Source organism: Stenotrophomonas sp. SRS1 (genome assembly GCF_026130205.1).
Classification (GTDB): Bacteria; Pseudomonadota; Gammaproteobacteria; order Xanthomonadales; family Xanthomonadaceae; genus Stenotrophomonas; species Stenotrophomonas rhizophila_B.
This window is the reverse complement of the sequence record NZ_JAINFD010000002.1, coordinates 574,638-632,308: the sequence shown is the minus strand read 5'-3', so window position 1 is coordinate 632,308 and position 57,671 is coordinate 574,638. Positions and strand designations below refer to the sequence as shown.

Here is a 57,671-nt window from a genome sequence, read left to right as displayed (position 1 = left end):
GGTGCAGTTCGGCGTACTGCAGGTATTCCTTGTCGCCCAGCACATCGAACATCGCCACCGAACGCTCCTGGTCCTGCGGATCCTCGGAGTGCTCGAACGGCAGGTAGATGAAGGCACGCAGCTTGGGAACCAGTTGCAGATCCAGGCCCTCCTCCACCGCGCGCATCGCGTAGTGACGCGCCAGTCCATCAGTGGCGTAGGAGTGCGCGGTATCGCGGAAGCAATTGCGCGGGAACTGGTCGAGCAGGATCATCAGCGCCAGCGCGCCCTCGGCGCTGCTCAGCCAATGCTCGCGGGCGCGGCGGGCGGCAGCGAAATGTTCTTCCTGGAACTGCTGGCGCAAGCGCGCATCGAACGCGTCATCGCGCGCGAACCACTTCTGCGGTCCAGCCTCGCGCCAGAATTCCACTACTTGTGCCGCCACGTCCATTCACTACCCCTGTAGGGGGCGCCCCAAGACGCACACCCGTTCCATTGCCGTTACTCGTCAAAGCGCAGGTGGCGGACCGACTCGCCGTTGCGCCGCATAAGCTTAAGCGCCTCGATACCGATCTGGATATGGTTCTCGACGAACTGGGCGCTGACCCCGGCATCGGAGGCCTTGGTGTTCACTCCATCGAGGATCATCGGCTGGTCGGCGACCAACAGCAAGGCCCCGATCGGATCACGGGCGTCGAAACCGGCCGCGAACGGGGTCGCCCACCGCATCCATGTGGTCATGGCCGCAAGGCCAATGCAAAGAAAAAGGCGGCCAATGGCCGCCTTTTTCCGTTTACCGGTACCGCTGGATCAGAACTGCACGGACCAGCGCGCGGTGACGCTGCGGTCGCGGGCGTCATCACCGAAGGTGCCGTTGTAGCCCAGCTCCAGCTGGTTGCGCGGGCTCAACCAGGCCGACAGGCCCAGCTCGGCAACCACCGCGTTGTCGGCGATCGCCGCACCGCTGACAGCAAAGCTGCTGCCGCCGGTCCAGGCCAGATCGGCGACCTGGCTGCGGTCACCGGAGGCACGACGGTAGCCGACGCCACCGCGGACGTGCAGCCAGCTTTCCTGCTGCCAGGACGTCTTCAGGCCCTTGTCAAAGCGCACGCCGGCGGTCGCCACGTTGGTGCTCGTGTCGGCGACCTGACCGTTCAGTGCTGCGGCGCCGCCCTGTTCGGCGAAGCCGTCCACGTCCACCTCAACGCGGGCGAACTGCACGTACGGCTCCAGACCCGCCTCGCGACCGCCGAAGCGGTACGCGCCTTCGATGAAGGCCTGGCGGGTGGTGGCGTCGTACTTGGCCGACAGCGCATCCTGATAGCCGGCGAAGGTCAGCTGACGCTTGCTGTCCACGTCATGGCGGGAATAGCCCAGACCGGCACGAAGACCGAACGCACCCCACTGATTACCGACATACGCACCGAAATGGGTGTTGTCGATTTCCGAACGGGCACCACGGCCCGCCGCCTGCTTGATGTCGGTGCGACCGGTACCGACCAGCGCGCCGACCTGCCAGCCGCCACCGAACACATGGTCGGCACCGACCAGCAGACCATTGCTGTTGGAATCGGTACGCGCGGCATTGGCATCGCCATCAAGCTTGCCGCTGCCACCGATCGCCTGCACCCATGCACCGCCGGCGGCAGCGTCATCGCCGGCAGCCGGCGAACGCACGCCCACGGCACGGCTCAGGGCCGCATCCCGCAGGTAACGGCTGCTTTCCACCAGCGCCATCGGCGTGGCGGCGTGGATTTCACCACTCAGCGCGTCCAGCGCCGCACCAACCTGGGCCGGGAACAGCTGGGTCAGCGGCTTCGGCAGACCCTGGTTGACGCCCAGGCCGTCGGCGCTGGTGGCCACAGCGATCTGGTTGGCAGTGACCGCCGCGCTGACCAGCGAGTTGCCACGCGTGACGCCGATGCTCATGCCATTGGCCGTGTAGGCCAGGCTGAACTGCAGGAACGGCGAGAACGCGGAGAAGTCGGTGGTGGCGAACTGACCGTTCACACCGCCAGCGGCCTGCAGGAAGTTGAACTGCTCACCGAGGTAGTAGACGCCCACTTCCGGCAGCGCCTTCAAGGTGCCGTCCAGCGTGGCGCGGCCGGTGACGCGCAGCACGTCGCTGCGGCTGCCCGGGGCCAGTTCGGCCTGGTAGACGCCGGTGGCAGTCTGCACGTAATCGCCGTTGATGGTCAGCGTGCCGATCGAGTTGCCCGGCGCGATGATGCCTTCAACGCGGGTGCTGCCCAGCGTGCCGACACCCTTCAGGGTGCCCTTGGCGCCGACGACGGTCGAACCGTCCTGCTGCACGCCGTTGAAGGACACGGTGCCAGCGGTGACGAACAGGTCCGAGCCGTCCAGCAGCGCACCGGCATTGACGCGGGTGGTGCCGGCCGAGGTCAGCGTGCTGTCGACCAGACGGCCGTTGAGCACGAAGCTGCCGCCGCTGCCGACGGTGGTGTCACCGTCGCGCTGCAGGCCATTGAACGTGACCGAACCGCCGGTCACATTGAGTGCCGAGCCATCGAGCACGCCGGTGTTGGAGATCACGCTGCTGCCGCCCAGGCTGTTGAGCGTGGTGGACACCAGGCTGCCGTTGAGCAGGAACTGGCCGCCCTGCACATCGACCGAGGCGGTCAGTGCATTGGCACCGTCCAGCTCCAGCACACCCTCGCGCACGATCGCGCCGTTGAAGGTGTTGTCGCCGCTCAGACGCAGCCAGCCGATACCGGACTTGGTCAGCTTGCCCGGGCCGCCGATGTCGTTGGTCCAGTCGTCCCACGCATCGCCTTCCCACACCTTCAGGCCGCCGGCCTTCTGGTTCATGACCACGTCGGTGTCGACGCGCAGCATGCCGTAGCCTTCGATCGCGCTGGCCAGGTTCATCAGGCCCCAGCCGTAGACGTCGTCCACGCCGGCGGCACCAAGATCGGTGGCGGTGGTCAGCAGCACGTCGCGGACCTGCGCGTTGCTCAGGTACGGGAAGCGTTCGAACAGCAGGCCGAGGGCACCGGTGACGTGCGGCGCCGCCATCGAGGTGCCGCTCAGGTCCCGGTAGGAATACGTCGGGACTTGGCCGTTGATTTCCAGGACCAGATTACCGCCTTCGTCGTACAGATCGGCGTCGATCTGCGAGTCGGCGCCATAGACCGTGGACGTGATGACAGACCCCGGTGCCGCCAGGCACCAGTTGGCCGCCAGTCCGCAGCGCATCGAGCTGTTGCTCAGCTCACTGTCCTGGTTGACGTTGACCACGGCCAGCCAGTACTGCTCGATATCGGCGATGGCACGCGGCAGCGAGGCATACATGCCGGCGATGGGCGCCTGCTCCGGAGAGGGATTGGGCGCGTCGGTATTGCCTGCGGCCCATACCTGGATCAAACCGCGGCTGCGAGAGCCTTCGGCCATGGCAGCCAATGCATCGGCGAACACCGGATGCGACTGGTACATGTCCAGCATGTCAGCGCTGTCCGGCTCGTTGGCCAGGCCCCAGCTGTGGTTGACCGCGCGCGTGCCCTGATCGTTGAGCTGAGCGTACAACTGCGGGTAGATCGAATCGGATGCACCGATCCCGGCGACGTTCTGCGAATCCAGGTAAAGGTTGCCACCGATGTTGACCACCGAGAGGTAGCTCACACTGTTGGAGAACAAGCGCGCCACGCTCAGATCGGCACCGAATGCCACACCATGGGTCCCGCTGCCGTCACGGTTGGCGGCGATGGTACCTGAGACATGGGTACCGTGAATCTGATAGCTGGCGCCTTCGTAGTAGCCGTTCCTGTTGAGCAGCGCCGCATACGCTGGATCAATGATCTGGTAGTCAACCGCCACCTGGTCGCCATCGCTGCTGAAGCATGCGTCTGGGCCATCCACAACGGTCGTATTGCCGCACAGGCTGCCGTCGGGCAGCACATCCGCCAGATGGATGCTGCGGTGGTCCTTGCCGGCGAACTCATCGTGGTCAAGGCCGGTACCGCTGTCGAACACGCCCAGGCGGATGCCCTTGCCCGTCAGCCCGCGCGCGTACGCAGCGTCGGCATTGATTGCTTCCAGGCCCCAATCGGCGTTGAACTCAGCACTGCGCCAGCTTTCCAGATCACCAGGCTCACCCATGACCGGGCCGTTGGAAACGGAACTGGGACGCGGGGTGGTGAGGGCTGCGTTCGGGCCAGCCGACGCTGCCGGAATGGCAAAGGTGGCGGCGAGCGAGGCGGTCTGCAGTTCACGGCCAAAGGCGGCGGACTGTTCGGCACGCTGCTGCTGGTAACGCTGCAGCACATCGCTGGTTGGGGTGGCCAGGGCCGGGACGGCAATGGCGGCCAGCAGGGTGCCGGTGATGGCCGAGGCCAACAGGGACGGCGAGAGGCGGCGGGAGGCCGCGCGGGACTTCGAATGCAGGATCATGTACGGAGAACTTCCTTGGTCTGTTTCGTGTTTTGGCATGGGGGCGAGGTGCGGACATGAAACATGCCCGCTGGACTATCGGCCGCTCCAACGCACCACTTGAGCCTAACCGAAAAAATTCATGAAAAGTTCACAATTGTTTCTTGTAAAAGCGTTAAGTCTCATTTGATAAAGCTATGCAAAAGGTCACTTGGCAAGCCGCCCCTCTCCCGGCTAGCGTCGATGGATTGTGTCCATGCGGCTCGGGGAGAACCATGCAGAAGTTGTTGAGCGTCGGCGTTGGCCTGGCGTTGATGTCGATCGTGTCCGCGCCGGCGCCCGCCGCGTCGCGCTTCCTCCAGGATCCCTACCCCAGCACCTATGCGCCGATCGCTTCTGCCCCGGTGTTGATCAGCAACGCGACGGTGCTCACCGGCACCGGCGTGCGCCTGGACAACGCCGATGTGCTGTTGCAGGGCGGCCGCATCGCGGCGGTCGGCACCGGCCTGAGCGCGCCGGCCGACGCGGTCCGCGTCGACGGCCAGGGCAAATGGGTCACCCCCGGCATCATCGATGTGCACTCGCACCTGGGCGTGTATCCGAGCCCGGGCGTGAGCGCGCACAGCGACGGCAACGAGATGACCGCCCCGGTCACCGCCAATGTCTGGGCCGAGCACTCGGTGTGGCCGCAGGATCCCGGCTTTGCCGCGGCACTGGCCGGCGGCGTGACCTCGATGCAGGTGCTGCCCGGCTCGGCCAACCTGGTCGGCGGCCGCGGGGTGACGTTGAAGAACGTGCCCGCGACGACCTACCAGGCCATGAAGTTCCCCGGCGCGCCCTGGGGTCTGAAGATGGCCTGCGGCGAGAACCCCAAGCGCGTGTACGGCGGCAAGGGCACCGCGCCGGGCACGCGCATGGGCAACGTCGCCGGCTATCGCGCGGCCTTCATCGATGCCAGCGACTACATCGCCAAGAACACCCCGAAGCAGCCGAAGAAGAAGCGCTGGTTCAGTGGCGATGACAAGGGCGACAGCGCCGGTGACAGTGGCGGCAAGCGCGATCTCAAGCTGGATACGCTGGCCGGCGCGATCCAGGGCGACATCCGCGTGCACATCCACTGCTACCGCGCCGACGAGATGGCCACGATGCTGGATCTCTCCAAGGAGTTCGGCTTCAAGATCGCCGCCTTCCATCACGCGGTGGAGGCCTACAAGCTGGCCGACCGGCTCGCCGAGGAAGGCGTGTGCGGTGCGCTGTGGGCCGACTGGTGGGGCTTCAAGATGGAGGCCTTCGATGGCATCCAGGACAACATCGCCCTGGTCGACCGGCCGGCCAACAGCTGCGCGATCGTGCATTCCGATTCCCCGGAGGGCATCCAGCGCTTGAACCAGGAAGCGGCCAAGGTGATCGCCAACGCACGCCGTGCCGGCATCGAGATCGCCCCGGAGCGCGCCATGATGTGGCTGACCTCCAACGCGGCGCGCTCGCTGGGCGTGGAGAAGCAGACCGGCAGCCTGGAGGCCGGCAAGATGGGTGACGTGGTGGTCTGGAACGGCAGCCCCTTCAGTTCCTACGCGCTGGCCGAAAAGGTCTACGTTGATGGCCATCAGGTCTATGACCGGCAGGACGTGAGGCGGCAGCCGCTGTCGGACTTCATGCTCGGCCAGGAGGCACGCCCATGAGCCGCCGCGCCTCGATGCGTCTGCTTCCGCAGGCCTTGCTGTTGATTGCCGGAGCCTGCGTGGCACCGTCGTTGTTCGCCCAGGATCTGCTGATCCGCAACGCCACGGTGCACACCGCCGCCACACGCGGCAGCCTGGCCCACAGCGATGTGCTGATCCAGGGCGGCGTGATCCGGGCCGTCGGTCCCGGCCTGTCCGCACCGGCCGGTGTAGCGGTGGTCGAGGCCGCGGGCAAGCCGCTCACCCCGGCGCTGTTCGGCGGCATCACCGATATCGGCATTGAGGAAGTCTCCGGTGAATCGGCCACGGTGGACAGCACGCTCAAGCTGGAGGACCAGCCGCTGCGCCCGGAATTCGACGTCACCCTGGCCTTCAATCCGGACTCGGTGCTGATCCCGGTCGCGCGGCTGGATGGCATCGGCTTCACCGTACTGGGCGCCAACACCGGCGGCGGCTTCATCGCCGGCCAGGGCGGGGTGATGCGGCTGGATGGCAGCGCCGACCCGGTCGGCCCGCTGGCATTGTTCATCCGTCTTGGCGCGTCCGGCGCCGAGCTGACCGGCAGCTCTCGGGCCGCGCAGTGGATGCTGCTGGAACAGATGGTCAGCGAAGCACGGGGCCGCGTCCCGGCCGACTCGCCGCATGCCCTGCTCACACCCGCCGGGCGCGCCACGCTGGCGCGTTACCTGGCCGGCCAGGGTCGGATCGTGGTGCAGGTCGACCGTGCCGCCGACATCCGCCAACTGCTGCGCTGGGCCACCCGCGAGAAGGTCAAGATCGCCATCGCCGGCGGTGCCGAGGCGTGGCGTCTGGCCCCGCAGCTGGCCCAGGCCGGCGTGCCGGTGTTCGTCGATGGGCTGGGCAATCTGCCGAGCAGCTTCGACCAGCTCGGCGCGACCCTGCAGAACGCCGCGCGCTTGAAGGCGGCCGGCGTGCAGGTCAGCTTCGCCCAGCGCGACGATGCCTCGCACAACGCACGCAAAATGCGCCAGCTCGCCGGCAATGCGGTCGCCAACGGATTGCCCTGGGATGATGGCCTGGCGGGCCTGACCCGGGTGCCGGCGCAGGCGCTGGGCGTCGGCGACCGGCTTGGCACCATCGAGCCAGGCAAGCTGGCCGATCTGGTGCTGTGGGAAGGCGATCCGCTGGATGTCGGGCACTACGCCGAGCAGGTCTGGCTGGGCGGCCGCGCGATGCCGATGCGGTCGCGCCAGACCGAGCTGCGCGACCGCTACCAGGCGCCGGCGTCGACCGAACCGCGCGCATACTCGCGCTGAGTCCCTGCACAGGGCCGCTGCCTGCGGCGGCCCTGTCATCTGCACCACTGCCGCCCTGCAACGTGAGCCCCCGATCATGGCCCTGCGCTGGTATTTCGATTTCGTCTCACCGTTCGCTTACCTGCACTGGCAGCAGCTCAAGGCCCTGCCGCAGTACAAGAGCATCATCCCGGTACCGATCGCCTTCGGCGCGGTGCTGCATCACCTGGGCAATCTGGGCCCTGCCGAGATCCCCGCCAAACGGGTGTTCACCTATCGCCAGGCGCTGTGGCAGGCCCGCAGCGCCGGGGTGACATTGCGTTTTCCACCGGGCCACCCGTTCAATCCGCTGGCCGCCCTGCGCCTGTGCCTGGCCGCCGGGGCCAGTCACGAGACGGTCGACCTCCTGTTCAACTGGATCTGGCGCGACGGCCACGCCGGTGACAGTGCGGCCGCGCTCGCCCTGCCCGGCGCGATGCTGGACATCACCGATGTTGCCGCGGCGATCAGCGAGCCGTCGGTCAAGGAAGCGCTACGCCGCAATACGGATGCCGCCCTCGCCGCCGGCGTGTTCGGCGTCCCGACGCTGGCGATCGGCAGCGAACTGTTCTGGGGCAATGACGCCCACCCGCTGATGCAGGCGGTGCTGGCCGATCCCAGCCTGCTCGAGACGGGCGAATGGGCCCGGATCAAGGACCTGCCGGTGGCGGTGGAACGCAGCCGCTGAGCCCTGGCCGGCTCCCCGGTCAGGCAAAACATCTCATTTTGAGATAGCGTTCACGTTTCCGAACCTACAACCTGCCGGAGGGGCACAGGATGCGCATCGGAATCGTGGTCGACTCTGCGTGCGATCTGCCGCAGGATTTCATTGAACAACACAACATCGTGCTGCTGCCGATCACCGTCCGCATTGGCGAGGCCGTGCTGGCCGACCATCGCGACGAACAGGCGACACTGAGCTTTCTGCACGCCCACGTTGCCGAGCACGGCGCCGAGGCGGAGACCATTCCGTTCAGCGTCAATCAGATCCGGGATCTGTTCCTGGGCAAGCTGGTGATCGATTACGACCATGTCTTCTGCATGACGATCACCAAGACCCGCAGCCCGATCCACGACAACGCGATGCAGGCCAGCTTCGCGATCCTCAACGATTACAAGCCGGTGCGGCAGGCAGCGGGCTTCAATTCGCCGTTCGCGCTGCGCGTGCTCGATACGCAGAACCTGTTCGCCGCCCAGGGGGTGACCGCAGTGGAAGCGGTGCGCCTGCGCGAGAGTGGTGCGAGCGTGCAGCAGATCCGCGAGCGGCTGGAGCTGCTGGCGCACAACGTGCACGGCTACATGATCACCCGCGATCTGTACTACATGCGCGCCCGTGCGCGGCACAAGGGCGACCGCAGCGTGGGCCTGATCAGCGCCGCGCTGGGCAGTGCGCTGGACATCAAGCCGGTGCTGCATGGCTACCGCGGCGAGACCGGGCCGGTGGCCAAGATCAAGGGCTTCGACAATGCGGTGCAGAAACTGTTCGATTTCGTCGGCCAGCGGGTCAGGGGCGGCCTGATGACGCCAACCGTGTGCATCAGCTACGGCGGCGAGCTGGCCGACCTGCAGGCCCTGCCCGGCTACGCCACGTTGCGTGAGACCTGCCAGGCGCATGGCGTGGATGTGTTCGAGGCGGTGATGAGCCTGACCGGCATGGTCAACGTGGGCAAGGGCGCGGTGACGATCGGGTTTGCCGACGAGCCGCATACCTTCAGCGCCTGACCTGCGTTCTGCACGCGGATTGCACCGCGGCTCTGCCAGCCTTGCCACATTCAAAGGAGGTAACCATGCCAAGTTATGACATCAGCCTGCCGGACCCGGCCAAGGCACGCGGCAACGATCCGGACCTGTCCTTCCACGCCCAGGGCGCGGCGGGCCTGGCCGAGGAACTTCAGAACGCCCTGCGCACCCCGGTGCTGTTCGACCGCTGGCGCGCCAAGCAGGACGATCCCGACGCCGTTGACCCGCAGTGGGGCGCGATCGATCCGTCCGCCACCGTCACCGGCGCGCAGGACGATCTGCGGATCAATCTGGTGGCCACCACCAGCATCGACAGCGACGTGTTCAAGCAGCGCCTGCGCATGCTGGCCGGAAGTCACTGGGAACTGCGCAACGTACGTTGAGTGGGTTGAAGTTGCCCAGGTAGTGGCGGCCGACCGCCAGCACTACCTGGGCGCCACGCCTGGTGTTATCGTGCCGCCCGCCAACGCTGGCTGCATGGATGCTTATGGACCCGAAACTGAAAGCCCTGGTCGAACAGACCAACCTGGCAGACCTGCTGCCGTCTGCCCCGCAGGAAATGGACCTTCGCCAGCCGGTGGCACCGCCAGAGCCGGCCAGGCCGCAACCGGCACGCTCCACGCACGATGCGTTGCAGGTGACGTTCGGTGGTACCGACATGGTGGGAAAGCTGGCCAATGCGCCGACCAGCGGGCGGGTGAAGACGTTCGCGATGGTCATGTTCGGCGGACCGACAATCGTCTTCGCTCTCATCCTCCTGGCCACGGTATGGACCGCGCCAGGCAATTCGGCGGTCGCGCTGGTCTGCGGCACGGCCATTTCACTGGGGCTGATCTGTATCTGGCCCTACCTGCTGTTCCGCAAGCGCGAAAAGCCGTCGACCTGAAGCCTCCAACCGCCCCGCCAGGCAGTTGCCCGGCGGGTGGCCAAACGGCATGCCTCAGGCGTACAAGGCCTTGGCGTGGTGCGCGATGTGCTCGCCGATGAAGCTGCTGATGAAGTAGTAGCTGTGGTCGTAACCGGGCTGCAGGCGCATCGTCAGCGGGTGACCGGCCGCAGTGCACGCCGCCTGCAGCCACTGCGGCTGCAACTGGCTGTCGAGGAACTCATCACCACCGCCCTGGTCGACCAGCAACGGCAGGCGCTCGGTAGCCGTGGCCACCAGCTCGCTGGCATCCCACGCCGCCCAGCGGGCGCGATCTTCGCCCAGATACGCGGTGAACGCCTTCTGGCCCCACGGCACGCGGGTCGGCGCGACGATCGGCGAAAACGCCGAGACGCTTTTGTAGCGCCCCGGATTCTTCAACGCGATCACCAGCGCACCATGCCCCCCCATCGAGTGGCCACTGATGCTGCGTGCACCCGTCGTCTGGAAATGCGCCTCGATCAAGGCAGGCAGCTCCTCCACCACATAGTCGTACATGCGGTAATGCGCCGCCCACGGCTGCTCGCTGGCGTTCAAATAGAAACCCGCCCCCTTGCCCAGGTCGTAGCCCTCGGCATCGGCGACATCATCGCCGCGCGGGCTGGTGTCCGGTGCGACCAGGATCACGCCATGTTCGGCGGCATAACGCTGCGCGCCGGCCTTGGTGATGAAGTTCTGTTCGTTGCAGGTCAGCCCGCTGAGCCAGTACAGCACCGGCAGCTTCTGCGTGGCGGCCTGCGGCGGCAGGTAGACAGCGACGTTCATGTCACAGCCCAGCACCTGCGAGGTGTGGCGGTAGACGTCCTGCCAGCCGCCGGAGGCGGCGCGATGTTCGATGCGTTCCATGATGGTTCTCCGTAGGGGCGGCGCGGACCACGCGCCGCCCGCAGTGGCTCAGAAATGTACGACCGAGCGGATCGACTTGCCTTCATGCATCAGATCGAACGCGTCGTTGATCTCGTCCAGGCCCATCGTGTGGGTCACGAACGGGGCCAGCTCGATGTCGCCCTTCATCGCATCTTCGACCATGCCCGGCAGCTGGCTGCGGCCCTTGACGCCACCGAAGGCGGTGCCCTTCCACGAGCGGCCGGTAACCAGCTGGAACGGACGGGTCGAGATTTCCTGACCCGAACCAGCCACACCGATCACCACGGACTGGCCCCAGCCACGGTGCGCGCATTCCAGCGCCGCACGCATCACGTTGACGTTGCCGATGCACTCGAAGGTATGGTCCACGCCCCAGGTGGTCATCTCCACGATGACCTGCTGGATCGGCTTGTCATGGTCCTTCGGGTTGACGCAGTCGGTGGCACCGAACTGCTTGGCCAACTCAAACTTGGAGGGGTTGGTATCGATCGCGAAGATACGGCCGGCCTTGGCCTGGCGCGCACCCTGGATGACCGCCAGGCCGATACCGCCCAGCCCGAACACCGCCACCGAATCGCCTTCCTGCACCTTGGCCGTGTTGTGCACCGCGCCGATGCCGGTGGTGACGCCGCAGCCGAGCAGGCACACGTGTTCCGGATTGGCGTCCGGATGGATCTTGGCCAGCGAGACTTCGGCCACCACGGTGTACTCGCTGAAGGTCGAGCAGCCCATGTAGTGGTAGATCGGCTCGCCGTTGTAGCTGAAGCGGGTGGTGCCATCGGGCATCACGCCCTTGCCCTGGGTGGCACGCACGGCCACGCACAGGTTGGTCTTGCCCGAGGTGCAGAACAGACACTCACCACATTCGGCGGTGTACAGCGGGATCACGTGGTCGCCCGGCTTGACGCTGGTGACGCCCTCGCCCACTTCGACCACGATGCCCGCGCCTTCATGACCGAGCACGGCCGGGAACAGACCTTCCGGATCATCACCGGACAGCGTGAACGCATCGGTGTGGCAGACACCGGTGTGGGTAATCTTGACCAGCACTTCGCCCTTCTGCGGCGGGGCGACGTCGATCTCGACGATCTTCAGCGGTTCGCCAGCGGCGAAGGCAACAGCAGCACGGGATTTCATGGGGAGCACTCCAAGGCAGGGAACAGAATGTGGCAGCACGCGGTTGTCAGCGCACTCATTTGAGGTAGGACCGGATCAGCATGCTCATCTCGCGCACGCGTTCGTCGCGCTGCGCATCGGATTGGGCCGGCTGCCCGAACTCTTCGCGCAGATGCGCTTCCATCACTTCGGACATCAGCCCGTTGACGGCACCGCGGATCGCGGCGATCTGCTGCAGCACCGGCCCGCACTCGGCCCCGGCTTCCAGCGCGCGGTCCAGCGCATCGCACTGACCACGGATCCGACGGACCCGGGCGAGAACGCGCTTTTTTTCCTGCGGTGAATGGGGCATGGGGGAAAAGCCGGTTAACTATACTGGGGGTGAGTATACAGCATCAGTGAAACCACCCCTTTCGTGCCGCTAACCGCGCAGCAGATCAATGAATGCCCGCAGCGCCGACGACATCTGCCGCTGCCGCGGGTAGTACACCGCAAAACCCGCGAATGGCTCGCTCCAGTCTTCCAGCACCGCCACCAGCCGGCCGTCATCCAGATACGGGCGCGCGGAATCTTCCAGCACGTAGGCCAACCCCAACCCGTCGACCACCGCCTGCAGGATCGTGTTCTGATCGCCCAGCGTCAGCCGCCCCGGGACATCGATTTCCAGCGCTTGTCCGTCGCGTTCGAACTGCCACTTGTAGAGATGGCCGCTGGCGAAGCGGAACCGTACACACTCATGGTGATGCAGATCACGGGGGTGCCGAGGTATCTCGCGCCCTGCCAGATATGCTGGCGCACCCACGATCAAACCGCGCAGCGCCGGCCCCAGTGGCACGGCCACCATGTCTTCCGGCACCGATTCGTGCAGGCGCACGCCAGCGTCGTAACCGCCGGCGACGATATCCACCAGACCGTCATCCTGGGCGAGCTCCAGACGCACATCCGGATGCGCGAGCAGGAACTTCGCCAGCCGTGGGCCCAACTGGGTCTGCACGGCGGCGCGGGTGGCGTTGATGCGCAACAGGCCAGCCGGTGCCGCACGGAAGTGGTTCATTTCTTCCAGTGCGTCATGCACCTGCCCAAGCGCGGGTTGCAGGCGCTCCAGCAGGCGCTGACCGGCTTCGGTGAGGGCCACGCTGCGGGTGGTGCGGTGGAACAGGCCCACGCCCAGGCGCTCTTCCAGCGCGCGGATCGCGTAACTGACCGCCGAGGTGGACAGCGCCAGCTCCGCCCCGGCCTTGCGGAAGCTGCGGTGGCGGGCCACAGCGGCGAAGGCAGCCAGATGGGTCAGGTTGTCAGTGACCATGATTATCCAGTCTTACTTGATGAATCATGCCGATATCCTGACTGTCTGTGCACGGGATCGGGGCGTATTGTAAAGCGCCTTTCTACAAACCTGCCAAGGATTCCCCCATGTCCCTCGCCCATGGTTATGCGGTGCACGACCAGACCGCGCCGCTGGTGCCGTTCTCCTTCGAACGTCGCGCGGCCGGTCCCGATGACGTCCGCATCGAGATTCTCTTCAGTGGCATCTGTCACTCCGATCTGCATCAGGCCCGCGATGATTGGGGTGGCGCCAAGTTCCCGATGGTCCCCGGCCACGAGATCATCGGCCGCGTGACCGAGGTCGGTGCCAACGTCACCGGCTTCAAGGTCGGCGATTTCGCCGGCGTCGGCTGCATGGTCGACTCCTGCCGCCACTGCGCCGCCTGCGATGAAGACCTGGAACAGTACTGCGAGAAGGGCGCGACCTTCACCTACAACAGCACCGAGCGTGACAGCGGCCAGCCGACCTTCGGCGGTTACTCCGACCACATCGTGGTCGAGCAGCGCTTCGTGGTGAAGGTGTCCGAGACGCTCGACCTCAAGGCCGCCGCGCCGCTGCTGTGTGCTGGCATCACCACCTATTCGCCGCTGCGCCACTGGAAGGTCGGCCCCGGCCAGAAGGTCGGCGTGATCGGCTTGGGTGGCCTGGGCCACATGGGCGTGAAGTTCGCCAAGGCGATGGGCGCCACCGTGGTGATGATCACCACCACCCCGGAAAAGGGTGCCGACGCCAAGCGCCTGGGCGCCGATGAAGTGCTGGTCTCGCGTGATCCGGCGCAGATGAAGGCCCATGCGGGCAGCTTCGATTTCCTGCTCAACACCATCCCGGTCAGCCACGACACCAACCCGTACATGTCCCTGCTCAAGCGCGATGCCACCATGTGCCTGGTCGGTGTGCTGACCGAGCTGGATCCGCCGCTGATGGGCGCTTCGGTGATGTTCGGCCGCAAGCACATCACCGGCTCGGCGATCGGCGGCATGGCCGAAACGCAGGAAATGATGGACTTCTGTGCCGAGCACAACATCGTCAGCGACGTGGAAGTGATCGACATCAAGACCGTCAACGAAGCCTGGGAGCGCATGGCGAAGAATGACGTGCGCTACCGCTTCGTGATCGACATGGCCACGCTGGAAAAGGCGGCCTGATCCTTCCGCACAGGCATGAAAAAACCCCGGCAATGCCGGGGTTTTTTGTTGATCAATGCGCACTCAGTACGCGAATTCCTTGAACACCGGGTCGATGTTGCCGCCCCACTCGCCGTGGAACAGCGCCAGCTTGCGATCGGCTGGGGTCAGCCCGGAATCGACGATCTCCTGCAGCACCTCCAGGAACTTGCTTTCGTCCTGACCATCGGCATTGCGCGCGGCGCGGCGCTTGAGGCCAGCCACGGCGATCTTCAACGCTTCGCGTGACAGATCCAGCACGGTGCCGTTGCGGAACGGCAGCTTCAACCCATGCTTCGGCACGCCATCACGCAGGACATTGCGCTCGACCAGGCTGAAATCACGGACCAGGTCCCACGCAGCATCCAGCGCGGCATCGTCATACAGCAGGCCCACCCAGAACGCGGGCAGCGCGCACAGGCGACTCCACGGGCCCGCATCTGCGCCGCGCATTTCCAGGTACTTCTTCAGGCGCACTTCCGGGAAGGCGGTGGTCATGTGGTCGGACCAGTCGCGCAGCGTGGGCAGCTGGCCCGGCAGCACCGGCAGCTTGCCGACCATGAAATCGCGGAAGCTCTGGCCGCTGGCATCGTGGTACTTGCCATCGCGGTAGGAGAAGTACATCGGCACATCCAACAGGTAATCCACATAACGCTCATAACCGAAGCCGTCTTCGAAGACGAAGTCGAGCATGCCGGTGCGGTCGTTGTCGGTGTCGGTCCAGATGTGCGAGCGGTAGCTCTGGTAGCCGTTCGGCGCGCCTTCGGTGAACGGCGAATCGGCGAACAGCGCGGTGGCGATCGGCTGCAGCGCCAGCGACACGCGGAATTTCTTCACCATGTCCGCTTCGGTGGCGTAGTCCAGGTTGACCTGCACCGTGCAGGTGCGGGTCATCATGTCCAGGCCGAGCGTGCCGACCTTGGGCATGTACTCGCGCATGATCTTGTAGCGGCCCTTGGGCATCCACGGCATTTCATCGCGGGCCCACTTCGGCTGGAAGCCCATGCCGAGGAAGCCCAGCTGCAGTTCACCGGCGACCTGCGCCACTTCGTTGAGGTGGGTGCCGGTTTCCACGCAGGTCTGGTGGATGGTCTCCACCGCCGCGCCGGACAGCTCCAGCTGGCCGGCCGGCTCCAGCGTCACCGAGGCGTTGTCGCGCAGCAGCGCGATGGTATGGCCGCCCTCTTCCACTGGATCCCAGCCGAAGCGGGTCAGGCCCTTGAGCAGTGCTTCGATGCCGCGGTCACCTTCGAAGGTAGGCGGGCGCAGGTCATCCAGGCGGAAGCCGAACTTCTCGTGCTCGGTGCCGATGCGCCACTGCGCCTGGGGCTTTTCGCCGGAGGCCAACGTGGCGACCAGTTCATTACGGTCGGTGATCGGCGTCTCGGCGACGTGGCTGGGGCTCGACAAGGGGAGGCTCGCAGAATTCTGGTCAGGGCGGGGATGTGGGGTTCACGCCCCCGCATCGCAAGGGCGCACTATATCGTGGCGTCCCCTGCCGTCGTGTCACCGTGACGGTTTTCAGCATCCTACTGGCATGGGCTTGACGATGCCCTGGCCCTAAACTGACCCCATGAGCCGATCCCGACATCCGGAAGTCCATCGCTCCGACCGTGTCGGCTGGCTGCGTGCCGCCGTGCTCGGCGCCAATGACGGCATTGTTTCGGTGGCCGGCCTGGTCGTCGGCATCGCTGCCAGCGGCGCCTCGGCTTCCACGATCCTGGCCACCGGCATCGCCGGGACCGTGGCCGGCGCGATGTCGATGGCGGCCGGCGAGTATGTTTCGGTGCAGTCCCAAGCCGATACCGAGCGTGCCGACCTGGCAGTGGAGAAGCGCGAACTGCACGAAGACCCGCACAGCGAGCTGGAAGAGCTGGCCGCGATTTACCGCCATCGTGGGCTGAGTCCCGAGCTGGCGCATGAAGTGGCCACCCAGCTCACCGCGCACGACGCACTGGGGGCGCATGCCCGCGATGAGCTGGGCATCACCGAGGAACTGCGGGCGCGCCCGATGCAGGCCGCCATGGCCTCGGCCGGCGCCTTCATCAGTGGCGCCGCGTTGCCGGTGCTGACTGCCCTGCTCGCGCCGCATGCTGTCGTCGGCCAGGCCACCACCGTGGTGACGCTGCTGGGGCTGTGCCTGACTGGCACCCTGGCCGCGCACGCCGGCGGCGCCTCGCGCGTGCGTGGCGCGCTGCGCGTGACCTTCTGGGGCGCGATCGCGATGGCCGCCGCCGCACTGGTCGGCCAGCTGTTCAACGTGGCAGGCTGAGTGATGTCCGCCCCCGTTGATACCACCACCTCGCTGCTGGCGACCCTGGCCAGCCTGGCCGACTGCCAGCGCGCGGATGGTTACGCCTGCATCACTGCGCGCCGCGAGCATGGCGCCTCGTCGGTGGAGATTCCGCAGCCGCAGTTCGCGATCCTGCTGCAGGGTCGCAAGCAGGTGCGCACCGCGCAGCAGTCACTGGAATTCGCGCCGGGCGATCTGTTCCTGATCACCCGCCGCTGCCGCATTGATGTGGTCAACATCCCCGATCCGCACAGCGGCCTCTATCTCAGTGCGATCGTGCCGATGTGCGCCGAGGCGCTCACGGCTGCCCGCGCGCTGTGGAACGAGCCGCTGCCGCAGGCCGGTGAAGCACTGGCCAGGCTGCCACTGGCCGAGCATGGCGCGACCCTGCTGCAGTGGCGGCAGGCGCTGGAACACGGTCACTACACCGAAGCACGGTTGGCCCTGGCCTCGCTTGCCGTGGCCTTCTGCCGGCGCGGGCACGGCAGCCTGCTGGTTCCCCCCGAGCCGAGCCTGGGTGATCGCATCCGCGACCTGATCGCAGCCCAGCCCGAGCGCGATTGGCAGTCACGCGATTTCGAAGCGCAGCTGGGCCTCAGCGGTGCCACGCTGCGCCGGCGCTTGGCCAGCGAACACTCCAGCGTGCGCGAACTGATCACCGATGCGCGGCTCGCGCATGCGATGGGCCTGCTCTACACCACCCGGCTGCCGTTGAAGACCGTGGCCGCGCGCGTGGGCTACCGTTCGCTGGGCAGCTTCAACAAGCGCTTCGCCGAACGCTATGGGCTGGAACCAGCGGCGATCGGCAACAGCTGAGCGCGAGCGGATCGCGCGGCATTCTGAGCGGAACGCAGCAGACAGGACGCGCAGCATGGAGGCACCGCGGCGCAGCCGCCCTGTACGGAATCTGTCATGCCCATTCCCTGCGTTCGCACGCTCGCCGCCGCCGTGTTGCTGGCCGTTGTCGCCAGCCCTGCGTTTGCCACCACCACGCACACCCCGCACCAGCAGGTCCCCGGCGTGTATCACCAGACCATCGGCACGCTGCAGGTCACCGCGCTGTTCGATGGCACCGTCGCACTGGGCCGCCAGGAACTGGTCGGAATCGCCCCCGGCGCGGTCACCCGCCTGCTCGATCACCGCTATGTGCCCGAAGATGGCAAGGGCCTGCAGACGGCGGTCAATGCGTACCTGGTGCAGCAGGGCGATCACCTGACCCTGGTCGACACCGGCACCGCGCAGTGCTTCGGCCCCGGCCTGGGCCAGGTGCTGGGCAACCTGCGCAAGGCCGGCTACGACCCGGCCGAGGTGGATGAGGTGGTACTGACCCACGCGCACCCGGATCACCTGTGCGGCCTGCTCGATGCGCAGGACAGGATTGCCTACCCGAATGCCACGGTGTGGCTGTCGGCGGCTGATGCCGCGTTCTGGCTGGATCCGGCCAGCGAGGCAACCGCGCCGCAGGGCGTGCGCTTTGCCTTCGCCTTGGCGCGCAAGGCGGTGTCGCCGTATGAAGCGAGCGGGAAACTGAAGCGCTTTGCACCTGGCGACACATTGCCGGCGGGCATCACCGCTTTGGACAGCCATGGTCATACGGTCGGCCATGTGTCGTACAAGATCGATGGCGGCACCGGCCACCAGTTGCTGGTGTGGGGCGACATCGTGCATTTCCACGCGGTGCAGTTCGCGCAGCCTCAGGCGTCGTTTGAAGCGGACAGCGACCGCGTCGCCGCGATCGCCAGCCGGCGCCGGATGATGGCGCAGGCGGCGGATCAGGGCTGGTGGGTAGCCGGCGCGCACCTGCCCTTCCCGGGGCTGGGGCATGTGCGTCGCGAAGGGGAGGCATTCGCCTGGGTACCGGGCGAATTCGCGCCGTTGCCGGCGAAATGATGGGAGCCGGCCAGCGGCCGGCACTACCCGCGTCGCGCGGTCCGTTGGACTGCCGCGACGTCTGGGATCAGACCGCTTCCGGCGCCGGCTTGTTCAGGCCCAGCCAGCCGCCGATGATGCCGCGGGCTTCATCCACGCCCTGGCGGGCGGGACCGGAGAAGGTCTGCACGCTGACGGTATCGCCGAAGGAGGACTGCAGTTCCTTGCGCACCTTCTGCAGAGCGATGCCCTGCTGGCCGCGGCCGAGCTTGTCGGCCTTGGTCAGCAGCGCGTGCGCCGGCAGGCCACGCTGCACTGCATAGGCAAGCATCTGGCGGTCGTAGTCCTTCAGCGGGTGACGGATGTCCATCACCACCACCAGGCCACGCAGGGCCTCGCGGGTACGGAAGTACTGGTCGATGAACGCCTGCCAGTGCGCCTGCAGATCCAGCGGGACCTTGGCGTAGCCATAGCCGGGCAGATCGACCAGCTTGGCCTCCGGGGTGACCTCGAAGAACACCAGCTGCTGGGTGCGGCCGGGGGTCTTGGAGACCCGGGCCAGGCTGTTCTGGCGGGTCAGGGCGTTGAGGGCGCTGGACTTGCCAGCATTTGAGCGACCGGCAAAGGCGACTTCCGCGCCCACGTCGTCCGGCAATTGCCGGGTGTTGTGGGCCGAAAGCAGGTATTGGGCGCGTTCGAGGAGCAATGACATGGGTATAGGATCGCATGTCCGGGCCCGATCCGCGCTGCCCGCGCTCGGTTTTGCTGCACCCTGCGTTGACCGTGGCGTGAAACGGCGTTGATAATCGGGCGATCCCCGTGGTTGCGGTCCCGCAACCGCCAGGCCGGTCCACACGGAGCTTCCGCATGCGCCATGCTCGCGTTCTTGCCGTTTCCGCACTTGCTGTCTCGCTGCTCGCCGCCGTTGCCGTTGCCCAGACCTCGATCACGCCCCTGCCGGACAACGGGCCGATCAAGACCGCCTCGCTGGAGGTCGATTTCAGCAAAACCACCTGGGGCGATCCCAAGGCCGGGCAGACCAAGGCGGCCGCCTGCGCGGCCTGTCACTCGGCCGATGGCAATTCCACGGTGGAGATGTACCCGAGCATCGCCGGCCAGAGCGAGCGCTACAGCGCGCAGCAGATGGCCCTGATCGCCAATGGCCAGCGCACCTCCGGGGCCTCGGCGGCGATGGTGCCGTTCGTGCAGGACCTCACCCCGCAGGACATGCGCGACATCGGCGCCTACTTCGCCACCCAGAAGGCCACGGCCGGCATCGCCGACGATGGCGCGGTGACCGAGGGCCCGTACGCCGGCAAGAAGTTCTTCGAGATCGGCCAGCAGCTGTACCGCGGCGGCGATGCCGAGCGCGGCATCCCGGCCTGCATGGCCTGTCACGGCCCGACCGGCGCCGGCAATCCGGGCCCGGCCTACCCGCACATCAGCGGCCAGCACTCGGCCTACGTTGCCCGCCGGCTGCAGGAGTACCAGGCCGGGACCACCCAGGAAACCGACAAGGCGCACTTCCAGATCATGGCCACGATCGCCAAGTCGTTGACCGAGCAGGAGATCCAGGCCTTGGCCAGCTACCTGCAGGGCCTGCACAACCGGGCCGATGATGTCGCCGCTGCGGCCACCGTTGCCGGGGGCACGCCGGCACCGTAACCACCGCCCGCACCGCAGCGCATCCCCTTGGTCGGATGACAGATGCGACCGCCGTGGCTGGCGGGGTATGTTCACTGCCACGCCGGCGACTGGGCCGGCGTCGTTTTTTCTGTATGGAGATGGATGTAGATGACGTTGATGCCCCGCCTGATGTTGGTGCTGCTGGCCCTGAGCCCGTTGACCACCCTCGCTGCCACCCCGACACCGCTGGTGGAGGGCAAGGATTACGAACGCATCGCCGATGCCGGTCCGTTCGCGCCGCTGGCCGGCAAGATCGAAGTCGTGGAGATGTTCGGCTACACCTGCCCGCACTGCGCGCACTTCGAGCCGCAGCTGGAAGCCTGGGCCGCCAAACTGCCCAAGGATGTCCGCTTCACCCCGGTGCCGGCCGCTTTCGGTGGCGTATGGGATTCGTTCGCCCGCGCCTACTACGCCGCCGATCAGCTGGGCGTGGCCAAGCGCAGCCACCGCGCCATGTTCGATGCCCTGCATGAGAAGGGCTCGCTGCCGATGCAGAACGTCTCGCCGGACGAACTGGCCGCGTTCTACCAGGGCTTCGGCGTAGCCCCGGCGCAGTACATCACCGCGCTCAAGAGCGACGCCGTGGATGCCAAGGTCAAGGCCGCCCGTGCCTTCGCCCTGCGCACCAAGGTGCCGGGCACGCCGACGTTGATCGTCAACGGCGTGTACCTGGTCAAGGGCGACTCGTTCGAGTCGATGCTGCGCAATGCAGATGCCCTGATCGCCCGCGCGCGCAGCGGCAAGGCGCTCTAACAGCGCTCGCTGAACCATCACGCACCGTGCACGCGGGACGCTCGTTTCCGCGTGTCATCATGCTTCCCTGGCCGATGCTCCCAGCATCGGCCCCACCATGCTCATCCGCTGGAGATCCCTCGATGAAGACCCGTTTCGCCATTACGCTCATGGCCCTGCTGCCGATCCTGGCCGCCTGCAAGGCCCAGGACGGTACCGCCAACACCACCGCTCCGGCCGAACCGGCCACCCCGGCCAGCGCCCCGGCCACCGAAACGGCGACGCCGACCGAGCAGGCCCCGGCCGCCAGCGGTGACACCGCCGCTGCCGAGACCGCTGCCGCCGAAGCCACCACCCCGGCGCCGGCCCCGGCCTCTTCGCGCCCGACCGGCCCGGAGCCGGTTGCCGGCACCGACTACGTGGTGATCGAGAACGGCCAGCCGTTCCAGCCGGCAGCGGGCAAGATCGAAGTCGCTGAGATCTTCGGTTACGTCTGCCCGGCCTGCGCCGCGTTCCAGCCGCTGATCGGGCCGTGGAAGGCGGGCCTGCCGAGCGATGTGAACTTCGTCTATGTGCCGGCCATGTTCGGCGGCACCTGGGATGACTACGGCCGCGCGTTCTACGCGGCACAGAGCATGGGCCTGCAGGAAAAGACCCACGAAGCGCTGTACGCCGCCATCCACGCCGAGCAGAGCCTGAAGGGTGAGCGCGGCCGCGATTCGGTCGAGGACATCGCCAAGTTCTACGCCAAGCACGGTGCCGACCCGAAGCAGTTCGCCGCCACCATGGGCAGCTTCGCGATCAACGCCAAGACCAACTCGGCCAAGCAGTTCGCCCAGCGCAGCAAGATCTCGGGCACCCCGTCGGTGATCGTCAACGGCAAGTACCTGGTCAAGGGCAAGAGCTTCCCGGACATGCTGCGCATCGCCGATCACCTGATCGCACGCGAACGCGCCGGCAAGGCCAACTGATCCTGCGATAGCGAACCGTCGTGAATTCCCCCCACACGCGGACCCTGCGCCTGCTGACGGCCAATATCCAGGCCGGTTCGAGCACCCGCCGTTACAGTGACTACGTGACCCGCAGCTGGTCGCACGCACTGCCGGCCGGGCGCAAGCGAACCAGCCTGGATGCCATCGCGCAGATGGCCCGCGAACACGACATCGTCGGTCTGCAGGAGGCCGACCCCGGCAGCCTGCGCTCGGGTTTCACCAACCAGACCCACTATCTGGCCGAGCGCGCCGGCTTCAATTACTGGAGCCACCAGCCCAACCGCCGGATGGGCGGGGTGGCCTCCAGCGCCAACGGCCTGCTCAGCAAGCTCGAGCCGGTCGAGGTCCAGGACCACGCCCTGCCCGGCCGGATCGGCGGGCGCGGCGTGCTGCTGGCCAAGTTCGGTGAAGGCAGCCAGGGGCTGGCGGTGGCGGTGGCGCATCTGTCGCTGGGGACCAATTCGCGCATGTCGCAATTGGCCTTCATTGCCGATCTGCTCTCCGACCACCCCAATGCCGTGCTGATGGGCGATTTCAACTGCCTGGCCGAACGGCCGGAAATGCAGGTGCTGTACCAGAAGACGACGCTGCAGCCGCCTGGCTGCGTAGTGCCGACCTTCCCCAGCTGGCGCCCGGACCGGGCCATTGACCACATCCTGCTCAGCAATGGCCTGCAGCAACGCAGCGCCGAAGCTGTGCCCGCCGCGTTCTCAGATCATCTCGCGCTGGCGATGTCGATCGACGTTCCTACCAGCGCGCTGCGCTGAGCCATGCCCACCCGCCGCCCTTGTGCGGCGGGCATCGTGAGCGTCTAAACAGGCTGTCCACAGCGCCTGTGCGATAAATCCGCCGTCCGCCGGACCGGCACCAGAGTATCCCTCCCCCCATGAGTACCGTGGAGCCGCCTCTGCCCGAGGTGCGCACGCTTCGACCCGTGTTCCTGCTTGCCGCCACCATCGTGGCGGCATTCGCCATTCTGGTCACCGCGTTTCCGATCGATGCCGGCGTGATGCTGCTCGATGCCCAGACCTGGGCCTCGCGCAATGTCGGCTGGTATTACCTGCTGGCGATGACCGTGTACCTAGTGTTCGTGGTCGGCGTGGCGCTGTCCGGCTATGGCAACGTCAAGCTGGGCGCGGACCATGACGAACCGGAGTTCAGCTATCTCTCCTGGGCCGGCATGCTGTTCGCCGCCGGCATCAGCATCACCCTGTTCTTCTTCTGCGTCTCCGAGCCGCTGACCCATTACCTGCTGCCACCGCAGGGCGGCACCGGCAGTGGCGAGGCCAGCGCGCGCCAGGCGATGCAGCTGCTGTTCCTGCACTGGGGCCTGCATGGCTGGGGCGTGTTCGCGCTGGCCGCGATGGCGCTGGCCTACTTCGCCTACCGCCACAACCTGCCCCTGGCGCTGCGCTCAGCGCTGTATCCGCTGATCGGCAAGCGCATCAACGGGCCGATCGGCTACACCGTGGATGCCCTGGGCATCGTGGCCACTGTGTTCGGCCTCGGCGCGGACATGGGCTTTGGCGTGCTGCATCTCAACGCGGGCCTGAACACCTTGTTCCCGGTACCGCATGCGGCCTGGGTGCAGGTCGGGCTGATCGTACTGATGATGGGCGCGGCGATCACCGTGGCCGTATCCGGCGTGGAGAAAGGCGTGCGCTGGATGTCCAACATCAACATGCTGCTGGCGATCTCGTTGCTGCTGTTCATGCTGTTCGCCGGCCCCACCCAGTACCTGCTCAATGCCTTCATGCAGAACATGGGCGACTACCTGGGCAACGTGGTCGGCAAGAGTTTCGATGTGTACGCCTACGGCGGGCGCCCGGACTGGCTGGGCAACTGGACGGTGTTCTACTGGGCCTGGTGGATCGGCTGGGCGCCGTTCGTAGGTTTGTTCATCGCGCGCATCTCGCGCGGCCGCACCATCCGCGAGTTCGTGCTCGGCGTGCTGCTGATTCCGCTCGGTTTCACCCTGGCGTGGCTGTCGATCTTCGGCAACAGCGCGCTGGATCAGATCCTGCACCACGACCAGGTGCACCTGGCACAGATGGCGGTGGAGAATCCACCGACCGTGCTGTACGCACTGCTGGAAAGCTATCCGTGGAGCCGCACCGTCATCGCGGTCACGGTGATCGTCAGCTTCATCTTCTTCGTCACCTCGGCCGATTCCGGCACCGTGGTGCTGTCCACGCTGTCCTCGCAGGGCGGCAATCCGGAAGACGACGGCCCGCGCTGGCTGCGCGTGTTCTGGGGCGTGATGACCGGTCTGGTCACCGCCGGGCTGCTGCTGGCGGGCAGCATGGATGCGCTCAAATCCGCCGTGGTATTGGCCTCACTACCGTTCTCGGTGGTCCTGCTGCTGATGCTGTGGGGCCTTACCCGTGCGCTGGGCGAAGAATCGCAGCGCAAGAAGGCCTCGCAGTACTCGCCAATCCCGTTGATCGGGCAATCGCGGCATCAGCGCGGCTGGCGCCAGCGCATCACCCAGGCGGTGCATTTCCCGGTACGCGACGAGGTGTACCGGTTCATGGATACCGATGTGAAGCCGGCGATCGAAGCCGTCGCGGCGCAGCTGCTCGAACAGGGCCTGGATGTGCAGACGAAGTTCGAGCCGGGCGAGATGGAACTCACCGTGGATCACGGCGAGCAGCAGGTGTTCACCTACCAGGTGATCATGCGCGGCTATCTCACCCCCTCCTTCGCCGCGCAGCGCTTCCGCAACCAGCGTTACTACCGCGCCGAAGTGCACCTCTATGAAGGTGGACAGGACTACGAGCTGTTCGGCTACAGCCGCCAGCAGATCATCAACGACATCATCGATCAGTACGAGCGTCACCTGCAGTTCCTGCATCTCACGCGTTGACGCACTGATCTCCCGCTGCAAAGGAGTCATCGACATGCCTACCCTCCCCGACCAGCTGCTGTACATCGGCGGCCGCTACGTTCCCTCCCAGGGGGGAAAGACCTTCGAGGTCATCAACCCGGCCACCGGCGAGCTGCTCGCCAACGTCCACAGCGCCAACAGCGACGATCTCGACGCCACCGTGGAGAGCGCCCAGGCCGGCCAGAAAGTGTGGGCCGCGCTGACCACCGTGGAGCGCTCGCGCATCCTGCTGCGGGCGGTGGCGCTGCTGCGCGAGCGCAACGATGCGCTTGCCGAGCTGGAATCGCGCAACACCGGCAAGGCCCTGAGCGAAACGCTCAGCGTGGACGTGGTCACCGGCGCGGACGTGCTGGAGTACTACGCCGGTGTCATGCACGGGCTGGAAGGCAGCCAGGTGCCGCTGCGCGAGAGCAGCTTCTTCTACACCCGGCAGGAACCACTGGGCGTGGTCGGGGCGATCGGCGCGTGGAACTACCCGATCCAGATCGCACTGTGGAAGGCTGCCCCGGCGCTGGCCGCCGGCAACGCGATGATCTTCAAGCCCAGCGAAGTGACGCCGTTGACCGCGCTGAAGCTGGCAGAGATCTTCACCGAGGCCGGCCTGCCCGATGGTGTGTTCAACGTGTTGCCCGGCGATGGTGCCGGCGTCGGTTCGGCCCTGACCGAGCACCCGCTGATCGAGAAAATCTCTTTCACCGGCGGCACCGCGACCGGCCGCAAGGTGATGGCCAGTGCCTCCAGCTCCACACTCAAGGACGTCACCATGGAGCTGGGCGGCAAGTCGCCGCTGATCATCTGCGCGGACGCCGATCTGGACCTGGCCGCCGACGTGGCGATGATGGCCAACTTCTACAGCTCCGGCCAGGTGTGCACCAACGGTACCCGCGTGTTCGTTCCGCGCAGCACGCTGGCCGCGTTCGAAGCCAAGCTGCTGGAACGGGTCAAGCGCATCCGCATTGGTGACCCGCTGGCCAAGGACACCAACTTCGGCCCGCTGGTCAGCGCCGCGCACATGCAGCGCGTGCTTGAGCACATCGGCAGCGGCAAGGCCGAGGGTGCACGGCTGGTCTGCGGCGGCGAACGGCTGACCGACGGCGCGCTGGGCAAGGGCTGCTATGTGGCACCGACCATCTTCAGCGATTGCCGCGATGACATGCGCATCGTGCGCGAGGAAATCTTCGGGCCGGTGATGAGCCTGCTGGCCTACGACGACGAAGACGACGCCGTGCGCCGCGCCAACGACACCGATTTCGGTCTCGCCGCCGGTGTGGTGACGCCGGACCTGGCGCGCGCGCATCGGCTGATCCACCAGCTCGAGGCCGGCATCTGCTGGGTCAACAGCTGGGGCGAATCGCCGGCGCAGATGCCGGTGGGTGGCTACAAGCAGTCCGGTGTCGGCCGCGAAAACGGACTGGCCACGCTGCGTGCCTACACCCGCACCAAATCCATCCAGATTGAACTGGACCGCTACGCGTCGGTGTTCTAACCGGCCTTACCAGGAGACACCGCGATGAAGCGCGAGTACGACTACATCATCATCGGCGCCGGGTCGGCCGGCAACACGCTGGCCGCACGCCTGACCGAAGACGCCGGCGTCAGCGTGCTGCTGCTGGAAGCCGGCGGCCCGGATTACCGGATGGATTTCCGCACCCAGATGCCGGCCGCACTGGCCTATCCGCTGCAGGGCCGCCGCTACAACTGGGCGTATGAAACCGAGCCGGAGCCCTACATGAACAACCGGCGCATGGAATGCGGCCGCGGCAAGGGCCTGGGCGGCTCCTCGCTGATCAACGGCATGTGCTACATCCGCGGCAACGCGATGGACTTCGATCAGTGGGCCAGCTTCGATGGTCTGGAGGACTGGAGCTACCACGACGTGCTGCCGTACTTCCGCAAGGCAGAGACCCGCGACATCGGGGCCAACGATTACCACGGTGGCGACGGCCCGGTCAGCGTGGCCACCCCGAAGAACGGCAACAACGTGCTGTTCCACGCGATGGTCGAGGCCGGTGTGCAGGCCGGCTACCCACGTACCGATGACCTCAACGGCTACCAGCAGGAAGGCTTCGGCCCGATGGACCGCACAGTGACTCCGCGCGGGCGCCGTTCCAGTACCGCGCGCGGTTACCTGGACATGGCCAAGGACCGCGAGGGGCTGGAGATCGTGGTGCACGCCACCACCGACCGCATCCTGTTCGCCGGCAAGCGCGCGGTGGGCGTGCGCTACCTGGCCGGCAACAGCGCCGAGCCGATCGATGCCCATGCGCGCCGCGAGGTGCTGCTGTGTGCCGGTGCGATCGCCTCGCCGCAGATCCTGCAGCGCTCCGGCGTGGGCGCGCCGGCGTTGCTGGCCGCACTTGGCGTACCGCTGGTGCACGACCTGCCCGGCGTCGGCGAGAACCTGCAGGATCACCTGGAGGTGTACATGCAGTACGCCTGCAAGAAGCCGGTCTCGCTGTACCCGGCCCTGCAGTGGTGGAACCAGCCGGCCATCGGTGCGGAATGGTTGTTCGCCGGCACCGGCATCGGCGCCAGCAACCAGTTCGAAGCCGGTGGCTTCATCCGCACCCGCGAGGAGTTCGACTGGCCCAACATCCAGTACCACTTCCTGCCGGTGGCGATCAATTACAACGGCACCAATGCGGTCAAGGAACACGGCTTCCAGGCACATGTGGGCTCGATGCGCACGCCCAGCCGCGGCCACGTGCATGCCAAGTCGCTGGACCCGCGTGAGCATCCCTCGATCCTGTTCAACTACCAGTCCACCGATCAAGACTGGCAGGAATTCCGCGATGCGCTGCGGATCACGCGGGAGATCATCGCCCAGCCCGCGCTGGACGAGTACCGCGGCCGCGAGATCAGCCCGAGCGCCGAGTGCCAGACCGATGCGGAACTCGACGCGTTCGTGCGCGCGCATGCCGAAACCGCCTACCACCCCTCCTGCTCCTGCGCGATGGGCACCGACGCGATGAGCGTGGTCGACGGCCAGGGCCGCGTGCACGGGATGGAGAGCCTGCGGGTGGTCGATGCCTCGATCATGCCGCGCATCATCACCGGCAACCTCAACGCCACCACGATCATGATCGCCGAGAAGATCGCCGACCGGATCCGGGGACGTGCACCGCTGCCGCGCAGCACCGCTGCGTATTACGTGGCCGGGGACGCGCCTGCACGGCGCTGAGGGCGCCGCGATCAATGGGTAGGCGTCGAACGTTGCTCGGCGCACGAATCCCGGTAGTGCCGGCCGCTGGCCGGCTCCTCACGTCCTGGTAGTGCCGGCCGCTGGCCGGCTCCTCACGATCCACCAGAACCGGAAAGCCGGCCAGCGGCCGGCACTACCGGTCACGGCATCGTGTTCATGCTGGCGCGCCCGGCACCAAGGGCACCGCTCGCTTCGCGGTCAACGTACTGCCCACCGACGCCACCACGGTGCAGCCGATCGCCGCCCACTGCAGCGGGGTCAGGTGCTCGGCGAGCAGCCCCATCGCCAGCAGCGCGGCGACGGCCGGCTCCATGCTGATCAGAATGCCGAAGGTCTCCTTCGGCAGCCGCTTGAGCGCCATCATCTCCAGCGACATCGGGATCGCGCTGGAGACGATCGCCACGCCCAGCCCGAACAGCAGGATCTTCGGATCCAGCAGTGCCATGCCGGCGTGCGCCACGCCGACCGGCACCACCACCAGCGCCGCCGCGCACAGCCCCAGCGAGACCGTGTGCCCGGCCGGCAGATGCCCGGCACGCTTGCCGAAGATGATGTACATCGCCCAGCACACCGCCGCGCCCAGCGCGAACATCACCCCGGCCGGATCCAGTGGCTCACCATGGCCCAGCGGCAGCAGCAGCAACAGCCCGACCAGCGCGCAGCCGACCCAGATGAAATCGACCGGCCGCCGCGAGGACCACATCGCCACCGCCAGAGGCCCGCAGAATTCGATGGCCACCGCGATGCCAAACGGGATCGTCCGCAGCGCCATGTAGAACAGCAGGTTCATCACGCCGAGCGTGATGCCGTAGCGGATGATCGTCCCGGCGTCGGCGCGCGAGGTGGTCCATCGCCACGGCCGGAACACCATCAGCAGCACCAGCGCTGAGAAACCCACGCGCAGCGCGCTCGTGCCCTGCGCACCGATCAGCGGGAACAGCTGTTTGGCATACGAGGTGCCGACGGCCAGCGAGGTGACCGAGCCCAGGACGGCCAGGGCGGGAAAGAACGTAGAAAGGCGGGAGGTCGACATGCGCACAGGATATTGCGGATCGCCTGCCGACGCCGCCTTGCTGCAGGTCCTGAGGCGGCCTCGATGTGCCGCGCTCTGAAGGCGCTGAACGTTCCCCGGGCGGAGGCACCTGCGTCAGCGCGTGGCCGACAGCGCAGCATCGAACAATGCCGTTGCTTCCGTGATCGCCGCCCCGTGTGTGGCTTGCTTGTCGGCCGCAACCTGGCAGAGTGCGCCGACGCGCGTCTGGCCCAAAGCCGTGCAGCTGGACAGGAAGTCGTAGTGCCCCACCGCCGGCAAGGTGGTCAGCGTCGCCTTCGGAAGCGACGAGGCAGCCACGTCGCTGTTGGTGGCCGGTGAGGCTACGGTGTCGGCTGCACCGACGATGATCGATACCGGCTGCGTTACTTTCTCCAGTTCCTCCGGCGCGAACGCCTGCACCATGGCCGGCGCGATCAGCACTACCGCACGTACCCCGGCAATGGCGCGATCGTCACCGGCCTTGGCCACCCACGGGGCCAGTTCCGGCGTCGCTGCGGCGGTCATCCGGCGCGCCAGGGTCAATGAGGGAGTCTCGGCCTGCGGGGCGCAGACGCCGTCGTCAGGCTGCGCGCGGCAGAACGCCAGCAGCCGCTGCAGATCCGGGCGTGCGCCCGCGGCGACCAAGGCAGTGAACCCGCCGGCCGAATAGCCCGCGATACCCAACCGGGTGGTATCGATCTCCGCTGCCAGCACCTTATCGGCCTGCACGGCAGCCAGCGCGGCGGCCAGGTCATCCACCCGGTTCCACATCAATATGCTGCCGGCCTCGGTCATCGGGTCCACCCCGTTGTTGCCGGGATGGTCCACCGCGATCACCACGTACCCGGCCCGCGCCATCGCGGTACCGAACCAGCCCATCATCCGGGCACTGCCACCGTTGCCGTGCGAGAGCAGCAGGACCGGCCAGCGGCCTTTGGCAATGGCGGCATCGGCGGCCGCCGTACCGACCTCGAACAAGGGCGCCCCCGGCGGGCCGATCGTCAGCGCGGTTTCCTGCGCATCGGGCTGGGCCGGATACCACACGGTGTAGCGCACGCTGTCGCGGTGGTCGGCATCGCGCACGGCCGCACTGGGCGTATGTGCAACGCCGTGCCGCTCGCCAACGGGCGGCACGGCCCCAGCGGCAAACAGGGGCAGGCAGAACGCCAGCAGCGCGGCACAACAACGGGCGGTCATTCGCATCGGTCAATCTCCTTGAGGTGCAACGTGTCGGCCAGCGGCAGCCAGATCTCCACCCCGCCGTGGCCACTGCGGTCATCGAAGCGCGCGTCGTAGCGCTCCAGGTCCGGTGCGTCGGCCAGGGTCAGGCCGGACGCCGGCAGATAGTCATTCAACAACCAGAACCAGGTGGAGCGGATCGCGGAAATGTGCCCGGCATGCCAGGCCACCAGATACTCGCGGGGCGCAATCGAGATCGCCTGCCAGCCAGCGGGCACGGGCGCGGATGCACTGATCTCCACGCCGGCGATGTAGTCGAAGCCGCCGTCGGCATCGTTGTTGCCGCACACGCCGTAGGCGATCTCCGTACCCAGGCCATGCGCTTCGTCCAGGCGCTGCCATTGCGAGGGAATCGATGCGACGGTCGCGGAAGTGTGGCGTGCACCGATGCCGGCCACGCGCAGGGCACCGCAGTGCGCGCGATGGGGTTCGATCGTGCAGGGTGTCGAGGGGTCGATCAGTTTCAGTGCCTCGACCAGCGCCACGCCGGCCAGCCCCTGCTCGCGTACCTGCTCGGGCGAGCGTCCGAACTGCTCGGAAAATGCGCGGGTAAAGGCCGCATGCGAGGCGTAGCCGGCAGCGATGGCCACCTCGAGGATGCCATCAGCCCCGGCGGCCAACTGATGTGCGGCGTCGGTCAGCCGGCGGCCACGCAGATAGCGCACCACCGAGGTGCCGGTGCTGAGTTGGAACAGCCGCGAGAGATGGAACGGCGACAGCCCCACCACGCCGGCGATATCGGCCAGCGACGGGTTTTCAGCGAAGTGGCTTTCGATGTACCACAAGGCCCTGCGTGCCGCACCCATACCGCCAGATCCATCGCTGTTGAACGGGACCGCAGCGTAACCCAGCGCGCACCGCGGCATTTGATCGTTCTTGCTGTAAGTTGCAACACACGACGGGGACGCGGTCTCAGCCCCTTACCGCCGCCTCGATGGCCGCCACGTCAATCCTGCGCATGGTCATCATCGCCTCGAACGCACGCCGGGCCACGGCCGGATCCTTGCTGGTCACCGCGTCGGTCAGCACGCGCGGCGTGATCTGCCAGGACAGGCCCCACTTGTCACGGCACCAGCCGCAGGCGCTTTCCTCACCCCCATTCCCGACAATCGCGCTCCATAGCCGGTCCGTCTCGGCCTGGTCATCGGTGGCGATCTGGAAGGAGAACGCTTCGCTGTGTTTGAACGCCGGCCCGCCATTGAGTCCGATGCAGGGGATGCCGGCGACGGTGAAATCGACGGTCAGTACGTCGCCCTGTTTGCCGGAGGGAAAATCGCTCGGCGCGTGGTGCACCGCGTGCACCGCGCTGTCCGGGAAGGTGGCGGCGTAGAAGGTGGCGGCGTCCAGCGCGGTACCGTCGAACCAGAGGCAGATCGTGTTCTTGCTGACCATGGGCGTCTCCTGCAGCAGAGGATGGATTGCGCCCGCTCACGTTAGGCGCGCCGGTGTTAAGCCTGCGCGCGGATGCCCCGCCTGGATGAATACGCACATGCCTTGGTCCACCATCGTCAGGATCAATACAGAGATCGGATGCGGTTGATGATGCGAATCATTGCCATTACCATAGTGTGATCCGGGTCGCGCAAGGGATGCGCACCCGTGAACAGTTATCGAGCCCGCGTCGGGTCACCGCCCCCGCCAGCCGCTGCCTGCCCCACCCCGCTCCGCCGCAGGCCACCCAGGACGCCGGCCATGCCCGTTGCCGCCTTTCTGGAAACGCCGATGACCCGCTCCGCCCACGTGCTGTCCCGCCCGTCGATGCACCGTCGCCCGCTGCCTCAGGCCTTGATGGTGGCCCTGTGCACCCTCGCCATTGCGCCTGCGTTCGCGCAGGATGCTGCCGCTGATGCCACCACCCTGGACAAGATCGTGGTCAAGGGCGAGCGCGCCGAAGGTTATTCGGTCCGCAGGACCTCGGCCGGCACCCGCTTCGATCTGGCCCCACGCGAGATCCCGCAGTCGGTCAGCATCATCAGCCACCAGCGCATCGAGGATCAGAACCTCGATGACATCATCGACGTGCTGGCCAACACCACCGGCGTGAGCAGCACCCAGTCCGATACCGAGCGCACCGAGTTCTACGCGCGCGGCTTCTACATCGACAGCTACCAGTTCGACGGCCTGCCGACCCAGATGGTGCAGAACTGGAGCTACGGCGATTCCGGCCTGGACCTGGCCCTGTATGACCGCGTGGAAGTGGTGCGTGGCGCCACCGGCCTGCTGAGCGGCGCCGGCAACCCGTCCGCCTCGGTGAACCTGATCCGCAAGCATGCCGACAGCGCCGAGCTGACCGGCAGCGTGTCGGTGAACGTCGGCAGCTGGGGCCGCACCCGCAGCACCGTGGATGTGACCACCCCGCTGAACGCCAGCGGCTCGGTGCGCGCGCGCGTGATCGGCAGTTACCTGGATACCGAATCGCAGATGGACCGCTACGACCAGCACAAGACGCTGGGCTATGCGGTCATCGATGCCGACCTGACCCCGGACACCCAGCTGAGCGTGGGCTATGACTACCAGCAGAAGCGCGCCAACGGCGCGACCTGGGGTGGCTTCCCGATGCTGTTCTCCGATGGCACCTCCACCGGTTACGACGAATCGTTCAATGCCAATCCGGGCTGGACGTATTGGGATACGACCAGCAAGCGCGCCTTTGCCACTCTCGAACACGGGTTTGCCAGTGGCTGGAAGTTCAAAATCGGCGCGACGCATGACGAAACCAAGGCCGATGATAAATTGTTCTACACCGCCTACAACGACTGGATGACTGGCGCGTCCTACTTTGACAAAGAAACCGGCGCTGGTATCACGCCTTCTGCAGGCTTCTACAACACCGAGCGCAAGGTCAGCGCGGTCGATGGCTTCATCGACGGCCCGTTTCAGCTGTTTGGTCGCGAGCATCAGTTCATGGCCGGCCTGAGCTACAACAAGCGGGAGTACGCCAACAAAGGCGATTACCAGCCGGATTTTTACAGTGATCCGATTGCGCCGTACCTAGCGTTGCCCAACTATCTCGGCTGGAACGGCAATTTCCCAGAACCAGAGTGGCGCGCAATGAAGCTGCAGAGCCGTGGCACGATCACTCAGAAAGCGGGTTACGCGGCTACCCGCCTATCATTGGCCGAACCGCTGAAGCTGATCATTGGTGCGCGCTATACCGACTGGAGCTTGGACGGTCTGGAGGGCACAGTCGTCAGTCGCTTTAGCCACAAGGTCACCACGCCGTACGCAGGCCTGGTGTTCGACCTCAACGACACCTATTCCACCTACGCCAGCTACACCGAGATCTTCCAGCCTCAGACGCTGAAGAACCGCGCAGGCAGCTACCTGGATCCGGTGGACGGCAAGAGCTACGAGGTGGGCGTCAAGGGCGCGTGGTTCGACAACCGCCTGAACGCGTCGCTGGCAGTGTTCCGCATGGAGCAGGACAACGTCGGCCAGGCCACCACCGAGCCCGTCCAGGGCAGCCCCAATGAGTTCGCCTACATCGCCGCGCGCGGCACGGTGAGCCGCGGTTTCGAGTTCGAGCTCAACGGTGAACTGGCCCCGGGCTGGAACGCAACCTTCGGTGCCTCGCGCTACGTGGCCAAGGACATCAACGACGCGGACATCAACACCAACCTGCCGCAGACCACCATCAAGCTGTTCACCAGCTACACCCCGCAGTCGCTGAGCGCGCTGACGGTCGGCGGCGGTGCCAACTGGCAGAACGGGATCTACTATCCGGTGCCGGCCTACGGCCGCATCGAGCAGGGCGGCTACGCGCTGGTCAGTGCCTTCGTGCGCTACCGCATCTCCCCGGAGTTCAGCGTGCAGGCCAACCTCAACAATCTGCTGGACAAGACGTACTTCTCGCAGATCAACGGGTACGGTGCGTACGGTGATGGTCGCAATGGCGGCCTGACGTTTACCTGGTCGTTCTGATCGGTCATTGACCGTAACGCTTCAACAAAGGAGAGCCGGGCATTGCCCGGCTCTCTGCGTTTTGCACGATGCGCAACGGCCGCGCGGCGCCGCACGGCCAGACCTCGGTAGTGCCGGCCGCTGGCCGGCAGCCTCATGAACGATGAAAGTCCTGCCTGGTTGCCGGCCAGCGGCCGGCACTACCATCAACGTCGTGCGCGCAGCACCAGCGCCAGACCATCACGGCCGTGCGCGCAGCAGCGCCAACCCGAACCCGATGAAGATCGTGCCGACCACGCGGTCGAACACCTTGCGCAGCCCCGGCTTGGCCAGATAGCCGGCCAGCCCGCGGCCGCCGGCGGCGTACACCGCATACCAGAACATCTCCATCACCGCGAAGGTGCCCACCAGGATCACGAACTGCGGCAGCTGCGGCTGGGTGAGATCGACGAACTGCGGCAGGAACGCCGATGCGAACAGCAGCAGCTTCGGGTTGCTGATGCCGATGATGAAGCCATCGCGGAACAGCACGGTGCGTGAACTGGGCACCAAAGACGTGGTACTGCCGACGTCGATCGGCGCATCACCGCCGCGCCAGGCCTTGATCCCCAGGTACACCAGGTACGCCACGCCCGCGTAGCGCAGCACGTCGAACACCATCGGCGAGGCCTTGAGCACCGCGCCCAGCCCGGCGGCGGAGATCGCCAGGGCCAGTACCAGCGCGGTCAGGCAGCCGGCCATGGCGGCGATACTGCGGCGGAAGCCGACGCGCACACTGCGGGTCATCACGTGCAGCATGTTCGGGCCGGGCGTGCCGCACAGGACGAACACGGTGACGGCGAAGATCCACCAGGTATGCAGGTTCATGGCAATGCCGTTCTAGAGAGAGGTAGTGCCGGCCGCTGGCCGGCAGAGCAATGATGCCTGACGGAAACAGCATCGGCAGGCCGGACTCGCGAGATGGCCGGTCCTCGCAACAGCGTTGTCCGCCCGAAACGCACCGGGGCGCCCTCATGGCGCCCCGGTATGTCACGCCCGCATCAGCCCGCGATCAGAACCGCAGGTCCGCGCGCACGTACCAGTAGCGCCCGCGCGGGATGTCGTAGGTGGAGGCGTCATAGCCGTTGAGCGAGCACGACAGGCAGATCGGCGGATCCTTGTCGAACACGTTGTTCAGGCCGGCGCTGAGCTGCAGGCCCTTCATCCAGTCGATCTTGTAGCCCACCTGCATGTCGTGGAAGGTGGTCGCCGCCAGCTCGTTGGTGCCTTCGGCCTGGTTGCCGCAGATCGGGAACGCCGCCACGTCGCCACACTCCTCGGTGAGCTTGGAGATGTGGCGCACCGTCCAGGAGGCATTCCAGTTGGCCAGATTCCAGCTCAGCGTGGCATTGCTGGTCCACTCCGGAATCGAGCTGTCGGCCACTTCCACACCGGGCTCCTGCGGCTGCTTCTGGCCGGCTGCCCCCAAGGCCTCATAGCGGCCGACGAAGGTGTTCTGCCAGCCCAGCTTGAACTGCCCGATCTCCGTCTGCGGCAGGGTCCAGAACAGATCCACATCCCAGCCATCGGTCTTGATCGAACCCAGGTTGGTCAACCGGTTGTTGAAGCTGCTGACCGCACCGGTCGAGGCGCGGGTGATGCCACTGCAGTACAGCGGGTCCAGCGTGTCCACGCACAGGTCGAGCTGGGTCTGCGCATTGATCGCCTGGATCGCGCCTTCGATGTGGTGGCGGTAGAACGTCACCTCGACATCGAAGCGCTCCGACCACGACGCATTGCTGCCAAACCACGGACTCCACACGAAGCCGGCACTGAAGCTGCGCGAACGCTCCGGATCCAGTTCCGCGTTGCCGCCGGTGGTGACCGATATCTGCGAGTTGGCCTGCTGGAAGCCGCCCGGCACGCCAAGCGCCGCACAGTTGGCCGCGCTGCCGCGCGGCGGGGTGCCACCCAGCCCGACCGAGCAGGGATCGAACAACTGCAGATCGGCACGCGCGGCCGAGCCGTACAGCTCGCCGATCGACGGCGCGCGGAAGCCTTCGGCATAGCTGGTGCGCAGCACGAAGTCATTGGTCACCTGCCAGCGCAGGCCGTACTTCGGGGTGAACTCGCCGCCGAAGGTGGAGTAATCCGAGTAGCGCCCGGCCAGGCTCAGGTCGAGCTTTTCGCCGAGCGCGCTCTTGGCGAAGATCGGTACGCTCAGCTCCAGGTAGGCCTCGTTGACATCGTAGGACCCGGAGGTGGGCAGCGACGGCACGCCGTTGTAGTGACCGATCACGGTCAGCGGATCCGGATCGTAGCGGCCCTCGTACTTGCGGTACTCATAGCCGGTGGCGAACGAGACCGGGCCGGCCGGCAGGGTGAACAGTTCGCTGCTGAGGTTGGCGGTGAACAGGCTCAGCTCGTTCTGGCTGCGATCACGGACCACCGGCTGGATCCAGCGCAGCATGTCCGGGGTGATCGAGCCGACCCCACCGAAGATGTTCAGCGGTACGCAGCCGGGGGTGGCCGCACACACCGCCGGATCGCCCAGCGCCATGTTGACCTTGTAGATGTCGTAGCTGCCGTAGTTGGTCTGTTCGGCCTTGTTCTTGCTGTACATGCCGTTGAGGTCCCAGAACCAGCTGCGGTCCGCGGCCTGGAACTGGCCCACCAGCCCGGTGGCGAAGTACTGGGTGTTGACCTCCTGCTCGAACACGCGCGGGCCGCCTTCCACCGGGCGGCGACCGATCAGGCTCATGTTGCTCGACGCATCCAGATCGAAGCCGAACGGGTTGTACGGGTTGAGCGCGGAAACCACGATGTTGTCCGCCAGCGGGTTGCCGGTGGCGCCGTCCGGGCCGAAGAACAGCGGCTCGGGGCCAGCCTGGTTGGTGGACTCGCGGCGGTTGCCCAGTGCCTTGATGTACCACTGGATGTCATCGGTGAGGTCGAAACGGAACTGACCGAAGATACCCTTCCGCTCGGACGGGGTGAGCACCAGGTTGTACTCGGCGAAGTTGAAACGGTCGGCCGAGGTGAAGCAGTGGTAATCGTCGCTGCGGTTGCAACCGGCAGTGCCGTCATAGCGTGGATTGCTCACGCCGGTGTTGGGCACGATGTTCTGGCTGGCGCCGGTGTTGGGGTCCACGAAGGCGAACCGGCCCTGCGGAATGCCACCACTGCCGAAGGCCAGCCCGGTACCCGGAATCGGGAAGCGCGACTGTTCGCGGTCCCGTGCATATACCGGGTCCTGCTTGGTCCAGCTCGCACCCAGGAACAGGCTGTAGCGGTCGCCACTGGTGCCCCAGGCCAGGTCGACGCCCTTCTGGGTGCCGTCGCCCTTGGTGTACTCGCCATAATTCATCGTCACCTGCGCGCCATCGAATTCGCGGCGGGTGATGATGTTGACCACGCCGGCGATGGCGTCGGAGCCGTACAGCGATGAAGCGCCGTCTTCGAGCACTTCGATGCGCTCGACGATGGCCAGCGGGATGGTGTTCAAGTCTGTCGCCGCGCCCACGCCGGAGGCGGAGGATTCGTTGACCCAGCGGATGCCGTCGACCAGCACCAGCACGCGCTTGGCGCCCAGGTGCCGCAGATCGACCTGGGCCGAGCCCGCGCCCACACCGCTGCCGTCCGGCGGGAAGCCGAAGTTGCCCGAGGAATTGAACTTCGCATTGAGCGCCGAACCGGAGCCGGTCAGCTGTTGCAGCACATCGCCGATCGAGGTCAAGCCGGTACGTTCGATCTCGGTACGGGTCAGGGTCTGGATCGGCACCTGCCCTTCCACCTCGGCCCGCTTGATGCGGCTGCCGGTCACTTCCACCCGGTCCAGATCGGTCGTACTGCGGGGCGCGTCCTGCGCGCTGGCCAAGACCGGCGCAGCCAGCAGCAGGCACACGGATACGGCAACCGCCAGCGGGCGGTGATGCAGGTTGTTCATTCGCTCTCTCTCCAAAGGAATGTCGGGCTGGGCTGCCGCGCCCCCCCTGCATGGCGGCAGCGTCTCCTTTGTAAACAAACGGTAAACAGGCCGACGTGACGGCCGACACCTTTTCACGCGGAATCGACAAAGCCGACTGTGGAAATCGAAGACAGATGTGCTCGCAGGATCTGCAGGGAGCTCGGCCAAAAGCCTTGTTTTCAAAGGCGCTTATGGTCCACAGCATCGCCAACGAGGCATGACTGGGCAGAAGGAATGCCGCGCGACGTTTATCCCTGAGATGTCGAAGAAACCACCGTCTCCATGGCTCCCTGCGCGTCGCGATCGGCTGAAATGCGTTATCGCGACGACCCGATAGCCTCCCGCTCTGCCCGCTCGGCATCCATCACGGCGGCCATGTTCCGCAGGAACGCGGATTCGATCGAGCGAAATAATCCGCATCGCCAACCCGCCCGCCGCGCGGCGAGTGGTTTGTCATCTGGTCTGCATTTCCGGACGCTGCTCGGCGCGGGCGCTGTTCATCCTCGAGTCGGCTTGCCCTCACTCCCTTTCACCCCGCGCCGTTATGCTTTCCCGCATGACTCGACTTCCCCTGTATTTCTTCAGCGCAACCGTCCTGCTGGCCTGCACCGGCGTCAGCCCGGTCGCCGATGCCCAGAACCTGGATGCGCAGCGCGCGCAGCTCAAAGCCGTCATCGACAACGCCGAGCGCGGCCAGTTCGATCCTGCCCAGGCGGCCGCATTGAGCCGGCACCCGCTGTATGGCTGGGTCGAATTCGCGAACCTGCGGCGCAACATCGACACCGTCAGCAATGCGCAGGCCCAGGACTTCCTGAAGCGTTACAACGGCCAGGCCGTGGCCACCAGCTTCCGCAACGTATGGCTGCCGGCGGTGGCGCGGCGCCAGGATTGGCCGACGCTGCTGGCCAACTGGACCGACACCTCCAACGCCGGCCTGCGCTGTGCACAGCTCAACGCGCGCCAGGCCACCGGCAAAGCCGATGCGCAGTGGGTCAGCGAGGCGCAGGCGATCTGGCGCAGCACCGGCAAGTCGCTGCCCGATGCCTGCGACCCGGTGTTCGCTGTACTGGATGCCAAGGGCGGCCTGAGCGCGGAGCTGCGCTGGGCACGTATCGACGCGGCGGCCGATGAGCAGCAGCCTGCGGTGATGCGCAGTGCGGCGCGCGGGCTACCCGCGGCCGATCTGGCCCTGGCCAACACGTATGCCGCCTTCGTCGACAAGCCCAACGCCAGCGCGCTGAACTGGCCGCGCAATGAGCGCAGCCGGCGCATCGCCACCGATGGCCTGGCCAAGCTGGCCAAGGCCGATCCCGGGGCCACCGAACAGCAGTTGCCGCAGTACGCCGATGCCCTGCAGCTGAGCGCCGCGCAGCGCGCGCAGGTGCTGTACCAGATCGCGCTGTGGACGGTGGCCTCGTACGGTCCCGAGTCGGCCCGTCGCCTCAATGCGGTGCCCGAATCGGCGTACGACGAGCGCCTGCACGAATGGCGTGCGCGCGAAGCGCTGTCGCGCGGCGACTGGCCGGCCGCACTGACCGCGATCCGCAAGATGGGCCCGACCCAGCGCGCCGATTCGCGCTGGCGCTATTTCGAAGCGCGCATGCTGGACAAGACCGGCAAACGCAGCGAAGCGCAGGCGGCCTTCCGTGAGGCGGCCCGTGCGGCCACCTTCCATGGCTTCCTGGCCGCCGACCAGCTCGGCCAGAACTACACGCTGTGCCCGTGGGAACCCAACGACAGCGCCCAGGCGCAGGCGGCGGTCGCGCGCGACCCGGCGATCGTGCGCGCGATGGAACTGTTCAAGATCGAACGTGCGGGCTGGGCCGTGGCCGAGTGGAACGATGCGCTGAGCCGTTACGACAACACACAGCGTCGTCTCGCCGTGGAAGTCGCCCGCGACAACGGCTGGTTCGACCGTGCGGTGTTCTCGCTCGGCAAGACCCCGGACGAGCAGCGCCTGTACGCGTTGCGCTTCCCGCTGCACCACGACGACAGCATCCGCCGCGAGTCCGCCCGCAATGCCATCGACCCGGCCTGGGTGGCCGCGGAGATCCGCGCCGAGAGCATCTTCAACCCGAAGGCCCGCTCGCCGGCCAACGCGATGGGCCTGATGCAGGTGCTGCCCGCCACCGGCGCGGCGGTGGCCAAATCGATCGGGCTGACCAACTACGGCGGCGCCGCCAGCCTCTACGATGCGGACACCAACATCGCCATCGGCACGGCCTACCTGCGCCAGCTGATGAACAAGTACGACGGCCTGCCCTACGTCACCATCGCCGCCTACAACGCCGGCCCGACCCCGACCGCCCGCTGGCAGTCGCAGCGCCCGGGCTTCGATCCGGACATCTGGATCGAGACGATCAGCTACAAGGAAACCCGCGAGTACGTCGCGCGCATCCTGGCCTTCAGCGTGATCTACGACTGGCGCTTGAACGGTGACGCGCTGCCGGTGACCGACCGCATGAACGGCCGCCTGCAGGTCAAGCGCAAGACCTTTGCCTGCGCCGCCAACGCCGACAAGGGCGGGGACTGAGCGGCTCCGGGCTGCCGGGCGGCTCCGCAAATCCGGCACTCCCGGTTGGCGTGGCCTTGGTCCACTGCGGCATCATGGGCATATGAAAATCTATCTGGTTGGCGGCGCCGTGCGCGACCGCCTCTTGCAGCGCGCCCCGGGCGACCGCGACTGGGTCGTGGTCGGGGCCACCCAGGCGCAGATGGAAGCGCAGGGGTACAAGGCCGTGGGCCGTGATTTCCCGGTGTTCCTGCATCCCGACACCGGTGAGGAATATGCGCTGGCCCGCACCGAGCGCAAGTCCGGTCGCGGCTACCGGGGCTTCGTGGTCGATGCCGATCCGGCCGTGACGCTGGAGGAGGACCTGCAGCGTCGCGATTTCACCATCAACGCGATCGCCTGTGATGAAGCCACCGGCGCCCTGGTGGACCCATATGGCGGCGTGCGCGACATCGAGCAGCGCGTGCTGCGCCACGTCGGCCCGGCCTTCGTCGAAGATCCGCTGCGCGTGCTGCGCGCGGCCCGCTTCATGGCGCGCTTTGCGCCGCTCGGCTTCACCGTCGCCGACGAGACGATGGCCCTGATGCGGGAGGTCGCCGCCAGCGGCGAGCTCAGTGCTTTGGTGCCCGAGCGTGTGTGGCAGGAGCTGCGCCGTGCGCTCGCCTCGGCGCGGCCGTCTGCCTTCCTGCGCACGCTGCATGACGCACATGCACTGGGCGCGATCCTGCCCGAGCTGGAGGCCCTGTACGGTGTACCCCAGCGCGCGGAGTTCCATCCGGAAGTCGATACCGGCGTGCACCAGGAAATGGTGAGCGACATGGCCGCTCAGCTGGCCCCGGGCGATGACCTGATCGGCTTCGCCGCGCTGACCCACGACCTCGGCAAGGGCCTGACCCCGCCGGCCGAATGGCCGCGCCACATCATGCATGAGCAGCGCGGCGTCGCCCCGCTGCGTGGGTTGGCCGAACGCCTGAAGGTGCCGGTCGATCACCGCCAACTGGCCGAAGCGGTCTGCCGAGATCATCTCAACGTGCACCGCATCGACGAACTGCGCGATGCCACCGTGCTGGAACTGCTCGGCCGCTGCGATGGGTTCCGCCGTCCCGAGCGCGTCGCGCAGATCGCGCTGTGCTGCGAAGCCGACAAGCGCGGCCGGCTCGGCTTCGAGGACAGCGACTATCCGCAGGGTGAAACGCTCAAACGCCTGCACCAGGCGGCGCTGGCGGTGCAGGCGCGCGATCTGGATCTGACTGGGCTGAAGGGGCCTGCGGTGGGTGAAGCGCTGGCCAAGGCGCGTACGCGGGCGATTGCGGCGGCGCGCTGAACGTCTGCGCCCCTGCCCGCCCATGCATCAACCGGCCGGCGCGGCGTAGCCGTTTTCAGCGTCCATCCACCAGCTCAGCGGCCTGTTTGCAGGCCGGTTGTGCGAGAAGCCATTCGCGCGCCGCCGCGGCCGCGTCCTGCCCTGCGCCTACCGTAACGTCGGGCTGCAAGCGGCTGCCGTCGCCTACGCCGTTGCGGTCGGCGATCACGCTACCGGTCAACAGCAGCAGACTGCCATCTGGCAGACGCTGGGGGGTATTGGCGGTGGAATAGCCGGCAGTGGGCTGGCCGAAGCTGCGCGAGGCTGCCCGGCCGCGGAAGGCCAGCACCGATGCCTCGCCGGAACTGGCAGTGCGCGGCCCGAACAGGACGGCCACCGGCGCGCCTGGGTGACGCAGTGTGTACTGCGTGTTGCGCGATCCGACCACCGCCTTGCCGTCCAGCCAGACCGCACCGTCGCGGTACGCCCACGGCTGGCGTTTGTCGGCCAGCAGGAACATGCCCACCGGATCAGCGCCCTTGGCATCGCCCAGCAACGGGCCCATGCCCAACAGCATGGGCCACATATTGCCGCCGCCATTGCTGCGCAGGTCAACCACCCAGCCACAGCGGTTGCCATCGTCCTGTTCCTGGATGCGCGCCTGCAGCGCGATGGCCGCCTGCTTGCGGGCTTGGTATTGCACGTCCTTGGGCTGGGAGGAATCGTCCATGTAGGCGCCCACTCTGATCCACCCCAGACGCGCTGTCGGTCCGGTGCGGGCGTCATCTGTCTGCGGGGTCGCAACACCCATCGCGGTTTGAGTGGCCTGTGCGCGCTGCGACTGCGTGCGCTGCTGGCTGGTCGATATCCAACGCCCGTGCCCGCCACTGCTGCGCTGGATCACATGGTCCAGCAGCCGCCGCGTCTGCGCCGGGTCACGCGCAGCCGCCAGCTCCACGCGCGCCTTGGACCAGTCCACACGGTCGCGATACAGCGACTGCTGCTGCAGCAGCTCCAGGATCCGCGCCTGTGCCTCGGCGCTGGGTACGTCCTGTGCGTGTGCAGCGCCGCTTGTGGTTGCAAGCGCTACCATCAACAGCCAAACACGTCCTGCGATCATCGTGCTACATCCCTGTAGTGAAGAGGTCGCAGCTTAGCGCCGCAAACGGTCATCGGCACAATGCACCGTTCACATGACCAGCGACGCGTGACACTGCAATGGAGCCGGCATCGCCGATTCCGTCCGGCGTGCCGCCGTGGATTCCTGCCGGCCGTCGCCCTACCAGTCCAGCCGCACGCCAATATTCCCCTCGATGCTCTTGCGCTCCTTCTGCGCACTGCTTTCCAGATCGCGCGTGTAATCGGCCACCGCAAACGCGCTGACATTACCGTTGAAGCGCGCGACCACACCGACACCGACTTCCAGCGCGCGGGCCCCCTGCTGATTGATCAGCTCATTGGTGCCGAACGTGATGCGATCCTCGCCGTCGAAGGTCTGCCAGTAGTTCACTTTGAGGTACGGCTGCCAGCCATTGCCGGCCAGGTTGTAGTCGGCTGCCAGACGCAGGCCGACGCGGCCGGTCCAGGCATCTTCGTTGTCGTATCCGATCGTGGAGATGCGGTCGGCACTGTCATCCAACGCGCTGCGCTGCCAGATCACCTGCGCCTGCGGCTCCAGCCACCAGGCCGATTGCCCGAGCTGCAGCAACGGCTTGCCGACCTCCAGTGACGCCGTGGTGCCATCGCCGCGCAGATCGATCCCAAGGCCACGCGCCGACCATGCATTGCCGTCGTAACGACTCTGCATGACCACCGCGTCGAGGTAACCACCCGCACTGCCCACGCGGGTCCAGTACAGACCGACATGTTTGTCGTCCAGGCGCGTGCGGCCCACTGCCACGTTATCCCAGCCGACCGCGAAGCCGTTGACGTTGCCCTGCGCGCGGGTACGCCCGACGAACACACCGAACTGATTGCGCGCCTGATCATCGGCCGTTGCGTACAGATCCACACCGGCCTGAATGCCCTGGATGTCACCGTCGAAGCTGGGCTTGGCATCGCCTTGCCAATGCTGGTCATGGCTCTGCCCGATCATCCGCGCCCATGCCGAACGAACACCGCCCTGTCCGGCCAACAGGCGCTGTTCGCCCTGGCGTTCGTGGAAGGTACCGAGACTGAGCAGACTGGTCTCACGCAGCAGCGGCGGCACCACCGCGTAGGTGGCCGCCTCCACGCGGTACAACGGAACGATGTCGCCTTCGGCCGGCATTGCACCGGGCGTCGGCGGAACGGCCAGCGGTCCGGGCACGGCGGCCGGCGTGGTCGGTACCGGCGGTGGCGTATCCGTTTCAGGGGGCGCAACCGGCGCCGGCTCGGGCGGCGGCGGCGGCGGGGCCGGTTCCGGTGCCAGCGGATCCGGGTTCTCCGGCAGATCCGGTGACGGTGGCGGCGTCAGCGGGGGCGGTGGCGTACCGGCGTTCTCCGGCGGGGGCGGCAGCGGGGTCACCGTGGATACGCCCGGTGGCGCCGGTGCGGGCGCCGGCGTCGCGCTGGCCACCAGCGTCGAGCGCAGGTACCAGTTCTCGCTGCTGTCAGCACTGACGCCGCCCTTGAACAGGAAATACTCGAACGCGCCCGCCGCGATCGGGTTGTAGAGCGCGAAGGCGTTCGGTGCCGTACTGGCGCCGTTGATCGACTGCACCACCAGGATGCCGTCAGCCACCGTCGCCGCGCCGGCTCCTCCGGCGTTGAGAATTCCCAGCCCGGTGCTGCCACTGGCCACGCCGTTGGAGATCACCAGGCGGTCGGAAGGCGCACCGTCACCGGCCAGCACCGACTGCAGATACACGCCGCCGTTATTGCCGACATAGTTGCCTGCGATGGTAAACGCATCGCCTGGACCGTTGCTGCCGTTGCTCAAGTCAATGCGCCCGGCATTGATCACATTGGCCTGCTGCCCGGCGGTGAAGGTGCGCACGTTCGCATTGAGGCCACCGGCGAACACCGTGCTGGTGCTGTCGATGTCCAGCGTGCCGCCGCTGGTGGTGAAATCGGACAGCACCAGATCGCCATCGAAGGTCAGCTGGCTGTCCTGGCGTAGGTTGATCTGCTCCCAGCCGGTGAAGCGCGAGACACCGCTGGTCTTGACGTTGTTCATCGTGAGCAGATCAGTGCCAAGCCCACCGGTGAACAGCGGAATCGCACCGAGGTGGCTGTTGTTGAGATTGGACAACGTGGTGACGTCGTTGCCCTCCCCCATGTCCACCGTGCCGTACACCACCCCGCCACCGGACCAGTCCAGACGATCGTTGCCGGTGCTGGCGCGGATCTCGCCGCGTACGGTGCCACCGGTGATGGTGATGGAATCATCGCCACCGCTGACGCTGATGTTCCCGCCGATGTAGCCTTCGGAGAGGATGATGGTGTCGTTGCCGAAGCCGGTGACGAGGTTGCCGTCGATGGTCCCGCCGGACATGTCGAAGGTGTTGTTCTCCAGCTTCATGTTGACCCGTCCGATGCGCCCGCCGGTCATCTCGGCATAGTCGCCGTCGTCGAAGCCACCGATGATCTGGCCGCCGGTCATGCGGAAACGGTCGGTGCCGTCGCCCTGCAGCAGGGCGCCGATGGTGCCGCCGGTCATCAAGAACGTATCCACGCCACTGCCTTGCTGTACTGCACCGGTGATGGTGCCGCCGCTGATTTCCAGCGCATCCAGTCCATCGCCCTGGTCGACGCTGTCGATGACCCCGCCACGCACCACCAGGGTGTCGTTGCCGGCTCCCTGCACCACGCCACCGCGGATGCTGCCGGCCAACATCTCCAGGCGGTCATTGCCGGCACCGAACACAATGCCGCCGGTGCTGCCGCTGATCGCTCCACGATTGATCACGGTGGTGGCGGCATCCAGCTGCAGACCACGCCCGGCCACGGCGATGATGCTGCCGTCGTTGGTGATCAAATGACCACCGCCACCGGCCTGCAGCGTGACCGCATTGCCGGTCGCCGGCGCGAGCTGCGCGTTGCCAAGGACGTTGAGCGTGATGTTGCTGCTGCCGGCCACGCCGATAACCGGCACGTTGTCTGGATTGGGCGGCTGGCTGGAGCAGGTCACGGTCTGCCCGCTGGTCGGCGCAGCGTTATCGCATCCCGCCCAGACCGGGAAGGCGCCGGCGATCAATACGGTGCCGAGCGCGCCACGGCGGCCGGCCTGCAGAAGGTGCGAGATCTGGACAGCCAGCAACGGTCGTGCCGGCCAAACGAGCGTCTGGCGCATGTACCTTTCCTGTTCAGCAGAAGGGAAACAGCAACGGCCCAGTGCTTTTACGGATGACCGGCGTAGGTACTTTTACTGTGCAACCGTGATGCGGAGGTAAAAAACCGGTGCCTTCATATCTTCAGGTAGACCCGCCGGTGGTCCAGCGCCCACACCACGCCCCACCAGATCGCCACGAATCCCGCGGCGCAGGCGAGCGAGGCCAGCATCGGCGCCTGCGGCATAACACGCGCCACGGCATGGAACGCCCACGCCCACACACCTGTCGCGCCCAGCACCAGCGCCATTGCCGACGACCCAAGGTAAGCAGCGATCGCATTCACCCCGAAGCGGCGACCCAGCGCAGGCAGGCCCCAGCGGTCGATCAACAGGTGCGCCAGCAGCAGCGCGGCCACCGACAGGCCACCGGCCCAGAGCACGAAGCTGGGCGTCCACAGTTGCTTGTTGAGCGGCAGCCACAGCGTGGCCAGACCACCGACGGCCAGACAGGCCAGCGCCAGGGTGGCCAAGCGGGCCGACTGGCCGGCCCGTAGCAATGCACCGGCACGCAGGCCCAACAGCGTGGTGGCAATCGCCCCGACGCTGCTCAGCAGGCCTTCCGGGTCATGACCCAGGCCGGTGAGCGCGGAATACGTGTAGAGGAACGGGGCGAACAGCGCGGTATCCAGGCGGCTGGCCGGGTTCACCCAGGGCGCCAGCGAGTCGGCAGAAAGAAGGATGGCCGCATAGGCCACCAGCAATCCCACGATCACCACCCACTGCGTCCGCGCCTGCGTGTAGACCGCCAGCACGCCAACCGCCGCCACGCACAGGGCGATCCGCTGCAGCACGCCCCACAGGCGATACGCGGGCAGCTCGAACAGCCACCACGCCATCAGGTGCAGCAGCGCGCCGGCGATCAGGATGCGCAGCGCGCGTTGCAGTACCCCACGCACCAGCGCCGGACGCATGGCCGGGTCGGTGGCGCGCGGGGCCAGGCTGAAGGCCATCGAGACACCTGCGATGAACAGGAACAGCGGGAAGATCAGGTCGGTCGGGGTGAAGCCATGCCAGTCCGCATGCAGCAGCGGCGCGTAGACATGGCTCCAGTCGCCGGGATTGTTGACCAGCAGCATCGCCGCGACGGTCAGGCCGCGCAGTGCGTCGATCGATCCCATCCGCCCCGACGGCGCGTCACTCATACGTCTTCGCGCTGCCCGGCGATCCAGGTGCTGCGTACCTGCAGCGCGTCATCGAGCAGCACCAGATCGGCATGATGGCCCTCGGCGATGTGCCCGTAGCGGTCATCCAGATTCAGGAACTGCGCAGGATAGGTCGACGCCATCCGCGCCGCTTCGGCCAGCGAGACGCCCAGCAGCTGCACGCTGTTGCGCACCGCCGTGGCCATGTCCAGTGCCGAGCCGGCCAGCGAGCCGGCGGCATTGCGCACCACCCCGTCCACGGCGGTGATGACCTCGCCATACAGTTCGTAGCTGGGGTCTTCCGCACCCACCGGCGGCATCGCATCGGTGACCAGCATGACCTTGCCGCGCGGCTTGGTCGCCAGCGCCACACGCAGGCTGGCCGGGTGCACATGCACACCGTCGGCAATGATGCCGACCCAGCTGTCGCGATCTTCCAGCGCCGCGCCGACCGCGCCCGGTTCGCGCCCGGTCAGCGGCGACATCGCGTTGTACAGATGGGTGAAGCCGCGGATACCGGCCTCCAGGCCTGCACGCGCCTCTTCGTAACTGGCGGCGGTATGACCTGCCGCCACCACCACGCCGCGTTCCACCAGCGCGCGGATGCTTTCCAGCGGTACCCGCTCGGGCGCCAGCGTGAGCAGCGTGACGCCGTTGTCCAGCGAGGCAGCCAAGGCGATCTCGGCGGCGTCCGGCACACGGAACTTGTTCGCATCATGCGTGCCCTTGCGCGCCGGGGCGATGTACGGGCCTTCCAGATGGATGCCGAGCACGCCCGGCACGCCCTCGCTGATCGCCTGGCGGGTCGCGGCGATGGCCGCGCGCATCACCTGCACGTCGTCGCTGATCAGGGTCGGCAGCAGACCGGTGGTGCCGAAGCGGCGGTGCGCCTGCGCCAGCGTGCGCAGCGTGGCCACATCCGGGCTGTTGTTGAACAGCACGCCGCCACCGCCATTGACCTGCGCATCGATGAAGCCGGGCAGCAGCCAGCCCCCCCCCAGGTCCACCTGCTCATCGGCCTGACCCAGCATCGGCGCGGCATCGGAAATGAGCGCGGTGATCCGCCCACTTTCGATCACGATCGCCAGGTCGTCGCGGAAGTCGTCGCCGGCCAGGATGCGGGCATTGCGCAGGACAGTTTTCATCAGACGGTTTCCGTCACCTTGTTCAGATGCGGCGGCAGGTCCGGGTTGTGACCACGGCGCAGCGCCAGCGCATTGATCGCGCGGTAGAAACTCTGGATGGTCAGCAGCGGGGCGCAGGCCGGGTGCGGCGCGACCGGCAGCGGCAGGTCCCCGCCGACATCGGCCAGCCACACCTGCGCATCGCGCGCGGCGAACTCCCCCAGCACCGCGCGGGTACCGGCGCCGGTTTCATCCGGCTGGGCAAAGGCCAGCACCGGGAAGCCCGGGCCGACCAGCGCCATCGGGCCGTGCTTGACCTCGGCCGAGCTGTAGGCCTCGGCGTGCAGGCCACAGGTTTCCTTGAACTTCAGCGCCGCTTCCTGCGCCGCGGCCAGGCCAAGACCGCGGCCAAGCACGAACAGATTGTGGGCCGGCACCAGGCCGTCGGTCAGCGAGGACCAGTCGCCGTTCCAGGCCTCGCGCAGCGCATCGGGCAGCGCGCGCAGCGAGGCGATCAGCCCCACGTCCTGGGTCCAGTACGCCACCAGCTGCAGGATCGCCGACAGCGAGGCCAGGTAGCTCTTGGTCGCCGCCACGCTGCGCTCGGCACCAGCGCCCAGTGGAATCACCGTCTCGGCCAGCTGCGCCAGCGGCGAATCCTCGACATTCACCAGCGCCACCACGCGTGCGCCGGCCGCACGCGCGGCCTCGGCGTTGCGCAGCAGGTCCGGGCTCTTGCCCGACTGCGAGATCACGATGTACAGCGCGCCGCGCAGCTTCAGGGGTGCTTCGTAGACCGAGCCGACCGAGGGCGACGCCGAGGCGGTGACCAGCCCGAGGCGCGTTTCCAGCAGGTACTTGGCATAGGTGGCGGCGTGGTCGGAACTGCCGCGCGCGCAGGTCACCACGAACGGCGGCGGTGCCGCGCGCAGGCTGGCGGCCAGCGTCTCCACGGCCACCTGGTTGCGCGCGAACTGCGCGGCGATCACATCGGCAGCCTCGGCGGCTTCGCGGTACATCAGGGTGTCGTGGGGAGCAGGCAGGGACATGGGGACTCAGGTCGTTTCAGGAGAAGGAAGCCGTGCACCCTGCGGGCGCATCGGCGCGGTGGAGCCACGCACCACCAGCTGCGGCACGAAACCCTGGTTCTGCAGCTGCAGCGGCGCGTCGTCGTAGGCATCGCTGCGCAGCTGCGCGATCAGCAGGCGCGCGGCATGCCGGGCGATGTCTTCGGTGGCCTGCTTGGCGGTGGTCAACGGCGGCCAGGACTGGCGCGAGAACGGGCTGTCCTCGAAACCCGCGATGGACAGGTCGTAGGGCACGTTCATGCCGGTGGATTTGGCCGCCGCCAGCACGCCGGCAGCGATTTCATCGTTGGAACCGAAGATCGCGGTGGGCGGTTCGCGCAGCGCCAGCAGGCGGCGCGCGCCGCGGAAGCCGTCATCGAAGGTGTAGTCGCCCTGCACCACCAGGTGCTTGTCGATGGACATGCCGTAATCGCGCAGCGCCGCTTCATAGCCGGCGTAGCGCTCGCCGCTGGAACGGTGCGAGCTACCGCCCCAGAGGAACCCGATGCGCTGGTGCCCGAGCTGGATCAGGTGTTCGGTGATTTCATAGGCGGCCTCGCGGTCGTCGACGAACACGCAGGCACCATCTTCGGGATCGGCGGTGGCGGCGATGATGCGCACCAGCTTGATACCCCGGGCGGTGAGCGCGGCCACCAGATCCTTGCGCTCGGACATCGGCGCGGTCAGCACCAGCCCGGCCAGGCGCGAACGCTGCACCCAGTCGGCCAGTTCCTCGGCGAGCATCGGCGAACTGGAGTCGCAGGGGTGGATCTGCAGCCCGAACCCGGTTTCGCGGCAGGCGGCGAGCACGCCGTTCTGCACGCCTATGATGTGGTACGGGTTGGGGTTGTCGTAGACCAGCCCGACCACCAGCGTGGTGCCGGTGCGCAGGTTGCGCGCGGCCGGATCAGGCTCGTAGTCCAGCTCGGCGATCGCACGCAGCACGCGCGCGCGCGTGGCCTGCATCACCGAGGGTTCGTTGTTGATCACCCGCGAGACCGTCTTCAGCGATACCTTGGCCCGTTCGGCGACATCCTTGATGGTCGCTCTACGCATCGTTTTTCCCTGGCTGACCGGTTGAACCTCCATGATCGCCGATCACTGCCCGTCGCGGGACAGCCCGACCCGGTGGCCGCGCATCGAATAGAACAGGATGTACAGGTAGCAGGGCACCATCAGGCCGGCGAAGACCCACTGGAAATCAAAGTGCTGCTTGAGCACCGCGAACAGCTGCGGAATGATCGCGCCACCGGCGATGGCCATCACCAGCAGGGCCGAGCCGGTCTCGGTGAAGCGGCCCAGGCCGCGGATCGCCAGCGGAAAGATTGCCGGCCACATCATCGCATTGGCAAAGCCCAGCGCGGCCACGAAGCCCACCGAGACATAGCCGTGGGTCAGCAGCGCACCGATGCTGAACAGCACGCCCAGCACGGCCGAAATGCTCAGGTAGCGCGATTGCGTCACAAGGTGCGGAATCAGCGCCAGGCCCACCACGTAACCCGACAGCATGAATGCCAGGGTGATCGAGGTGAACATCTTGGTCTGGTCCAGCGGCAGGTCGAAGCCGTGGCCGTAAGTGCCGATCGCATCGCCGGCCATCACTTCCACGCCGACGTACACGAACAGGCACAGCACGCCCAGCCACAGATGCGGGAACTGGAAGATGCTGGTGCGCTCGGCCACCCCGGGCGCGCGGGCCGGCGTGGCATTGGCTTCAGCGGTCTTCAGCTCGGGCAGCGGCGAGAACAGCACCGCAACCGCGAGCACCACCAGCAGCCCGGCCATGGCCATGTACGGCAGCTGGATCTTGGCAGCGAAGTCATTGAGCAGCACGGTCTTGGCAGCCGCATCGGCGACCTTCACCTGGGCGTCCAGATCGCCGATGCCATGCAGCACCAGCGTGCCGATCAGCACCGGGGCCAGCATGCCGGCGATCTTGTTGCAGATGCCCATCAGCGCGATGCGCCGGGCAGCGGTCTCGATCGGGCCGAGGATGCTGATGTACGGGTTGACCGCTGTCTGCAGCAGGGCCAAACCGCTGCCGATCACGAACAGTCCACTGAGCGCCCCCGGGTACCAGCGCTGCTGGGCAAAGTGCGCGAAGACCACCGCGCCGGCCGCCATCACCAGCAGGCTCAGGCTCAAGCCTTTCTTCATGCCGGTGCGCTTGAGAATCCATGAGGCCGGCAGGGCGAGGAAGAAATACGACAGGTAGAAGACCATCAGCACCAGGAAGGCGCCGACCTCGTCCAGCTCGAAGGCGAGCTTGACGAAGGTGATCAGCGGGCCGTTGAGCCAGGTGAAGAAGCCGATCAGGAAGAACAGTACGCCGATGATCAGGATCGAGGTGAGCACGCTCGAACGCGCGGAGGCAGCAGGCACGGCAGACATCAAGAAGGCTCCTGCATCGACGGCGCGCGATGCGGCGTCGGAAGAGTGACTGGGAACAACGTTGTCACATTTATTCGTCGCCCCTGCCGGGTTTGTCAACAACTGGATAACCGGCCGTCCGGTGAAAACCGCGTGCTGCATCTGCGCAAAAACCCGGTATGGCTCGCCTGACGGGAGCTGGACCCCTGTTTCCAAGCAGTTTGCAAAAACATGACGGCCGTTGGATGAAAACGTTTTCCTGCGACAGGGCCCGCTGCGGCGCAGCATCGAAAGTGTGAGGTTATCGTTGACATCGTTGTCAGAACGATTACAGACTCCGCCTCAATCGCCGGGCCAGCCCTGGCCGTGCCCAACCGATGGAGTCCGTGTGACCAACGCCGCCCACGCTGTACCGGCCCATGCCCCGTCCGCTGCGATGCCGCCGTTCCTGGCCGCCGACGTGGGTGGCACGCATGTCCGGGTGGGCCGGGTCCAGGCCAGCGCGGATCCGGACCATCCGGTGCAGCTGCTGGACTACCGCAAGTTCCGCAATGCCGATTACGCCGGCCTCAGCGCGATCCTGTCCGAATTCCTGGCCGATGGCCCGCGCCCGGCACACTGCGTGGTCGCCACCGCGGGGTATGCACGTGAAGACGGCACCGTGATCACCGCCAACCTGCCCTGGCCGCTGTCGGCGCGGCAGATCGAGCGCGAGGTCGGTCTGGACCAGGTCTACATCGTCAATGACTTCGAGGCGGTGGCCTATGCCGCCGCCCAGGTCGATGCCAGTGGCGTGCTGCAGCTGACCGGCCCGGCCACCGCCCCGCGCGGCCCGACCCTGGTGGTCGGCCCCGGCACCGGGCTGGGCGCGGCGGTGTGGATCCCGACCCCGCACGGCGCCGTCGTGCTGGCGACCGAAGCCGGCCAGCCGACCCTGGCCACTACCACCGAACTGGAGATGGCGATCGTGCGGCACATGCTGCGCGAGCGCTCGCATGTCTCGGTCGAGCAGGCGCTGTCCGGCCCCGGCCTGATGAATCTGTATCGCGCCCTGTGCGCGTTGAGCGGCCAATCGCCGACGCTGACCACCCCCGATGCGATCACCGCCGCCGCCATGTCCGACCAGGACCCGCTCGCGCGGCAGAGCCTGGACGTGTTCTGCGGCCTGCTCGGCAGCACGATCGGCGACATGGCGCTGCAGTACGGCGTCACCGGTGGGGTCTATCTGGCCGGCGGCATCCTGCCGCAGATCCGCGATTTCCTCTTGAACAGCACCTTCGTCGAGCGGTACCTCAACAAGGGGCCGATGCGCGAGGCGCTGGAACGCATTCCCGTGAAGGTGGTCGAGCACGGGCAGCTGGGCGTCATCGGCGCCGCCAGCTGGTACCTGGGACATAGGGACCACCCGAACGCCTGACGGCGCGCAGGGCAAGGCAATACGCAGTACGTGGCACCCATGGCGCACCCGTTCAGGGCGCGCGGCAAAGTCGTACCAGACGCAAGAAGACACGCCGTCGCCGGCGAACCATCGGATTGATGAGGAGAGACATCATGAACCACCGCAAGAGTCTGCTTTCGGCAGCCATTTTCAGCTGTCTGGTGTTCGGCGCGCAGGCGCAGGAAACCTCGACCACCCCCACCGACCTGGATACGGTCAGCGTCGTCGGCATCCGCGCCAGCCTGGAAAAGTCGCTGGATACCAAGCGCAACAATGTCACCATCTCCGAGGCGATCACCGCCGAGGACATCGGCAAGTTCCCCAGCACCAATGTGGCCGAAGCGCTCTCGCAGCTGCCCGGCATCTCGCTGGACCGTCGCTTCGGCCAGGGTGAGCGGGTCAGCATCGATGGCACCGACCCCAGCCTCAACCTGTCCTTCCTGGACGGCCACCCGGTCGCGCAGGCGATCTGGCTGTACGGCGAACAGCCCAACCGCGGCTTCGACTACACCCTGCTCTCGCCGCTGATCCTGGGCCGCATGGAAGTCATCAAGTCCTCCGAAGCGCGCCTGACCGAAGGCAGCCTGGGCGGCACCATCCTGATGCACACCCGCCAGCCGCTGGACATGCGCGCCAATGAAGTGGCCGCCTCGATCGGCTACAGCTACAGCGACCAGGCCAGCAAGGGCAAGCCGAACGCCTCGGCGATCTACAGCTGGAAGAACGACGAGGAAACCTTCGGCATCAACGTGGCCGCGCAGCACTATGAAGAGCGCGTGGACCGCCAGGGCATGGAAGTGTTCGGCTACGCCAAAGCGTCCACCTTCACCAACGCACCCGGGGTGGACCCGAACGCGGACGTGCCCAACTCGGTCAATGCGGCCTGGTTCCAACAGGACCGCAAGCGCGACAGCGCCGTGGTCAATCTGCAGTTCAAGCCGACCGACGAGCTCGAGTTCAATCTGAGCGGCCTGTACATCAAGGAGAACTTCGACAACTACAACCAGTCGATGTACTCCTTCCTGACCTGGAATCCCGGCACCATCGGTGCAGTGAACCAGCTCGGCGATGTGCGCAATGGCGTGGTCAACAGCGGCCACTCCAATGCCAGCGCCACCGCCAACAGCGGCACGGTGATCTACGACAACAACGTGCGCGAATCCGAAGTCACCACCAAGGGCCTGGATCTGCGCGGGGCCTGGAAGGGCGAGAGCTGGGGCATCAGCGGCCAGGCCGGGCAGAGCAAGTCCGAGAACAAGGAATTGGCCCAGTACTTCATCGAACCGTTCTACAACGGTGGTTTCAGCTGGAACCTGGACAACGGCATCACCTTCGACAACCCCGATGCGGCCCGCAACCCGGCCAACTGGGGCTCGGCCGGTGGCTGGTTCGGCAACAACGGCATCTTCTCCACCGACAGCAAGGACACCTACGCGCAGCTGGACTTCAATGTGCAGTTCGACAGCATCTTCAACCAGCTGCAGTTCGGCGTGCGCCACGGCAAGCATGAAGAGAGCTTCGATCTGAACGTGTATGGCGGCGTGCGTCCGGGCACCCTGGCCGACGTCGGCACCATCGGGCTGACCGATATCCAGGGCTTCGCCGATGGCCAGGGCCGTCATGTCCAGGTCGGCCGCGACAATGTGCTGAACTGGGTCAAGGGCAGCCCGCTGGACTTCGCCAACCCGGATCCGGCCAGCTACCTCAACAACAGCTGGGCGCTGGAGCAGACCAACAACGCCGCCTACGCGCAGTTGAACTTCTCCAACGGCCCGGTGCGCGGCAACGTCGGCGTGCGCTACGTGGATTCCAAGACCGCCGGCAGCGGCTTCGTCTACGGCGGCACCCCCACCCTGACCGACCTGGACAGCAAGTGGCAGACCCAGACCAAGAAGGAAGACTTCCTGCTGCCCTCGGTCAACCTGGTCTATGACACGGACAGCGACTGGGTCTTCCGCTTCGGCGCCAGCAAGGTCATCGCCTGGGCACCGTACAACCAGATGGTGAACAACACCTTCCTCAACGACACCACGCTCACCGGCAGCGGCGGCAACGCAGCCCTGTCGCCGTATGAGTCCTGGAACTACAACCTGTCGGCCGAGTATTACTTCGCGCCGCAGTCGGTGGTCGCCTGGTCGCTGTTCTACAAGAAGATCGACAACTACATCGATACCAGCGCCGTCACCGAGCGCCAGTACAACTCGATCCGCGATACCTCGCCGGCCACCTGGGCCAACATCGTGGGCACCAACGGCTGTGCGGCCGACGGCTACTGCGACTACAGCATCCAGCGTCCGCGCAATGCCGGCAGCGGCCACGTCAAGGGCTTCAACCTCAGCTACCAGCAGCCCTTCGGCGAGAGCGGCTTCGGCCTGACCGCCAACTACACCTACGCCAACGGTGAGAACAACTCCGGTGATGCGCTGCCTTACCAGTCGCGCAACTCGGTCGCGTTCAGCCCGTACTACGAGAAGGGTCCGATCAACGCCCGCCTGACCTACAACTGGCGTGACAGCTACCTGGCCGGCGGCTACGTCGCAGGCTCGGCACCGGCCAGCGTGGACGACTACGCCGAGCTGGGCGCCAGCTTCGGCTACACCTTCAACGAAAACTGGTCGGTCACCGTCGACGCCCAGAACCTGCTCGATGAAGAGTATTTCCAGTACCTGGGCGACAAGGATCACCTGGCCTCGCGTTACAAGAGCGGCCGCCGCTACATGGCGACCCTGCACTTCAAGTTCTGATTGCCTTGGCACTATGCTGAATGCCTGATACGGGCCCGGATCTCCGGGCCCGTTTTCACAGGTGGAACCCGAATCGCTACAAAGGAATGACCCGATGCACACCCGCACCCGTCGTACCTCGCTGTCGCTGCTGTCCTTCGCACTGGCACTCTCCCTCGCGCCGTCGGCCCAGGCCACCGATGCACAGGCACCGGAGGGCCCGCGTGCCCTGCCCGGCTCGCTGATGCTGATTCCCGCGCCCGCCAAGGTCGATCGCATCGACGGCACCGGGTACACGGTCACTGCCGGTACACCGGTGCGCGCGCAGGGCGATGCCGCGCGACGCGTGGCCACACAGTTCGCCACGCTGCTGCGTGACAGCGGCGGCCCGGCGGTGACGGTCGCCGGAGGTCGCGGCAAGGACGGCATCGGCTTCGTGCTCGACGCCACGCTCAAGACCGGTGCCGAGGGCTACCAGCTGCGTTCCGACGCGCGTGGCGTGACCGTACAGGCCGCCACCGAGGCCGGCCTGTTCTACGGTGCGGCCACGCTCTCGCAGCTGCTTACCGGCGGCAGCGATGGCAAGCTCCCGGCGCTGCGCATCGACGACGCACCCCGTTTCAGCTGGCGTGGCCTGATGCTCGATTCGGCCCGCCACTTCCAGAGCCTGGATGAGATCAAGCAGGTCCTGGATGCGATGGCCGAGCAGAAGCTCAACACCTTCCATTGGCATCTCACCGACGACCAGGGCTGGCGCATGGAGATCAAGCGCTACCCGAAGCTGACCGGTATCGGCAGCTGCCGCATTCCGGCAGGCGATGGCGGCCGCGACCCGGTCACCGGCGCCGAGCGCCCGTACTGCGGCTTCTATACGCAGGACCAGATCCGTGAGGTGATCGCGTATGCGGCCGCGCGCCATATCCAGGTCATTCCCGAAATCGACGTGCCCGGCCACGCTACCGCAGCGATCGCGGCCTACCCGGAACTCGGCACCATCGAGACACCGCTCAAGCCGCTGAGCGAATGGGGGGTGTTCCCGAATCTGTTCAACACGGAAGACAGCACCTTCACGTTCCTCGAGAACGTGCTGGAGGAAGTCATCGCGTTGTTCCCGGCCAAGTACGTGCACGTCGGCGGCGATGAAGCAGTCAAGGACCAGTGGGAAGCCTCCGCACGGGTGCAGGCGCGCATGCGCGAGCTGGGTGCCGGCGATGAGATGGAGATGCAGAGCCACATCATCAAGCGCCTGGAGACCTTCCTGGAAAAGCACGACCGGCGCCTGATCGGCTGGGATGAAATCCTCGAGGGCGGGCTTCCGCCGGAAGCCACGGTGATGTCCTGGCGCGGTACCGAGGGTGGCCTCAAGGCCGCCAGCGAAGGCCACGACGTGGTCATGTCGCCGGTGACCGACATGTACATGG

General features: G+C 66.6%; 44 protein-coding genes and 1 pseudogene (2 of these 45 cut by a window edge). 23 read left to right on the top strand and 22 right to left on the bottom strand.

Annotated features, from left to right (window positions below; genetic code table 11):
- From K4043_RS08505 to K4043_RS08495, 3 genes and pseudogenes are all read right to left on the bottom strand, one after another.
- A protein-coding gene (locus K4043_RS08505; RefSeq protein ID WP_265308960.1) for a DUF924 family protein crosses the window boundary here: on the bottom strand, positions 1-430 show its 5' portion. The gene continues 110 nt to the left of window position 1, outside the view; the window shows 430 of its 540 coding nt (coding positions 1-430); it begins with the start codon at positions 428-430; its stop codon lies beyond the left edge, outside the window.
- 50 nt (positions 431-480) lie between these two features.
- Positions 481-699 (bottom strand): annotated as a pseudogene (locus K4043_RS08500) (AMP nucleosidase); the annotation flags it as partial.
- Between the two features lie 90 nt (positions 700-789).
- Positions 790-4,386 carry an autotransporter serine protease gene (locus tag K4043_RS08495; RefSeq protein ID WP_265308959.1) on the bottom strand — a complete coding sequence of 1,199 codons (3,597 nt, stop codon included), beginning with the start codon at positions 4,384-4,386 and terminating at the stop codon, positions 790-792.
- 254 nt (positions 4,387-4,640) lie between these two features.
- On the opposite strand from K4043_RS08495, the gene K4043_RS08490 reads away from it, so the two are divergent.
- The 6 genes from K4043_RS08490 to K4043_RS08465 all read left to right on the top strand — a co-directional run bounded on the left by K4043_RS08490 (position 4,641) and on the right by K4043_RS08465 (position 9,968).
- Positions 4,641-6,047 carry an amidohydrolase gene (locus tag K4043_RS08490; RefSeq protein WP_265308958.1) on the top strand — a complete coding sequence of 469 codons (1,407 nt, stop codon included), beginning with the start codon at positions 4,641-4,643 and terminating at the stop codon, positions 6,045-6,047.
- Positions 6,044-7,324: an amidohydrolase family protein gene (locus K4043_RS08485; RefSeq protein ID WP_265308957.1), complete on the top strand. Its 1,281-nt coding sequence runs from the start codon at positions 6,044-6,046 to the stop codon at positions 7,322-7,324. The genes K4043_RS08490 and K4043_RS08485 overlap by 4 nt, the downstream gene beginning before the upstream one ends.
- A 73-nt stretch (positions 7,325-7,397) precedes the next feature.
- Positions 7,398-8,030 (top strand): DsbA family protein, encoded by a 633-nt coding sequence (locus K4043_RS08480; protein WP_265309316.1) that lies wholly within the window; start codon positions 7,398-7,400, stop codon positions 8,028-8,030.
- Between the two features lie 89 nt (positions 8,031-8,119).
- Positions 8,120-9,064 carry a DegV family protein gene (locus K4043_RS08475; protein WP_265308955.1) on the top strand — a complete coding sequence of 315 codons (945 nt, stop codon included), beginning with the start codon at positions 8,120-8,122 and terminating at the stop codon, positions 9,062-9,064.
- Between the two features lie 65 nt (positions 9,065-9,129).
- Entirely contained in the window at positions 9,130-9,465 is a 336-nt protein-coding gene (locus tag K4043_RS08470; RefSeq protein ID WP_265308954.1) for a hypothetical protein, read from the top strand.
- Positions 9,466-9,569: 104 nt separating this feature from the next.
- Complete coding sequence (locus K4043_RS08465) at positions 9,570-9,968, top strand: hypothetical protein (protein WP_265308952.1); 399 nt, start codon at positions 9,570-9,572, stop codon at positions 9,966-9,968.
- Between the two features lie 54 nt (positions 9,969-10,022).
- On the opposite strand, the gene fghA is transcribed toward K4043_RS08465, so the two are convergent.
- The 4 genes from fghA to K4043_RS08445 form a co-directional block, all read right to left on the bottom strand.
- On the bottom strand, positions 10,023-10,853 hold the full coding sequence (gene fghA, locus K4043_RS08460) for an S-formylglutathione hydrolase (protein WP_265308951.1): 831 nt from the start codon (positions 10,851-10,853) through the stop codon (positions 10,023-10,025).
- Positions 10,854-10,901: 48 nt separating this feature from the next.
- A complete protein-coding gene (locus K4043_RS08455; RefSeq protein ID WP_123730210.1) occupies positions 10,902-12,011 on the bottom strand; it encodes an S-(hydroxymethyl)glutathione dehydrogenase/class III alcohol dehydrogenase in 1,110 nt (369 codons plus the stop codon).
- A gap of 55 nt (positions 12,012-12,066) precedes the next feature.
- Complete coding sequence (locus K4043_RS08450; RefSeq protein WP_019183747.1) at positions 12,067-12,342, bottom strand: metal/formaldehyde-sensitive transcriptional repressor; 276 nt, start codon at positions 12,340-12,342, stop codon at positions 12,067-12,069.
- 69 nt (positions 12,343-12,411) lie between these two features.
- Positions 12,412-13,296, bottom strand: coding sequence for a LysR family transcriptional regulator (locus tag K4043_RS08445; protein WP_265308950.1), 885 nt, complete (start codon positions 13,294-13,296; stop codon positions 12,412-12,414).
- A gap of 107 nt (positions 13,297-13,403) precedes the next feature.
- Between K4043_RS08445 and K4043_RS08440 the strand changes: the two genes are divergently transcribed.
- Positions 13,404-14,462: an NAD(P)-dependent alcohol dehydrogenase gene (locus K4043_RS08440; protein ID WP_265308948.1), complete on the top strand. Its 1,059-nt coding sequence runs from the start codon at positions 13,404-13,406 to the stop codon at positions 14,460-14,462.
- A 63-nt stretch (positions 14,463-14,525) separates the two neighbouring features.
- Here K4043_RS08440 and K4043_RS08435 read toward each other — a convergent pair whose 3' ends face one another.
- Complete coding sequence (locus tag K4043_RS08435; protein WP_123730205.1) at positions 14,526-15,890, bottom strand: glutamate--cysteine ligase; 1,365 nt, start codon at positions 15,888-15,890, stop codon at positions 14,526-14,528.
- Between the two features lie 163 nt (positions 15,891-16,053).
- Here K4043_RS08435 and K4043_RS08430 point away from each other — a divergent pair, with 163 nt between their 5' ends.
- The 3 genes from K4043_RS08430 (at position 16,054) to K4043_RS08420 (ending at position 18,663) form a co-directional block, all read left to right on the top strand.
- On the top strand, positions 16,054-16,752 hold the full coding sequence (locus K4043_RS08430; protein WP_123730204.1) for a VIT family protein: 699 nt from the start codon (positions 16,054-16,056) through the stop codon (positions 16,750-16,752).
- 3 nt (positions 16,753-16,755) lie between these two features.
- On the top strand, positions 16,756-17,589 hold the full coding sequence (locus tag K4043_RS08425; RefSeq protein WP_265308946.1) for a helix-turn-helix domain-containing protein: 834 nt from the start codon (positions 16,756-16,758) through the stop codon (positions 17,587-17,589).
- 96 nt (positions 17,590-17,685) lie between these two features.
- Entirely contained in the window at positions 17,686-18,663 is a 978-nt protein-coding gene (locus K4043_RS08420) for an MBL fold metallo-hydrolase (protein WP_265308945.1), read from the top strand.
- A 67-nt stretch (positions 18,664-18,730) separates the two neighbouring features.
- On the opposite strand, the gene yihA is transcribed toward K4043_RS08420, so the two are convergent.
- Positions 18,731-19,354, bottom strand: coding sequence for a ribosome biogenesis GTP-binding protein YihA/YsxC (gene yihA / locus K4043_RS08415; protein ID WP_123730201.1), 624 nt, complete (start codon positions 19,352-19,354; stop codon positions 18,731-18,733).
- Between the two features lie 155 nt (positions 19,355-19,509).
- Here yihA and K4043_RS08410 point away from each other — a divergent pair, with 155 nt between their 5' ends.
- The 7 genes from K4043_RS08410 to betA all read left to right on the top strand — a co-directional run bounded on the left by K4043_RS08410 (position 19,510) and on the right by betA (position 28,120).
- Positions 19,510-20,307, top strand: a complete 798-nt coding sequence (locus K4043_RS08410; RefSeq protein WP_265308943.1) for a c-type cytochrome — start codon at positions 19,510-19,512, stop codon at positions 20,305-20,307.
- Positions 20,308-20,436: 129 nt separating this feature from the next.
- Complete coding sequence (locus K4043_RS08405; RefSeq protein WP_265308942.1) at positions 20,437-21,081, top strand: thiol:disulfide interchange protein DsbA/DsbL; 645 nt, start codon at positions 20,437-20,439, stop codon at positions 21,079-21,081.
- A gap of 122 nt (positions 21,082-21,203) precedes the next feature.
- Positions 21,204-22,031, top strand: coding sequence for a DsbA family protein (locus tag K4043_RS08400; protein ID WP_265308940.1), 828 nt, complete (start codon positions 21,204-21,206; stop codon positions 22,029-22,031).
- A 20-nt stretch (positions 22,032-22,051) separates the two neighbouring features.
- The gene (locus K4043_RS08395; protein ID WP_123730197.1) at positions 22,052-22,819 is read left to right on the top strand and encodes an endonuclease/exonuclease/phosphatase family protein; all 768 of its coding nucleotides are present in this window, start codon (positions 22,052-22,054) and stop codon (positions 22,817-22,819) included.
- A 119-nt stretch (positions 22,820-22,938) separates the two neighbouring features.
- Positions 22,939-24,918, top strand: a complete 1,980-nt coding sequence (betT, locus tag K4043_RS08390; RefSeq protein ID WP_259259132.1) for a choline BCCT transporter BetT — start codon at positions 22,939-22,941, stop codon at positions 24,916-24,918.
- 34 nt (positions 24,919-24,952) lie between these two features.
- Positions 24,953-26,425 (top strand): betaine-aldehyde dehydrogenase, encoded by a 1,473-nt coding sequence (gene betB / locus K4043_RS08385; RefSeq protein WP_265308939.1) that lies wholly within the window; start codon positions 24,953-24,955, stop codon positions 26,423-26,425.
- Between the two features lie 24 nt (positions 26,426-26,449).
- Positions 26,450-28,120: a choline dehydrogenase gene (gene betA, locus K4043_RS08380; protein ID WP_265308938.1), complete on the top strand. Its 1,671-nt coding sequence runs from the start codon at positions 26,450-26,452 to the stop codon at positions 28,118-28,120.
- Between the two features lie 175 nt (positions 28,121-28,295).
- Here betA and K4043_RS08375 read toward each other — a convergent pair whose 3' ends face one another.
- From K4043_RS08375 to K4043_RS08360, 4 genes are all read right to left on the bottom strand, one after another.
- A complete protein-coding gene (locus tag K4043_RS08375; RefSeq protein ID WP_265308937.1) occupies positions 28,296-29,174 on the bottom strand; it encodes an EamA family transporter in 879 nt (292 codons plus the stop codon).
- Positions 29,175-29,288: 114 nt separating this feature from the next.
- Positions 29,289-30,377 (bottom strand): alpha/beta hydrolase, encoded by a 1,089-nt coding sequence (locus K4043_RS08370; protein WP_265308936.1) that lies wholly within the window; start codon positions 30,375-30,377, stop codon positions 29,289-29,291.
- Positions 30,368-31,219 (bottom strand): AraC family transcriptional regulator, encoded by an 852-nt coding sequence (locus K4043_RS08365; RefSeq protein WP_265308935.1) that lies wholly within the window; start codon positions 31,217-31,219, stop codon positions 30,368-30,370. Before K4043_RS08365 ends, K4043_RS08370 begins: the two co-directional genes overlap by 10 nt.
- A gap of 106 nt (positions 31,220-31,325) precedes the next feature.
- Entirely contained in the window at positions 31,326-31,805 is a 480-nt protein-coding gene (locus K4043_RS08360; RefSeq protein WP_123730191.1) for a VOC family protein, read from the bottom strand.
- Between the two features lie 330 nt (positions 31,806-32,135).
- Between K4043_RS08360 and fhuE the strand changes: the two genes are divergently transcribed.
- Entirely contained in the window at positions 32,136-34,334 is a 2,199-nt protein-coding gene (gene fhuE / locus K4043_RS08355) for a ferric-rhodotorulic acid/ferric-coprogen receptor FhuE (RefSeq protein ID WP_265308934.1), read from the top strand.
- A gap of 219 nt (positions 34,335-34,553) precedes the next feature.
- On the opposite strand, the gene K4043_RS08350 is transcribed toward fhuE, so the two are convergent.
- Together K4043_RS08350 and K4043_RS08345 are read right to left on the bottom strand one after the other, a co-directional pair.
- A complete protein-coding gene (locus K4043_RS08350) occupies positions 34,554-35,180 on the bottom strand; it encodes a LysE family translocator (protein WP_265308933.1) in 627 nt (208 codons plus the stop codon).
- Between the two features lie 184 nt (positions 35,181-35,364).
- On the bottom strand, positions 35,365-38,238 hold the full coding sequence (locus tag K4043_RS08345) for a TonB-dependent receptor (protein ID WP_265308932.1): 2,874 nt from the start codon (positions 38,236-38,238) through the stop codon (positions 35,365-35,367).
- 577 nt (positions 38,239-38,815) lie between these two features.
- Here K4043_RS08345 and K4043_RS08340 point away from each other — a divergent pair.
- Positions 38,816-40,792, top strand: a complete 1,977-nt coding sequence (locus tag K4043_RS08340) for a transglycosylase SLT domain-containing protein (RefSeq protein ID WP_265308930.1) — start codon at positions 38,816-38,818, stop codon at positions 40,790-40,792.
- An 82-nt stretch (positions 40,793-40,874) separates the two neighbouring features.
- Entirely contained in the window at positions 40,875-42,095 is a 1,221-nt protein-coding gene (locus tag K4043_RS08335) for a multifunctional CCA addition/repair protein (protein WP_265308929.1), read from the top strand.
- Positions 42,096-42,150: 55 nt separating this feature from the next.
- Here the strand turns inward: K4043_RS08335 and K4043_RS08330 are convergent, their stop codons facing one another.
- From K4043_RS08330 to K4043_RS08300, 7 genes are all read right to left on the bottom strand, one after another.
- Positions 42,151-43,167, bottom strand: coding sequence for a S41 family peptidase (locus K4043_RS08330; RefSeq protein WP_265308927.1), 1,017 nt, complete (start codon positions 43,165-43,167; stop codon positions 42,151-42,153).
- Positions 43,168-43,353: 186 nt separating this feature from the next.
- Complete coding sequence (locus tag K4043_RS08325; RefSeq protein ID WP_265308926.1) at positions 43,354-46,347, bottom strand: autotransporter domain-containing protein; 2,994 nt, start codon at positions 46,345-46,347, stop codon at positions 43,354-43,356.
- Positions 46,348-46,460: 113 nt separating this feature from the next.
- The gene (locus K4043_RS08320; protein ID WP_265308924.1) at positions 46,461-47,528 is read right to left on the bottom strand and encodes a heparan-alpha-glucosaminide N-acetyltransferase domain-containing protein; all 1,068 of its coding nucleotides are present in this window, start codon (positions 47,526-47,528) and stop codon (positions 46,461-46,463) included.
- Positions 47,525-48,673 carry an N-acetylglucosamine-6-phosphate deacetylase gene (nagA, locus tag K4043_RS08315; RefSeq protein WP_123730185.1) on the bottom strand — a complete coding sequence of 383 codons (1,149 nt, stop codon included), beginning with the start codon at positions 48,671-48,673 and terminating at the stop codon, positions 47,525-47,527. Before nagA ends, K4043_RS08320 begins: the two co-directional genes overlap by 4 nt.
- On the bottom strand, positions 48,673-49,701 hold the full coding sequence (locus tag K4043_RS08310; RefSeq protein ID WP_265308922.1) for an SIS domain-containing protein: 1,029 nt from the start codon (positions 49,699-49,701) through the stop codon (positions 48,673-48,675). The genes nagA and K4043_RS08310 overlap by 1 nt, the downstream gene beginning before the upstream one ends.
- A 6-nt stretch (positions 49,702-49,707) precedes the next feature.
- Entirely contained in the window at positions 49,708-50,775 is a 1,068-nt protein-coding gene (locus K4043_RS08305) for a LacI family DNA-binding transcriptional regulator (protein ID WP_123730183.1), read from the bottom strand.
- A gap of 42 nt (positions 50,776-50,817) precedes the next feature.
- A complete protein-coding gene (locus K4043_RS08300; protein WP_265308919.1) occupies positions 50,818-52,110 on the bottom strand; it encodes a sugar MFS transporter in 1,293 nt (430 codons plus the stop codon).
- Between the two features lie 367 nt (positions 52,111-52,477).
- On the opposite strand from K4043_RS08300, the gene K4043_RS08295 reads away from it, so the two are divergent.
- The 3 genes from K4043_RS08295 to K4043_RS08285 all read left to right on the top strand — a co-directional run.
- Positions 52,478-53,506, top strand: a complete 1,029-nt coding sequence (locus K4043_RS08295) for a glucokinase family protein (protein WP_260232245.1) — start codon at positions 52,478-52,480, stop codon at positions 53,504-53,506.
- A 134-nt stretch (positions 53,507-53,640) separates the two neighbouring features.
- Complete coding sequence (locus K4043_RS08290; RefSeq protein WP_259259103.1) at positions 53,641-56,271, top strand: TonB-dependent receptor; 2,631 nt, start codon at positions 53,641-53,643, stop codon at positions 56,269-56,271.
- Positions 56,272-56,365: 94 nt separating this feature from the next.
- Positions 56,366-57,671: the 5' portion of a family 20 glycosylhydrolase gene (locus K4043_RS08285; RefSeq protein WP_265308918.1), read on the top strand. The gene runs 1,031 nt beyond the window's last position; 1,306 of the gene's 2,337 nt are visible here — the first part of the coding sequence; its start codon is at positions 56,366-56,368; its stop codon lies beyond the right edge, outside the window.

Bases quoted from the DNA above. Each gene is read 5' to 3' on its own strand.
- betT (WP_259259132.1), top strand. From the start codon at position 22,939: ATGAGTACCGTGGAGCCGCCTCTGCCCGAGGTGCGCACGCTTCGACCC.
- K4043_RS08465 (WP_265308952.1), top strand. From the start codon at position 9,570: ATGGACCCGAAACTGAAAGCCCTGGTCGAACAGACCAACCTGGCAGAC.
- K4043_RS08375 (WP_265308937.1), bottom strand. From the start codon at position 29,174: ATGTCGACCTCCCGCCTTTCTACGTTCTTTCCCGCCCTGGCCGTCCTG.
- K4043_RS08330 (WP_265308927.1), bottom strand. From the start codon at position 43,167: ATGGTAGCGCTTGCAACCACAAGCGGCGCTGCACACGCACAGGACGTA.
- K4043_RS08410 (WP_265308943.1), top strand. From the start codon at position 19,510: ATGCGCCATGCTCGCGTTCTTGCCGTTTCCGCACTTGCTGTCTCGCTG.
- K4043_RS08430 (WP_123730204.1), top strand. From the start codon at position 16,054: ATGAGCCGATCCCGACATCCGGAAGTCCATCGCTCCGACCGTGTCGGC.
- K4043_RS08310 (WP_265308922.1), bottom strand. From the start codon at position 49,701: ATGTCCCTGCCTGCTCCCCACGACACCCTGATGTACCGCGAAGCCGCC.
- K4043_RS08405 (WP_265308942.1), top strand. From the start codon at position 20,437: ATGACGTTGATGCCCCGCCTGATGTTGGTGCTGCTGGCCCTGAGCCCG.
- K4043_RS08440 (WP_265308948.1), top strand. From the start codon at position 13,404: ATGTCCCTCGCCCATGGTTATGCGGTGCACGACCAGACCGCGCCGCTG.
- K4043_RS08470 (WP_265308954.1), top strand. From the start codon at position 9,130: ATGCCAAGTTATGACATCAGCCTGCCGGACCCGGCCAAGGCACGCGGC.
- K4043_RS08350 (WP_265308933.1), bottom strand. From the start codon at position 35,180: ATGAACCTGCATACCTGGTGGATCTTCGCCGTCACCGTGTTCGTCCTG.
- K4043_RS08425 (WP_265308946.1), top strand. From the start codon at position 16,756: ATGTCCGCCCCCGTTGATACCACCACCTCGCTGCTGGCGACCCTGGCC.
- K4043_RS08445 (WP_265308950.1), bottom strand. From the start codon at position 13,296: ATGGTCACTGACAACCTGACCCATCTGGCTGCCTTCGCCGCTGTGGCC.
- K4043_RS08450 (WP_019183747.1), bottom strand. From the start codon at position 12,342: ATGCCCCATTCACCGCAGGAAAAAAAGCGCGTTCTCGCCCGGGTCCGT.
- K4043_RS08340 (WP_265308930.1), top strand. From the start codon at position 38,816: ATGACTCGACTTCCCCTGTATTTCTTCAGCGCAACCGTCCTGCTGGCC.
- K4043_RS08490 (WP_265308958.1), top strand. From the start codon at position 4,641: ATGCAGAAGTTGTTGAGCGTCGGCGTTGGCCTGGCGTTGATGTCGATC.
- betB (WP_265308939.1), top strand. From the start codon at position 24,953: ATGCCTACCCTCCCCGACCAGCTGCTGTACATCGGCGGCCGCTACGTT.
- K4043_RS08305 (WP_123730183.1), bottom strand. From the start codon at position 50,775: ATGCGTAGAGCGACCATCAAGGATGTCGCCGAACGGGCCAAGGTATCG.
- K4043_RS08335 (WP_265308929.1), top strand. From the start codon at position 40,875: ATGAAAATCTATCTGGTTGGCGGCGCCGTGCGCGACCGCCTCTTGCAG.
- K4043_RS08360 (WP_123730191.1), bottom strand. From the start codon at position 31,805: ATGGTCAGCAAGAACACGATCTGCCTCTGGTTCGACGGTACCGCGCTG.
- betA (WP_265308938.1), top strand. From the start codon at position 26,450: ATGAAGCGCGAGTACGACTACATCATCATCGGCGCCGGGTCGGCCGGC.
- fghA (WP_265308951.1), bottom strand. From the start codon at position 10,853: ATGGAACGCATCGAACATCGCGCCGCCTCCGGCGGCTGGCAGGACGTC.
- K4043_RS08420 (WP_265308945.1), top strand. From the start codon at position 17,686: ATGCCCATTCCCTGCGTTCGCACGCTCGCCGCCGCCGTGTTGCTGGCC.
- K4043_RS08345 (WP_265308932.1), bottom strand. From the start codon at position 38,238: ATGAACAACCTGCATCACCGCCCGCTGGCGGTTGCCGTATCCGTGTGC.
- K4043_RS08455 (WP_123730210.1), bottom strand. From the start codon at position 12,011: ATGAAATCCCGTGCTGCTGTTGCCTTCGCCGCTGGCGAACCGCTGAAG.
- K4043_RS08290 (WP_259259103.1), top strand. From the start codon at position 53,641: ATGAACCACCGCAAGAGTCTGCTTTCGGCAGCCATTTTCAGCTGTCTG.
- K4043_RS08495 (WP_265308959.1), bottom strand. From the start codon at position 4,386: ATGATCCTGCATTCGAAGTCCCGCGCGGCCTCCCGCCGCCTCTCGCCG.
- K4043_RS08485 (WP_265308957.1), top strand. From the start codon at position 6,044: ATGAGCCGCCGCGCCTCGATGCGTCTGCTTCCGCAGGCCTTGCTGTTG.
- K4043_RS08320 (WP_265308924.1), bottom strand. From the start codon at position 47,528: ATGAGTGACGCGCCGTCGGGGCGGATGGGATCGATCGACGCACTGCGC.
- nagA (WP_123730185.1), bottom strand. From the start codon at position 48,673: ATGAAAACTGTCCTGCGCAATGCCCGCATCCTGGCCGGCGACGACTTC.
- K4043_RS08370 (WP_265308936.1), bottom strand. From the start codon at position 30,377: ATGCGAATGACCGCCCGTTGTTGTGCCGCGCTGCTGGCGTTCTGCCTG.
- K4043_RS08300 (WP_265308919.1), bottom strand. From the start codon at position 52,110: ATGTCTGCCGTGCCTGCTGCCTCCGCGCGTTCGAGCGTGCTCACCTCG.
- K4043_RS08325 (WP_265308926.1), bottom strand. From the start codon at position 46,347: ATGCGCCAGACGCTCGTTTGGCCGGCACGACCGTTGCTGGCTGTCCAG.
- fhuE (WP_265308934.1), top strand. From the start codon at position 32,136: ATGACCCGCTCCGCCCACGTGCTGTCCCGCCCGTCGATGCACCGTCGC.
- K4043_RS08475 (WP_265308955.1), top strand. From the start codon at position 8,120: ATGCGCATCGGAATCGTGGTCGACTCTGCGTGCGATCTGCCGCAGGAT.
- yihA (WP_123730201.1), bottom strand. From the start codon at position 19,354: ATGTCATTGCTCCTCGAACGCGCCCAATACCTGCTTTCGGCCCACAAC.
- K4043_RS08365 (WP_265308935.1), bottom strand. From the start codon at position 31,219: ATGGGTGCGGCACGCAGGGCCTTGTGGTACATCGAAAGCCACTTCGCT.
- K4043_RS08400 (WP_265308940.1), top strand. From the start codon at position 21,204: ATGAAGACCCGTTTCGCCATTACGCTCATGGCCCTGCTGCCGATCCTG.